General features: G+C 64.6%; 55 protein-coding genes (1 of these 55 only partly in view). 25 read left to right on the top strand and 30 right to left on the bottom strand.

The genetic code is table 11. From position 1 onward, the window contains the following. The 3 genes from glpD to SO156_RS26545 form a co-directional block, all read right to left on the bottom strand. On the bottom strand, nt 1-243 hold the 5' end (the start) of the coding sequence (gene glpD / locus SO156_RS26555) for a glycerol-3-phosphate dehydrogenase (protein ID WP_458147835.1). 1,308 nt of this gene lie to the left of the window's left edge; 243 of the gene's 1,551 nt are visible here — the first part of the coding sequence; it begins with the start codon at nt 241-243; its stop codon lies off the left edge, out of view. Nucleotides 244-466: 223 nt separating this feature from the next. Next, the gene (locus SO156_RS26550) at nt 467-1,315 is read right to left on the bottom strand and encodes a DeoR/GlpR family DNA-binding transcription regulator (RefSeq protein WP_458147836.1); all 849 of its coding nucleotides are present in this window, start codon (nt 1,313-1,315) and stop codon (nt 467-469) included. 103 nt (nt 1,316-1,418) lie between these two features. After that, nucleotides 1,419-2,093 carry an HAD family hydrolase gene (locus tag SO156_RS26545; RefSeq protein WP_498536801.1) on the bottom strand — a complete coding sequence of 225 codons (675 nt, stop codon included), beginning with the start codon at nt 2,091-2,093 and terminating at the stop codon, nt 1,419-1,421. Nucleotides 2,094-2,245: 152 nt separating this feature from the next. Here SO156_RS26545 and SO156_RS26540 point away from each other — a divergent pair, with 152 nt between their 5' ends. Further along, nucleotides 2,246-2,695: a nuclear transport factor 2 family protein gene (locus tag SO156_RS26540; protein WP_498536800.1), complete on the top strand. Its 450-nt coding sequence runs from the start codon at nt 2,246-2,248 to the stop codon at nt 2,693-2,695. Nucleotides 2,696-2,748: 53 nt separating this feature from the next. Here the strand turns inward: SO156_RS26540 and SO156_RS26535 are convergent, their stop codons facing one another. From SO156_RS26535 to ppdK, 4 genes are all read right to left on the bottom strand, one after another. Then, complete coding sequence (locus SO156_RS26535; RefSeq protein ID WP_449380506.1) at nt 2,749-2,940, bottom strand: hypothetical protein; 192 nt, start codon at nt 2,938-2,940, stop codon at nt 2,749-2,751. A gap of 210 nt (nt 2,941-3,150) precedes the next feature. After that, nucleotides 3,151-3,561, bottom strand: coding sequence for an acyl-CoA thioesterase (locus tag SO156_RS26530; RefSeq protein ID WP_458147839.1), 411 nt, complete (start codon nt 3,559-3,561; stop codon nt 3,151-3,153). Nucleotides 3,562-3,688: 127 nt separating this feature from the next. Then, nucleotides 3,689-4,312: a flavin reductase family protein gene (locus tag SO156_RS26525; protein WP_498536799.1), complete on the bottom strand. Its 624-nt coding sequence runs from the start codon at nt 4,310-4,312 to the stop codon at nt 3,689-3,691. Between the two features lie 106 nt (nt 4,313-4,418). Further along, nucleotides 4,419-7,280: a pyruvate, phosphate dikinase gene (gene ppdK / locus SO156_RS26520; protein WP_498536820.1), complete on the bottom strand. Its 2,862-nt coding sequence runs from the start codon at nt 7,278-7,280 to the stop codon at nt 4,419-4,421. Between ppdK and SO156_RS26515 the strand changes: the two genes are divergently transcribed. Further along, complete coding sequence (locus SO156_RS26515) at nt 7,189-7,425, top strand: hypothetical protein (protein WP_458147879.1); 237 nt, start codon at nt 7,189-7,191, stop codon at nt 7,423-7,425. The two genes, ppdK and SO156_RS26515, sit on opposite strands and share 92 nt — an antisense overlap. Before the next feature lie 89 nt (nt 7,426-7,514). Here the strand turns inward: SO156_RS26515 and SO156_RS26510 are convergent, their stop codons facing one another. Further along, nucleotides 7,515-7,670, bottom strand: coding sequence for a DUF3096 domain-containing protein (locus SO156_RS26510; RefSeq protein WP_458147841.1), 156 nt, complete (start codon nt 7,668-7,670; stop codon nt 7,515-7,517). A 250-nt stretch (nt 7,671-7,920) separates the two neighbouring features. Between SO156_RS26510 and SO156_RS26505 the strand changes: the two genes are divergently transcribed. Beyond that, complete coding sequence (locus SO156_RS26505) at nt 7,921-8,277, top strand: DUF1236 domain-containing protein (RefSeq protein WP_498536798.1); 357 nt, start codon at nt 7,921-7,923, stop codon at nt 8,275-8,277. A 251-nt stretch (nt 8,278-8,528) separates the two neighbouring features. On the opposite strand, the gene glyS is transcribed toward SO156_RS26505, so the two are convergent. From glyS to SO156_RS26475, 6 genes are all read right to left on the bottom strand, one after another. Further along, entirely contained in the window at nt 8,529-10,628 is a 2,100-nt protein-coding gene (gene glyS / locus SO156_RS26500; protein WP_498536797.1) for a glycine--tRNA ligase subunit beta, read from the bottom strand. Continuing rightward, complete coding sequence (locus SO156_RS26495; RefSeq protein WP_458147844.1) at nt 10,628-11,566, bottom strand: glycine--tRNA ligase subunit alpha; 939 nt, start codon at nt 11,564-11,566, stop codon at nt 10,628-10,630. The genes glyS and SO156_RS26495 overlap by 1 nt, the downstream gene beginning before the upstream one ends. 214 nt (nt 11,567-11,780) lie before the next feature. After that, on the bottom strand, nt 11,781-11,972 hold the full coding sequence (locus SO156_RS26490) for a hypothetical protein (protein WP_027524294.1): 192 nt from the start codon (nt 11,970-11,972) through the stop codon (nt 11,781-11,783). A 104-nt stretch (nt 11,973-12,076) separates the two neighbouring features. After that, nucleotides 12,077-12,985, bottom strand: a complete 909-nt coding sequence (locus tag SO156_RS26485) for a S49 family peptidase (RefSeq protein ID WP_498536796.1) — start codon at nt 12,983-12,985, stop codon at nt 12,077-12,079. 214 nt (nt 12,986-13,199) lie between these two features. Next, nucleotides 13,200-13,976, bottom strand: a complete 777-nt coding sequence (locus SO156_RS26480) for a tRNA1(Val) (adenine(37)-N6)-methyltransferase (RefSeq protein ID WP_498536795.1) — start codon at nt 13,974-13,976, stop codon at nt 13,200-13,202. Beyond that, nucleotides 13,969-14,196 carry a putative signal transducing protein gene (locus SO156_RS26475; RefSeq protein ID WP_027524291.1) on the bottom strand — a complete coding sequence of 76 codons (228 nt, stop codon included), beginning with the start codon at nt 14,194-14,196 and terminating at the stop codon, nt 13,969-13,971. Before SO156_RS26475 ends, SO156_RS26480 begins: the two co-directional genes overlap by 8 nt. 129 nt (nt 14,197-14,325) lie before the next feature. Between SO156_RS26475 and SO156_RS26470 the strand changes: the two genes are divergently transcribed. From SO156_RS26470 to SO156_RS26460, 3 genes are read left to right on the top strand one after another with little or no spacing between them, the layout of a single operon-like run. Next, nucleotides 14,326-15,333, top strand: a complete 1,008-nt coding sequence (locus tag SO156_RS26470; protein WP_027524290.1) for a polyprenyl synthetase family protein — start codon at nt 14,326-14,328, stop codon at nt 15,331-15,333. 13 nt (nt 15,334-15,346) lie between these two features. Continuing rightward, the gene (locus tag SO156_RS26465) at nt 15,347-15,979 is read left to right on the top strand and encodes a LysE family translocator (protein ID WP_498536794.1); all 633 of its coding nucleotides are present in this window, start codon (nt 15,347-15,349) and stop codon (nt 15,977-15,979) included. An 11-nt stretch (nt 15,980-15,990) separates the two neighbouring features. Continuing rightward, complete coding sequence (locus SO156_RS26460) at nt 15,991-16,881, top strand: alpha/beta fold hydrolase (protein ID WP_498536819.1); 891 nt, start codon at nt 15,991-15,993, stop codon at nt 16,879-16,881. Between the two features lie 101 nt (nt 16,882-16,982). Here SO156_RS26460 and SO156_RS26455 read toward each other — a convergent pair whose 3' ends face one another. The 3 genes from SO156_RS26455 to SO156_RS26445 all read right to left on the bottom strand — a co-directional run bounded on the left by SO156_RS26455 (nt 16,983) and on the right by SO156_RS26445 (nt 21,718). Next, nucleotides 16,983-17,867, bottom strand: a complete 885-nt coding sequence (locus tag SO156_RS26455) for a 4-(cytidine 5'-diphospho)-2-C-methyl-D-erythritol kinase (protein ID WP_498536793.1) — start codon at nt 17,865-17,867, stop codon at nt 16,983-16,985. Nucleotides 17,868-17,976: 109 nt separating this feature from the next. Continuing rightward, nucleotides 17,977-19,773, bottom strand: coding sequence for a tetratricopeptide repeat protein (locus SO156_RS26450; RefSeq protein ID WP_458147849.1), 1,797 nt, complete (start codon nt 19,771-19,773; stop codon nt 17,977-17,979). Nucleotides 19,774-20,056: 283 nt separating this feature from the next. Beyond that, complete coding sequence (locus tag SO156_RS26445) at nt 20,057-21,718, bottom strand: electron transfer flavoprotein-ubiquinone oxidoreductase (protein WP_498536792.1); 1,662 nt, start codon at nt 21,716-21,718, stop codon at nt 20,057-20,059. Between the two features lie 135 nt (nt 21,719-21,853). Between SO156_RS26445 and SO156_RS26440 the strand changes: the two genes are divergently transcribed. Further along, nucleotides 21,854-22,660 carry a uracil-DNA glycosylase gene (locus SO156_RS26440; protein WP_498536791.1) on the top strand — a complete coding sequence of 269 codons (807 nt, stop codon included), beginning with the start codon at nt 21,854-21,856 and terminating at the stop codon, nt 22,658-22,660. A 92-nt stretch (nt 22,661-22,752) separates the two neighbouring features. Here SO156_RS26440 and SO156_RS26435 read toward each other — a convergent pair whose 3' ends face one another. The 3 genes from SO156_RS26435 to SO156_RS26425 form a co-directional block, all read right to left on the bottom strand. Further along, nucleotides 22,753-24,261: a glycosyltransferase family 39 protein gene (locus SO156_RS26435; RefSeq protein ID WP_498536790.1), complete on the bottom strand. Its 1,509-nt coding sequence runs from the start codon at nt 24,259-24,261 to the stop codon at nt 22,753-22,755. 129 nt (nt 24,262-24,390) lie between these two features. Further along, nucleotides 24,391-25,221: a ribonuclease HII gene (gene rnhB, locus SO156_RS26430; protein WP_498536789.1), complete on the bottom strand. Its 831-nt coding sequence runs from the start codon at nt 25,219-25,221 to the stop codon at nt 24,391-24,393. 78 nt (nt 25,222-25,299) lie between these two features. Continuing rightward, nucleotides 25,300-26,463, bottom strand: a complete 1,164-nt coding sequence (locus SO156_RS26425) for a PA0069 family radical SAM protein (protein ID WP_498536788.1) — start codon at nt 26,461-26,463, stop codon at nt 25,300-25,302. Nucleotides 26,464-26,679: 216 nt separating this feature from the next. On the opposite strand from SO156_RS26425, the gene SO156_RS26420 reads away from it, so the two are divergent. Then, the gene (locus tag SO156_RS26420) at nt 26,680-29,082 is read left to right on the top strand and encodes a phosphoketolase family protein (RefSeq protein WP_498536787.1); all 2,403 of its coding nucleotides are present in this window, start codon (nt 26,680-26,682) and stop codon (nt 29,080-29,082) included. Nucleotides 29,083-29,145: 63 nt separating this feature from the next. On the opposite strand, the gene SO156_RS26415 is transcribed toward SO156_RS26420, so the two are convergent. Together SO156_RS26415 and SO156_RS26410 are read right to left on the bottom strand one after the other, a co-directional pair. Further along, a complete protein-coding gene (locus SO156_RS26415; RefSeq protein WP_498536786.1) occupies nt 29,146-29,997 on the bottom strand; it encodes an adenylate/guanylate cyclase domain-containing protein in 852 nt (283 codons plus the stop codon). Nucleotides 29,998-30,143: 146 nt separating this feature from the next. After that, nucleotides 30,144-30,983, bottom strand: a complete 840-nt coding sequence (locus SO156_RS26410) for an RMD1 family protein (protein WP_498536785.1) — start codon at nt 30,981-30,983, stop codon at nt 30,144-30,146. Between the two features lie 507 nt (nt 30,984-31,490). On the opposite strand from SO156_RS26410, the gene SO156_RS26405 reads away from it, so the two are divergent. From SO156_RS26405 to SO156_RS26395, 3 genes are all read left to right on the top strand, one after another. Beyond that, on the top strand, nt 31,491-32,066 hold the full coding sequence (locus SO156_RS26405) for a glycosyltransferase family protein (RefSeq protein WP_458147858.1): 576 nt from the start codon (nt 31,491-31,493) through the stop codon (nt 32,064-32,066). Between the two features lie 63 nt (nt 32,067-32,129). Continuing rightward, the gene (locus tag SO156_RS26400) at nt 32,130-33,098 is read left to right on the top strand and encodes a bifunctional helix-turn-helix transcriptional regulator/GNAT family N-acetyltransferase (protein WP_458147859.1); all 969 of its coding nucleotides are present in this window, start codon (nt 32,130-32,132) and stop codon (nt 33,096-33,098) included. Next, complete coding sequence (locus SO156_RS26395) at nt 33,098-33,247, top strand: hypothetical protein (protein ID WP_458147860.1); 150 nt, start codon at nt 33,098-33,100, stop codon at nt 33,245-33,247. Before SO156_RS26400 ends, SO156_RS26395 begins: the two co-directional genes overlap by 1 nt. A 101-nt stretch (nt 33,248-33,348) precedes the next feature. On the opposite strand, the gene moaB is transcribed toward SO156_RS26395, so the two are convergent. Beyond that, nucleotides 33,349-33,912: a molybdenum cofactor biosynthesis protein B gene (gene moaB, locus SO156_RS26390; RefSeq protein ID WP_458147861.1), complete on the bottom strand. Its 564-nt coding sequence runs from the start codon at nt 33,910-33,912 to the stop codon at nt 33,349-33,351. 150 nt (nt 33,913-34,062) lie between these two features. Next, the gene (ypfJ, locus tag SO156_RS26385) at nt 34,063-35,013 is read right to left on the bottom strand and encodes a KPN_02809 family neutral zinc metallopeptidase (RefSeq protein ID WP_458147862.1); all 951 of its coding nucleotides are present in this window, start codon (nt 35,011-35,013) and stop codon (nt 34,063-34,065) included. Between the two features lie 404 nt (nt 35,014-35,417). Between ypfJ and SO156_RS26380 the strand changes: the two genes are divergently transcribed. The 3 genes from SO156_RS26380 to SO156_RS26370 all read left to right on the top strand — a co-directional run bounded on the left by SO156_RS26380 (nt 35,418) and on the right by SO156_RS26370 (nt 37,804). Continuing rightward, nucleotides 35,418-36,545, top strand: coding sequence for a site-specific DNA-methyltransferase (locus SO156_RS26380; RefSeq protein WP_458147863.1), 1,128 nt, complete (start codon nt 35,418-35,420; stop codon nt 36,543-36,545). 120 nt (nt 36,546-36,665) lie between these two features. Then, nucleotides 36,666-36,992, top strand: coding sequence for a hypothetical protein (locus SO156_RS26375; RefSeq protein WP_458147864.1), 327 nt, complete (start codon nt 36,666-36,668; stop codon nt 36,990-36,992). A 131-nt stretch (nt 36,993-37,123) separates the two neighbouring features. After that, nucleotides 37,124-37,804, top strand: coding sequence for a glutathione S-transferase family protein (locus SO156_RS26370; RefSeq protein ID WP_458147865.1), 681 nt, complete (start codon nt 37,124-37,126; stop codon nt 37,802-37,804). Nucleotides 37,805-37,867: 63 nt separating this feature from the next. Here the strand turns inward: SO156_RS26370 and SO156_RS26365 are convergent, their stop codons facing one another. Next, the gene (locus SO156_RS26365) at nt 37,868-39,877 is read right to left on the bottom strand and encodes a HAMP domain-containing methyl-accepting chemotaxis protein (RefSeq protein ID WP_458147866.1); all 2,010 of its coding nucleotides are present in this window, start codon (nt 39,875-39,877) and stop codon (nt 37,868-37,870) included. Nucleotides 39,878-40,193: 316 nt separating this feature from the next. Next, complete coding sequence (locus SO156_RS26360) at nt 40,194-40,637, bottom strand: nuclear transport factor 2 family protein (protein WP_498536784.1); 444 nt, start codon at nt 40,635-40,637, stop codon at nt 40,194-40,196. Between the two features lie 91 nt (nt 40,638-40,728). Between SO156_RS26360 and SO156_RS26355 the strand changes: the two genes are divergently transcribed. After that, on the top strand, nt 40,729-41,646 hold the full coding sequence (locus SO156_RS26355; RefSeq protein WP_498536783.1) for a LysR family transcriptional regulator: 918 nt from the start codon (nt 40,729-40,731) through the stop codon (nt 41,644-41,646). A 100-nt stretch (nt 41,647-41,746) separates the two neighbouring features. Here SO156_RS26355 and SO156_RS26350 read toward each other — a convergent pair whose 3' ends face one another. Continuing rightward, nucleotides 41,747-42,367 (bottom strand): glutathione S-transferase family protein, encoded by a 621-nt coding sequence (locus SO156_RS26350; protein WP_458147869.1) that lies wholly within the window; start codon nt 42,365-42,367, stop codon nt 41,747-41,749. 126 nt (nt 42,368-42,493) lie between these two features. On the opposite strand from SO156_RS26350, the gene SO156_RS26345 reads away from it, so the two are divergent. Then, the gene (locus tag SO156_RS26345) at nt 42,494-43,780 is read left to right on the top strand and encodes a flavin-dependent oxidoreductase (RefSeq protein ID WP_458147870.1); all 1,287 of its coding nucleotides are present in this window, start codon (nt 42,494-42,496) and stop codon (nt 43,778-43,780) included. Between the two features lie 32 nt (nt 43,781-43,812). On the opposite strand, the gene SO156_RS26340 is transcribed toward SO156_RS26345, so the two are convergent. The 3 genes from SO156_RS26340 to mutY all read right to left on the bottom strand — a co-directional run bounded on the left by SO156_RS26340 (nt 43,813) and on the right by mutY (nt 46,249). Then, nucleotides 43,813-44,250 carry a cupin domain-containing protein gene (locus SO156_RS26340; RefSeq protein WP_458147871.1) on the bottom strand — a complete coding sequence of 146 codons (438 nt, stop codon included), beginning with the start codon at nt 44,248-44,250 and terminating at the stop codon, nt 43,813-43,815. 387 nt (nt 44,251-44,637) lie between these two features. Next, a complete protein-coding gene (locus tag SO156_RS26335; protein WP_498536782.1) occupies nt 44,638-45,057 on the bottom strand; it encodes a PaaI family thioesterase in 420 nt (139 codons plus the stop codon). Between the two features lie 52 nt (nt 45,058-45,109). After that, nucleotides 45,110-46,249, bottom strand: coding sequence for an A/G-specific adenine glycosylase (gene mutY, locus SO156_RS26330; protein ID WP_498536781.1), 1,140 nt, complete (start codon nt 46,247-46,249; stop codon nt 45,110-45,112). A gap of 152 nt (nt 46,250-46,401) precedes the next feature. Here mutY and SO156_RS26325 point away from each other — a divergent pair, with 152 nt between their 5' ends. The 9 genes from SO156_RS26325 to SO156_RS26285 form a co-directional block, all read left to right on the top strand. Next, nucleotides 46,402-46,881, top strand: coding sequence for a DUF721 domain-containing protein (locus tag SO156_RS26325; RefSeq protein ID WP_498536780.1), 480 nt, complete (start codon nt 46,402-46,404; stop codon nt 46,879-46,881). A 131-nt stretch (nt 46,882-47,012) separates the two neighbouring features. Next, nucleotides 47,013-47,669, top strand: a complete 657-nt coding sequence (locus SO156_RS26320; RefSeq protein WP_458147875.1) for a DsbA family protein — start codon at nt 47,013-47,015, stop codon at nt 47,667-47,669. Nucleotides 47,670-47,866: 197 nt separating this feature from the next. Continuing rightward, nucleotides 47,867-51,331 (top strand): chromosome segregation protein SMC, encoded by a 3,465-nt coding sequence (smc, locus tag SO156_RS26315; RefSeq protein WP_498536779.1) that lies wholly within the window; start codon nt 47,867-47,869, stop codon nt 51,329-51,331. A 112-nt stretch (nt 51,332-51,443) separates the two neighbouring features. Continuing rightward, nucleotides 51,444-52,421, top strand: a complete 978-nt coding sequence (locus SO156_RS26310; RefSeq protein WP_458147330.1) for a small ribosomal subunit Rsm22 family protein — start codon at nt 51,444-51,446, stop codon at nt 52,419-52,421. Between the two features lie 145 nt (nt 52,422-52,566). Then, entirely contained in the window at nt 52,567-53,127 is a 561-nt protein-coding gene (locus SO156_RS26305) for a LemA family protein (protein WP_027524255.1), read from the top strand. Nucleotides 53,128-53,159: 32 nt separating this feature from the next. Then, entirely contained in the window at nt 53,160-54,371 is a 1,212-nt protein-coding gene (locus tag SO156_RS26300) for a M48 family metallopeptidase (RefSeq protein ID WP_458147331.1), read from the top strand. A 207-nt stretch (nt 54,372-54,578) separates the two neighbouring features. After that, entirely contained in the window at nt 54,579-55,331 is a 753-nt protein-coding gene (locus tag SO156_RS26295; protein WP_284276320.1) for a P-loop NTPase family protein, read from the top strand. Between the two features lie 60 nt (nt 55,332-55,391). Continuing rightward, nucleotides 55,392-56,060, top strand: a complete 669-nt coding sequence (locus SO156_RS26290) for a hypothetical protein (protein WP_498536778.1) — start codon at nt 55,392-55,394, stop codon at nt 56,058-56,060. Between the two features lie 88 nt (nt 56,061-56,148). Continuing rightward, nucleotides 56,149-56,418, top strand: a 270-nt coding sequence (locus tag SO156_RS26285) for a GIY-YIG nuclease family protein (RefSeq protein ID WP_498536777.1), incomplete at its 3' end; no start/stop codon positions are given.

Raw genomic sequence — 56,418 nt, 5'->3', positions numbered from 1 at the left:
CACGCCCCAGAGGATCTCGCGCTCGATCAGCGCTTCGCGGACCAGGCGGAATTCGTAATATTCGAGATAGCGCAGGCCGCCATGCACGAGCTTGGTCGACCAGGACGACGTCCCGCTCGCCAGGTCGTTCATTTCGCACAGGAAAACCGTGTTGCCCCGGCCAACCGCATCGCGAGCGATGCCGCAACCGTTAACACCGCCTCCAATAATGGCGAGGTCGAAAATACGCTCCAACAGACGCATCCCCCGGCGATCGCCCATTCGCTTGGGCGATTTTGCTTTCGCTTTCGATTAGATCAGAACCGAAAACGAAAGCAAGGCGAAAGAAAGCGAAAATGGAACTTTTTTCGTGGGCAATTGGGGGACTTTTGCTGCGCAATTGGATGAAAGAGTGGGCAGTCCTGCCGCCCTCTCCCGTTGTGAAGTTCACATAGAGCACGCGGAAATGTGGGCTGGGAATGAGTGACTACCTCAACCGCACCACCGGCGCCGCCTCCGGCGCGGAATCCTGTGCAGGTTCCGTCGCGACGTCGTCGTCGGGCGAGCCTTTCGGCATCGCCTCGACCACCTCGATGCCCTTGCTGTGGCAGATCGTAGCGAGGCGCTCGGGCAATTCCTGGTCGGTGACGAAGGTCTGGATCTGGCTGATATGAGCGATGCGCACCGGCGCGCTGCGGCGAAGCTTTGTGGAATCGGCAACCAGCATGACGCTGCGCGCATTCGCAATGATCGCCTGTGCCACCTGCACCTCGCGATAGTCGAAGTCGAGCAGCGCGCCTTCTTCATCGATCGCAGACGCACCGATGATGGCGTAGTCGACCTTGAACTGGCCGATCAGCTGCGTCGCGGTCGAGCCGACCACCGCACCGTCGGCGCGCCGCACGGTGCCACCGGCGACCACCACCTCGATGCGGGGATGGCGATAGAGCAGCATCGCGACGTTGAGATTGTTGGTGATGACGAGCAGGTCCTCATGCGAGGTCAGCGCGCTTGCGACCTCTTCCGTCGTAGTGCCGATGTTGATGAAGAGCGAGCAGCCGTTCGGGATGAGAGAGGCGGCCGCAGCCCCGATCGCCTTCTTCTCATCGGCGGCGACGAAGCGGCGCGCCTCGTAGGCGAGGTTTTCGACGCCTGAGGCGATGATGGCGCCGCCGTGGATCCGGGTCAGAGAGCGGCGCTCGCAGAGATCGTTGAGATCTTTTCGGATGGTCTGCGCCGAAACCTCGAAACGGCGCGCAAGTTCCTCGACCATCACACGGCCCGAGGCGCGGGCGATGTTGAGGATTTCGGCCTGGCGATGGGTCAATCCGGTCACGGCGGCAACCTCACATCAGAGTTTTGCATGGTGCGGCGGTTCGACGCCTAGGTCAACGAGAGAGCACGGTAAAGTTAACGAACAGCGCGTCGGCGCCCTGCCCTCACCACTTCATGGCGGCCGCGACCAGCTTCATCAGGGCATCATCATCGTAAGTGCTGGCCGAGGCGACGGCGCCGGCAGCGACCAGATCGTCGTGACTGAGCGACGTCCGCATGCCGATCGTCGGTATGCCCGCGGCGGCGGCCGATTGAATTCCGGAGCGAGAATCCTCGAACGCGATCGAGGCATGGGCGGCAGCGGCGGCGAAGCGCAACCCTTCCAGATAAGGCAGCGGATGCGGCTTGCCGTGCGGCAGTTCGTCGCCGATCACGATCGCCTTGAAGCGATCCATGATGCCGAGCCCCGACAGCAGCATCTCCGCATTCAGCCGCGGCGCGTTGGTGACGGCGACCATGGGAATACCCCTCGCGTCCGCCTTGTCGAGCAGCGCCATCAGGCCCGGCACCGGCTTGATCTGCCCGGCCACCAGCGTGCGGAAGATCTGCTCTTTCTCGTCGAGGATCGCCGCGCGCCGCTCTGGCAGCTCGTCGGCCAAGAATCGCTCGCCGATCGACACATTGGAGAAGCCCTGCAACTCCTTCGAAAACCTGGCGTGGTCGAACACGTGACCGCGCGGGCCGAAGATCTGATTGAACGCCTCGCGATGCAGCGCGTCGGTATCGGCGAGCGTGCCGTCGATGTCGAACAACAGCGCCTGGCCCATGGCCTCTGACATTCCGGTGATTCCTCTCAAGTCGCAACGCACCAATAGCGGAGAAATACTCGTTCGTCATTGCGGGGACGCGCCGAAAGGCGCGGCGGAGGATGGCGCTCGACAAAATACCGCGCGGCTGTAACACTTGCGGAAAGAGCAAAAAGGAGGAAACGATGACCATCAATCGGCGCGAACTGGCCGCCGCGGCCTTTGTACTGACGGCAGTCGGCGCGGCTCCCGTGCTTGCTGGCTCGGCGGATGAGGAAGCGGTGGCGAAAAAGGTCGAGGCCTTTCGTCTTGCCCAGATTGCGGCGGATCCCAAGGCACTCGGCGCGCTCTGCTGGGACGATCTCAGTTACAGCCATTCCAGCGGCAAGGTCGAGGACAAGGCGACTTTCATCGCCAACGCCACGGATGGAAAATCGAAATTCCTGTCGATTGAGTACAAGGATCCGACCATCAAGGTCGTTGGCCCCGCCGCTATCGTGCGCTTCCACTGGATCGCCGAACAGGAGATGGCGGCGGATGGGAAAAAAGTGCCGACCAACCTTCACATCCTGATGAACTGGCAGAAGCAGGGCGACGACTGGAGGCTGCTGTCGCGCGCCGCGACGAAACTATGATGTACTTCCCCTCTCCCCTTACAAGGGAAGAAGGGAAGCATTGTGCGAACTCCTCACGCCGCTTCCTTCAAATCTCCGTTTGCCAACCGCCGCGCGGCACGTTCCGCTTCGCGAGCGTTGCGGAAGATCTGGCCTTCGAGGCGGTTGAAGCGGTGGGAGGAAGCGAAGAAGCGGTATCCTTCCGGGTTGCGTACGACGATACCTGCGGTCTGCGAATTGACTTCGATGATGTAGCTGTCCGGCATTGCCCGTGATTCCTCGAGTGCGGGCAAATAACGGTGCTCCTACCCAAAGGTTCCTATGGGCGTTGCGTACCGTTTCCACCCCGAATCGACACGCAATGGAGTACGCTGCGACCTCATCCGTTTTATGACTTGTTCTTGGCGAAGCCGCGACATCCGCGGCGCACGATCACCACATGCGTTAAGGCAACACAGCCGTTGGGCCCTGCGCGCTTACGTCGCGATCGGCGGTTCGGTGCGGCTGACGGTCTGCGGGCGGCCGTGCTCGTCGATCGACACATACGTGAAATTGCCGTCGGTGACGAGGAACGGATGCTGTTCGCCGCGACGCAGCGCCCAGGCTTCGAGATGCACGGTGAGCGAAGTGCGCCCCACGCGCACGAGATTGGCGTAGACCGACACAAGATCTCCGACATAGACCGCTTTACGAAAATTCATCGCCTCGATCGCGACCGTCACGGTGCGCGACTTCGCGACCTTCGAGGCGAACACGCCGCCGCCGACGTCCATCTGGCTGAGCAGCCAGCCGCCGAAGATGTCGCCGTTGGCGTTGGTGTCGGCGGGCATCGCGAGGGTACGGATGCAGAGATCACCACGCGGTTCGATATTGGTCTGTTCGGTCATGCGTCTCTCGATTGAGGATGTTTTCGTAGCCCGGATGGAGCGAAGCGCAATCCGGGGAGCCGTGCAAGAATTACGCGGATTTGGCTGCGCTCCATCCGGGCCGCGCATCGACGAGAGAGAGACGAGATCAATCCGGCCTGATCATCTCGAACATGTTTTCCGGCTTGATCTCGAAATAGTCGCCGCGCCGTCCCGCGCGGACGATCGGACGTGGCGCAGCCGTCTGGTAGACGCCGTCCTTGATGAAGGCCTTGTCGATGTGGACGGCGACGACTTCGCCGAGCGTCAGCCAGGCATCGGCCTGCCGGCCGTCGGCGCCCTTGAGGCGCACGATGTCGGACACTCTGCATTCGAAGGCGACCGGGCTCTCGCCGACGCGCGGCACGTTGACGAGCCTGCCGGGCACGGCGGTGAGCCCCGCGATCTCGAATTCGTCAACCTCGGGGGCGACGTGGGCGGCGGTCGCGTTCATCTGCTTCGCCAGGTCCATGGTGGCGAGATTCCAGACGAACTCTTTTGTCGCTTCGATATTGCCGACGGTGTCCTTCCAGTTGGTGGAGGAGAAGCCGATGATCGGCGGGGTGTAGCAGAAGGCGTTGAAGAAGCTGTAGGGCGCGAGATTGACGTGCCCGTTCGTGTCACGGGAGGAGATCCAGCCGATCGGCCGCGGCGCGATGATGGCGTTGAAGGGATCATGCTTGAGGCCATGGCCCTTGGCGGGCTCGTAGAAGTGCAGGTCTTTCTCGGTCATGTTGCTCTTTCCCCTGATCGCAATGACGGCTTGGATCGCGCGTAGATCAAAATGAAAGAGGCGGAGCACTGACCCCGCCTCTTTCGTTGTCCTTTTCAGTCTCGCTTCACGCCTGGCTTGATATCGCCTTGCCGAGCGCAGCCTGGGCTGCCGCAAGGCGTGCGATCGGCACGCGATAGGGCGAGCAGGAGACGTAGTCGAGGCCGATCGCGTGACAGAACGCCACCGAGGCGGGATCGCCGCCGTGCTCGCCGCAGATGCCGACCTTGAGCGAAGCGCGCGTCTTGCGGCCGCGCGCGACGCCGATCTTGACGAGTTCGCCGACGCCTTCCTGATCGAGCGCGATGAAGGGATCGATCGAGAGGATTCCCTTGGTCACGTACGGACCGAGGAAGCTCGCAGCGTCGTCGCGGCTGATGCCGTAGGTGGTCTGCGTCAGATCGTTGGTGCCGAAGGAGAAGAACTCGGCCGACTGCGCGATCTCGGCCGCGAGCAGGCAGGCGCGCGGCAACTCGATCATGGTGCCGACCTGATAGGCGAGCTTGGTGTTGGTGTCGCGCATCACCGCCTGAGCGGTGGCATCGATGCGCGCCTTGACGAGGTCGAGCTCGGCCTTGGTCGCGATCAGCGGCACCATCACCTCCAGGCCAACGGCCTTGCCGGTGCGCCGCTGCGCCTCGACCGCGGCCTCGAAGATCGCGCGCGCCTGCATCTCGGCGATCTCGGGATATGCGATCGCGATGCGACAGCCGCGGAACCCGAGCATCGGGTTGAACTCCGAGAGCTCGCGCGCGCGGTCAGCCAGGCGGCGTGGATCGGTGTTCATCGCGCGCGCCACCTCCTCGACCTCGGCGTGGGTGTGCGGCAGGAACTCGTGCAGCGGCGGATCGAGCAGCCGGATCGTGACGGGCAAGCCCTTCATGATCTCGAACAGCTCGACGAAGTCGGCGCGCTGCATAGGCAGGAGCTTTGCGAGCGCAGCGCGGCGCGACTGCTCGTCCTCGGAGAGGATCATCTCACGCACCGTGCGGATGCGCGTCTCCTCGAAGAACATGTGCTCGGTGCGGCATAGACCAATGCCCTGCGCGCCGAACTTCAGCGCGGTGCGCGCATCCTCCGGCGTATCGGCGTTGACGCGCACGCCGATCTTGCGGACCTGGTCAGCCCAGTTCATCAGCGTACCGAACTCGCCGGACAGCTCCGGCTCGATCATTGGCATGCGGCCGGCGAGCACCTGGCCGAGCGAGCCGTCGATGGTGATGACGTCGCCGGTCTTGAAGGTGCGCGAGCCGATGCTCATGGTGCCGCGGCCGTAATCGACACGGATGGTGCCGCAGCCGGAGACGCAAGGCTTGCCCATGCCGCGCGCGACCACCGCCGCGTGCGAGGTCATGCCGCCGCGGGTGGTGAGGATGCCCTCGGCCGCGTGCATGCCGTGGATGTCTTCAGGGCTGGTCTCGATGCGGACGAGGATGACCTTGCGTCCGTCGGCCTGAAGCTTGGCGGCTTCATCGGAGGAAAACACGATCTCACCCGAAGCAGCACCGGGCGAAGCCGGCAGGCCTGTCGCGATCACGTCGCGCTTGGCATCGGGATCGATGGTCGGATGCAGCAGTTGATCGAGTGAAGCCGGATCGATGCGCGTCACCGCTTCCTTCTTCGAGATCAGACCCTCATTGGCGAGCTCGACCGCGATACGCAGCGCCGCCTTCGCTGTGCGCTTGCCGCCGCGGGTCTGCAGCATCCAGAGCTTGCCGCGCTCGACGGTGAACTCCATGTCCTGCATGTCGCGGTAGTGCTTCTCGAGCTGCGTGTAGATGCGCGTCAGCTCCTTGAACGCCTCCGGCATCGCCGTTTCCATCGACGGCTTGTCGGAACCGGACTCTTTCCGAGCATCCTCGGTGATGTCCTGCGGCGTGCGGATACCGGCCACCACGTCCTCGCCCTGCGCGTTGATCAGGAATTCGCCGTAGAGCTTGCTCTCGCCGGTCGAGGGGTTGCGGGTGAAGGCGACGCCGGTCGCCGACGTCTCGCCCATGTTGCCGAACACCATGGCCTGCACGTTGACCGCAGTGCCCCAGGATTCAGGAATGTCGTGCAGCTTGCGGTAGGTCACCGCGCGCGCGTTCATCCAGGATGAGAACACGGCGCCGATCGCACCCCAGAGCTGGTCGTGCGGATCCTGCGGAAACTCCTTGCCGGTCTCGTGCGCCACCGCATCCTTGTACTTGCCGACCAGGTCGACCCAGTCCTCGGCAGTGAGGTCGGTGTCGAGCGCGTAGCCCTGGCTGTCCTTGAAGGTATCGAGGATTTCCTCGAAGTGGTGGTGTTCGAAGCCGAGCACCACGTCGGAATACATGGTGATGAAGCGGCGATAGCTGTCATAGGCAAAGCGGCGGTCGCCCGACAGCTCCGACAGCGCTTCCACGGTCTCGTCGTTGAGGCCGAGATTGAGCACGGTGTCCATCATGCCCGGCATCGAGGCGCGCGCGCCGGAGCGCACCGAGACGAGCAGCGGGTTCTTGGCATCGCCGAACGCCTTGCCGGTCAGCTTGCCGACATAGTCGAGCGCCTTCTCGACCTGCGCCTTCAATTCCTTCGGGTAGCTCTTCTCGTGCGCGTAGAAATAGGTGCAGACCGAGGTCGGGATGGTGAAGCCCGGAGGCACGGGCAGGCCGAGATTGGCCATCTCGGCAAGGTTCGCGCCCTTGCCGCCGAGCAGGTCGCGCATCTCGGATTTGCCCTCTGCCTTGCCGTCACCAAAGGTGTAGACCCACTTGCCCGCCTTGGCTGCGGGTGCCGGCTTCGCAGCCGCCTTGTTCGCAGGCTTGCTCACTGCCTTGGCCGCCGGCTTGGCGACGGGCTTCGGAGCAGCCTTGGCCGGGCTCTTCACGGCGTTTTTCGGCAGCGCCTTGCGGGCCGCCGGCGTGGCTTTCGCCTTTGCGGAGGGCTTTGATTTCGCTGGTATTTTCTTAGGCTTCGAGGCGGCTTTGGCCATGGCTTGCACACAACCTGCGAGAGGGATGGGAAATCGCGGGCCTTACACCACTTTGGGCGGGCTCGCGCAAGTCGAACAGTTCCGGAAAATGAACGACGTTATGGTTTGGGCATGATCTCCGCGCGAACGCGTTCCGCCTTTGTCGCGAGGAAAACCGCTGCACACACTTTACGCTAACGCGGCCCCACGGATCCGGATCATGCCCTACAGATGCAGCCACCTCAAAAGGCCAAGCCCGATCGCGCCGTTCAGGATCAGAAATATCGCGACGATCAGGTTAAGAAGCCGAGGCATGATCAGGATGAGCACGCCCGCGATCAGCGACATGATCGGCGAGATATGGGCGACGGTGAGGTGCATGAAATATCTTTCTCGAGGCTTGGGCGAGTGAGCCTTCAGGGTGATGCGAATCGCGGGCGGATCATACCTGCCCCGGTTCCGCGAGTAGAGACGCACGAGCACATACTTGAGTTCCCCCCTTCGCGAAAACTGCCTGAAATTGCCGCGGATGCGACGCTCAATCTTTCGGAACATTGGGCAGGGTGCATGCATTGGCAACCCGGGTCGCGCCACTGGCGTGGCGCCGAATCATCTTCGTGAGGAGTTGCCCATGCGGAACAGGATTCTTGCACTTGCAGCGCTTGGCGTCGCGCTCGGCGCGCCCGTCGCGGCGCAGGCGCAAGCCGACGTCACGATCGGCCGCGCGCCGCCCACCGTGGTCGAACGCAGCCCTGGCATCGCCGTCGAACAACGTCCGGCGTTTCGCGATTACGTCGTCGAGCAGCGCGTACCGGCCTTCAGCGTACCAGACCGCATCGTGGTCGGCAGGATGCTGCCTGAGACCGGCATCACTTATTACGACGTGCCGCAGCGTTTCGGCCCGACGACCTATCGCTACACCGTCGTGAACGGAGAGACCGTGCTGGTCGAGCCGCGCTCGCGTCGCATCGTCGAGGTCCTCGACTAGATGTCCGGCGCGCCACACTGGGCTTGTCAGTAGCAAGCCTTGTCATCGTAAGTCTTGGCGCGAATAGAGTTTTCGGACATCAGGCCCTGCCCGGTCATCCCCCCGCCGGGCGGGGCTTTTTCGCGTGATCTTGTGTCCCGGGCAAGCGAAGCGCAGACCCGGGACACAGAGCCTGTGTGCACGCTGCATGGGCCCCGGCTCTGCAGCGCACCGCTAAAGAAGCGCTGCGCTGCGTCCGGGGCACGCGCGCCTCAATCCTGGATCTTCGAGAAGTCCGCCACCGCACGCGTGGCGCTGCGGATTTCGTTCAGAAGCTTCAGGCGGTTCTCACGAACCTTCGAATTCTCGTCGTTGACACGGACCTTGTCGAAGAAGGCATCGACCGGCGGACGGAGTTTTGCCATCGCGCTCATGGCGGCGGCAAAATCTTCCTTGGCGACGGCTGCACTTGCTTCCGCCTTGACCTCACCGATCGCCTTTGCGAGCGCCTTCTCTTCAGGCAAGCTGTAAAGCGCAGCATCCGGTGCACCGTCGAAGCTGCGCTTGTCCTTCTTCTCCTCGATCGAGAGGATGTTGCTGGCGCGCTTGGTGCCGGCGAGGAGGTTCTTACCGTCGTCGGCGTCCAGGAACTGGCCGAGCGCCTCGACACGGCGAACGATCATCAGGAGATCGTCCTGGCCGCCGAGCGCGAACACAGCGTCGACGAGATCATGCCGCGCGCCCTGCTCACGGAGCTGGACCTTGAGGCGGTCGGCGAAGAAGGCAAGAAGATCGTTCGGGATCTTCTGCGCATCCGCGGGCTTCATCGACAAACCGGCAAGTGCTGACGCGGCCACCTTCAGGAGCGACAGGCGAAGCGTGTTCTCGGCAATCAACCGGATCACGCCGAGCGCCGCGCGGCGCAGCGCATAGGGGTCCTTGCTCCCGGTCGGCTTCTCGTCGATCGCCCAGAAGCCGGCGAGCGTATCGAGCTTGTCCGCGAGTGCCACCGCGACGCTCACCGGATCCGTCGGCACGCGATCGGCGGGACCTTGCGGCTTGTAGTGCTCCTCGCAGGCGGCAGCGACCGAGGCATCCTCGCCCTGGGCCAGCGCGTAGTACTTGCCCATCAGGCCCTGGACCTCAGGGAATTCGCCGACCACTTCCGTCAGCAGATCCGCCTTCGCCAGATGCGCGGCGCGCGTTGCCTTGGCGACATCGGCGCTGACGAGTGGCGCGATCTCGGCCGCTAGTCGCTCGATGCGCTTGATGCGCTCTGCCTGCGTGCCGAGCTTCTCGTGGAACACGATCTGCTCGAATTTCGGCAGCCGGTCCTCGAGCTTCGTCTTGAGATCGGTCTCGTAGAAGAATTTTGCGTCCGAGAGCCGTGCGCGGATCACGCGCTCGTTGCCGGCGACGATCGCCTTGCCAGCGTCGATCGCCTCGATATTCGCAACCAGGATGAACTTGCTCGCGAGCTTGCCCGTTTTGGGATCGCTCACCACGAAGCACTTCTGGTTGTTGCGGATGGTGGCGCGGATCACTTCCGCCGGGATCGACAGGAATTCCTGGTCGAACGAGCCCATCAGCACGACCGGCCATTCGACGAGACCCGCGACCTCGTCGAGCAGGTTCTGGTCTTCGACCAGCTCAAAACCCTGCGCGAAGGCTAGCTGCTTGGCATCGGTCAGGATCGAATCCTTGCGGCGCTCCGGATCGAGCACGACCTTGGCGTCGAGCAGTTTCGCCTCGTAGTCCTCGAAGCGGCGCACGTTGATTGCGGCTGGCGCCAGGAATCGATGGCCGTAGGTGGTCTGGCCGGTCTCGATGCCGTCGATGGAGAAATTCACCACATCAGGCTCTTCGGTCTCGAGCCCGAAGGTCGCGGTGATTGCGTGCAGCGGACGCACCCAGTTGAGCGAGCCTGACTTGGCCGAGCGCGCGCCCCAGCGCATCGATTTCGGCCAGGGGAAGGTGCGGATGATCACGGGGAGGATCTCGGCGATCACGTCGATCGCCGCGCGGCCCGGCTTCTCGATCAGCGCGATGTAGAAGTCGCCCTTCTTGTCGCTCTGAATCTTCGCCTCGTTCAGCGAGGCAAGGCCCGTGGCTTTCAAGAACCCCTGGATCGCGGGCTCGGGCCCGCCGACGCGCGGACCACGGCGCTCTTCCTTCAGGTCAGGCTGGCGCACGGGGATGCCATGCACGGTGAGCGCAAGGCGACGCGGCGTCGCGAACGCTTTCGCGCCTTCATAGACGAGCCCCTCGGCAACGAGCTTGTCGGTGACCATGCGACGCAGGTCGTCGGCCGCCTTCGCCTGCATGCGCGCAGGGATTTCCTCGGAGAACAGCTCCAGCAACAAATCGGGCATCAGGCCACTCCGCCCGCTTCGGTGTGCACCCAGGCTTCGCCGCAGGCCTTTGCAAGCTCGCGCACCCGGAAAATGTAGCTCTGCCGCTCGGTCACCGAGATCACGCCGCGCGCATCAAGCAGATTGAAGACGTGGCTCGCCTTGATGCACTGATCATAGGCCGGCAGCGCCATCAGGTGCTCCCTCCGATTGCCGCCTTCGCGCCAGCCGGCCGCCAGATATTTCTTGCAGGCTTCCTCGGCCATCTTGAACTGCTCGAACAGCATCGCGGTGTCGGCATATTCGAAATTGTGCCGCGAATATTCCTGCTCAGCCTGGAAGAAGACGTCCTTGTAAGAGACCTTCTGGTCGCCTTCGCGGCCGTTGAAGTTGAGATCCATGATGCGGTCGACGCCCTGCAGGTAGCAGGCAAGCCGTTCGAGCCCATAGGTGAGCTCACCCGCGACCGGCGCGCATTCGACGCCGGCGACCTGCTGGAAGTAGGTGAACTGCGACACTTCCATACCGTCGCACCAGCATTCCCAGCCGAGGCCCCACGCACCCAGCGTCGGGCTCTCCCAGTCGTCCTCGACGAAGCGGATGTCGTGAACGGCGGAATCGATGCCGATCGCGGCGAGCGACTTGAGATACAGCTCCTGGAGGTCCGGCGGCGACGGCTTGAGGATCACCTGGAACTGGTAATAGTGCTGGAGCCGGTTGGGGTTCTCGCCGTAGCGGCCGTCCTTCGGCCGGCGCGAGGGCTGCACATAGGCAGCATTCCACGGCTTCGGGCCGAGCGCGCGCAGGGTGGTTGCAGGGTGGAAGGTGCCGGCACCGACCTCCATGTCGTAGGGCTGGAGGATCACGCAGCCGTAATCCGCCCAATAGCGTTGCAGCGCCAGGATCAGGCCCTGGAACGAGCGGTCCGGGCGCATATGGGCGGGCAATGAGGCGTCCATCGTCAGGTCAGGCTTTCGCGGGGGTTTGAATCGCGCGGGACCGTATCGACGGCGGCGGTGGGAATCAAGGCGACCGGGGCGGCTTCGGGCCAATCAGCCCGCCACTTCGAGGGATGCGGTAGGATGGGCAAAGGCGCTCTTGCGCCGTGCCCACCATCTTTCGCTAACCTCTTCAGAAGTGGTGGGCACGCTTCGCTTTGCCCACCGGCAGCGGCTACCCCGGGCGGTACGCCCCGGTGACCGGGTCGCGCTTCAGCGTCTGGATTTCCCCCATGCGTGCGGCTTCGGCGACGCGTGACAGGCGCATCTCCTCCAGCTCCTGGTTGATCCGGACAGCAGTCTTGTAGGCCCAGCGGACCACGGCTAGCCCGCCCAGGACGCCCGCGAATGCAACGAACGGCGGCATCGGTCGATCCTTGTTCAATGCTCAGCCCCCGAGCGCATTCTCGCGCAGACGGGCCCGCGCCGCAATTGGCTTGGTTCGGACCAAATGGCGCGGGCCAGCAGCTGCTAGAACCCGAATTTTGCCCAAATCGCACGCGTTTCCAGCGCCGAAATCACTTCATCCGGCAGCCCGGCCATACCTTCCAGGGCCGAAAGCTGGCCTGCGCCGGGCGCTTTGCGGCCGAACAGGCCCGACAACAGCCCGGTCGGCTGCGCGATCACGGGGGTGAGAACCTTCTCGCCATAGCGGGCACGAAGAGTTGAGCGGAGGTCGCCGATCCCATCGGCGAGGCCCAGCGAGATTGCGGTGTCGCCAGCCCAATATTCGCCCGTGAACAGCGTGTCCTCGCCGCCATTCAGACGCGCGCCCCGGCTCTCCTTCACGAGCGCGATGAAGATCGCGTGGATCTCGCGCTGGAGCTTCTTCAGCCGCGCCACGTCGTCGGGGTTTTCGGGCAGGAACGGGTCGAGCATCGCCTTGTGCTCGCCGGCGGTATAGAGCCGCCGCTCGATGCCGAGCCGCTTGATCGCCTCCTGGAAGCCGAAACTGCCGCCGACCACGCCGATCGAGCCGAGGATCGAGGAGGGATCACAGAAGATCTCATCGCCCGCGCAGGCGATCATGTAGCCGCCGGAGGCCGCGACGTCCTCGACGAACACCAAGACCTTGAGCTTCTTCTCGGCCGCAAGCTGCTTGATGCGCAGATAGATCTGGCGCGACTGCACCGGCGAGCCACCGGGCGAATTGATGACGAGCGCCACCGCCTTGGCATTGCGGACCGAAAAGGCGCGCTCAAGCACCCGCGCGACGCCTGCGAGCGTCATGCCCGGACGCAGCGGCGTCACCGCGCCGATCACCCCGGCGAGCCGCACCACCGGCACGACCGCCGCGCCGGGGCGAAAGCGCGCCGGAAGATATTCCATGCATCTGTCGAGCAGGCCGGACGTATTTGGATCGTTCAATTGTTCGGCCATGCCGTTACCTCGTCTTAACCATTTCTTATCACGCGACTGTCATTGGAAGTGCCTGGAACGTGTTTTGCAAAGTCTCCGTTGGGAGGCTGCTATGAGGCAGCGGAGAACACCATGAAGATCTATCTGCTGATCATGCTGATGGGCGCGCTGTTCACGGCGATTCGCTTCACCGCAGCACAGGACCAGCAGTCGAACTCGCTTCCCCAGTAAATCTTCAAGCTGTTCCCAGCGGCAGCACCGCCCTCCCAGCAAGCACGTCCCGTAACTCTTTTTTAGGCACGCGTGACTCCTCGTTGAGCATCAGGCTCGGCAGGATACGGGTCGGCGCCCTGCCGCCTTTGATGGCGCGGACCAGCACGCGGATCGCAGGCTTCTCCGGGTCGCCATGAACCGGCAACACCGAGAGGCTGCCGAAGCCGCGTGACAGCGCTGTCAGTACGTCTGCTATCCCATCTGCGCGCCAGATCAAGGTCAGCGCACCACCGGACTTGAGAATGCGCCGCGCTGCATGCACCCAGGCATGCAGCGTCTCCGCCGACGCGACATGGGCGACGTGACGCGCCTGGTCCGGAGAGCCGCGATGGCGCACGGCATCGTTGAAGGGCGGATTCATCAGGACGACGTCGACACTATCAGGCAGAAGGCCGCTTGCCGCGAAGCTCTCTGCACCCGCCGTGACGTCGAGTACGATCGCCTCGGCTTCAATCACATTCGCAGCCGCGTTGGCGCCCGCGAGGCTGGCAAGCTCCGGATCGATCTCGACCAGCACCAGGCTGATCCCGGGGACGCGACGCGCCAGCGCCAGCCCCGCCGCGCCGACGCCAGCGCCGAAATCGACGGCGCGGTCGCCTGCCTTGGCCGCGGTCGCCGCAGCCAGCAGGATCGCATCGTGCCCGGCGCGGTGGCCGGACCGCTTCTGCATCAGCCGCAATTGCCCGTCCAGGAACGCGTCCTCGGTGACCTCATCGACGTTCGGGGCGAGCTCAGTCATCGCCGCGCAATTCGTGGCTGAGGCCGGCCTCGGTCAGGAGCTGCCGCGCCTCGCTGGCGTCATCCTCATGGACCAGGATCCGCCGTGGCAGGATGCCGAGCGAGCCCTCGATGATGCTCATGTTCTGATCCAGCACCAGGTGGTGGATATTGGCGCCGTCGAGCAATGCGCCGATCGCCGACACCAGCACCATGTCGTTGGTCCGAACCAGTTCGCGCAAAACGAGCCTCCTGCCTGACCCGGGGTGGGCGGAAATGTCAATGGTTCCGCGGCACTTGCCGCGTCCGCCCGCAGTTTCTATTGTCTTGTCGTCAGAATAGCCCTTCCCGGGCAAATATTGGAGACCGGCGTGGCCGTAATCGTACCTTTCGAAACTCCCGGCGCGTCGATCGAAGAGCTGGTTGCCCTTGTCGCCCCCGACATGGAGCGGGTCAATGCGACCATCCTGTCGCGGACCGGCTCCGAGGTGACCATGATCCCGGAGGTCGCCAACCACCTGATTTCCTCCGGCGGTAAGCGCCTGCGGCCGATGCTCACCCTCGCCATGGCCAACCTCGCCGGCTACACGGGCGACGGCCATATCAAGCTCGCCGCCTCCGTCGAGTTCATGCATACCGCAACCCTGCTGCACGACGACGTCGTCGACGAGAGCGAGATGCGCCGCGGCAAATTGTCGGCGCGCATGCTGTGGGGCAACGAGGCGAGCGTTCTGGTCGGCGACTTCCTGCTCGGACAAGCCTTCCGCATGATGGTCGAGGTCGGCTCGCTGCGGGCGCTCGACATCCTCTCGGCAGCGGCTGCGACCATCGCCGAGGGCGAGGTGATGCAGCTTGCGGCCGCCAAGAACACGGCGACCACCGAGGACGAATATCTCGCCGTGATCCGGGCCAAGACCGCAGAATTGTTCGCGGCCGCCTGCGAGGTCGGACCCGTGCTCGCCAACCGCCCGAAGGCCGAGCAGACTGCCTGCCGCTCGGTCGGCATGAATCTCGGCATCGCCTTCCAGCTCGTCGACGACGTACTCGACTATGGCGGCAAGAGCGCCAAGCTCGGCAAGAACACCGGCGACGATTTCCGCGAGGGCAAGATCACGTTGCCCGTGGTGCTCGCCTTCCGCCGCGGCAATGACACCGAGCGCGCCTTCTGGATACGGGCGCTGGAGCGCGGCGAGATTGGGGACACCGATCTCGATCACGCCATCGGGTTGATGAACAAGCACCGCGCGCTCGAGGACACGCTGAGCCGCGCCCAACACTACGGCGCGATGGCCGTGGATGCGCTGGCGCTGTTCCCGCCCTCGCCGATGAAGAGCGCGCTGGAGCAGGTGGTGGCGTTCTGCCTCGCACGGTCGCACTAGCGGCCTCCCGCAAATGATCGACGCGAATTACTGGCTGTTCCTCGCCGCCGCCCTCGTCATTGCGCTCGTTCCCGGTCCCGGCATCCTCTACGTCGCAGCGCGGACCTTGTCGGAAGGGCGAACAAGCGGATTCGCCTCGACTGCCGGCACGGCGCTGGGCGGCATGGTCCATGTGGTCGCCGGCAGCCTCGGCATCTCGGCGATCATCCTTGCGAGCGCCGAACTCTTCGCCGCCGTGAAGTTCGTGGGCGCGCTGTATCTCGTCTGGCTCGGTATCCGGACCTTCCGCAGCGCGGGCCAGCTTCAGTCGCTGGAGCGCGAGCCCGTCGGCGGCAAGCGCGCCTTTGGCGACGGCGTGCTGGTCGAGGCGCTGAACCCGAAGACCGCGGCGTTCTTCCTGGCGTTCATCCCGCAGTTTCTCGATCCGTCCGTCGCCAGCCCTACGCTGCAATTCATTCTGCTCGGCGCGATCTCGGTGACGCTGAACACGCTCGTCGATGTCGTCGTCGTGCTGATGGCCTCCCTCACCCGCGCGCAACTGATCGGCCGGCCGCGTCTCATGCAGCGCCTCACCCAAGGCTCCGGCGTTTTCATCGCAGGTCTCGGCCTCTCCCTCGCGCTGGCGAGGCGGCCGGTGCAGAGCTAGGTCGTGGCATGATGCTCGCTCCAATGAGTCGCTTCTACGAGTCTCATGGCCTGCGGCTGCATTATGCCGATTGGGGCAATGAGGGCGCGCCAGTCGTCATCCTGGTCCATGGCGGCCGCGATCATTGCCGGAGCTGGGACGTCATCGCGCGCGCGTTGCAGTCTCGTTTTCACGTGCTCGCGCCCGACCTTCGCGGCCACGGCGATTCCGACTGGACCAAAGGCGGCAGCTACGCGCTGACCGAGTATGTGTACGATCTGGCACAGCTCGTCCGCGCCACCGCCGCACCACAGGTGATCCTCGTCGGCCATTCGATGGGCGGCATGGTGAGCCTGATCTATGCGGGATCGTTTCCGGAGCAGGTATCGGCGCTGGTGGTTCTCGACGGCGTGACCGTCTTGCCGGATGCGCAAAAGGCTCCCACGAACGAGCGCATCACCAAATGGGTTGGCCAGCTCGACAAATTGCATGACCGCGCACCGCGCTCGTACCGCACGATCGAGGACGCTGCGGCGCAGATGAGAACTTACAACAAACGCCTGTCGCGCGAGCTGGCGCTGCACCTTGCAACGCACGGGGTGCGACAAAACGACGATGGCACCTATCGCTGGAAGTTCGATCCCTACCAGCGCGTGACGGCGCCGCAGCGGCTATGGCCAGATGATCATGTCGCGCTCTGGGCGCGTATCGCCTGCCCGACGCTGCTCCTGAATGCCGATGAAAGCTTCCTCGCCGGCTCCAGGGCGGCAGGGCTGGAGCGCTACTTCCAGAAGGCGCGCGTCGAAATGGTCTCCGGCGCGGGACACTGGCTGCATCATGACCGGCCGCAAGAGGTGCTCGACGCAATCAGGCGGTTTCTCGGAATTACCGAGAAAGGCGGAGGCTTGGCTCAGCCGCAGTAGGGTGGACAAAGGCGCGCCAGCGCCGTGCCCACCATGCATCCAGATCGGGTGATGGAAGTGGTGGGCACGCTTGCGCTTTGCCCACCCTACGACGGCTCTGCTTAACTCAGCGTCCCCGCATGCACCCACCAGTCGGGGTGGTCGCGGCGGATCGTCTCGGCTGCGGCATGCGCCTCGACAGGTCCGCCGAAGATCGCAAAGCAGGTCGCGCCCGAACCCGACATACGGGCGAGCTTGACGCCGGCACGGGCGCGCAAGGCGTCCAGCACCTCGCCGATCACCGGCTCGATGCGCATTGCGGGGGCCTCGAGATCGTTGGCAACGGTCGAAAGCACGTCGACCCAGTCGGCAGTCGAGGCGCCCTCCCCCGGCCAGGCCGGCGCTTCGAGGACGTCGGTGGCGCCGACCAAAAGTTCGCCATTGCGCAGGCCCAGCGCCTGGAACACGTCCTTGGTCGCCACCGGGACGCGCGGGTTCACCATCACGCTGGGCATGCTCGGCAGCATCAGCGGCAGGAGCTGCTCGCCGACCCCGGTCATGTCGCAGGCGCGCGACAGCAGGCACACCGGCACATCGGCGCCGGTCGCAAGCGCGACCTCATGCAAGCGGGGATCATCGAGCGAGAGATTGTTGAGGCGCGCGAGCAGGCGCATTGCCGCCGCAGCATCCGCCGAGCCGCCGCCGATACCGGCTGCGACGGGCAGCACCTTGTCGAGCGCGAAGGCACCGAGCTTCAGGTTCGGCACGGCCTCAGTGAGAAGCCTTGCCGCCTTGAGCACGAGATTGTCGGCGGTCTCGCCGCAGGCTGCAGCCAATGGGCCCGTGGTGGTGAGCTTCAGCTCTTCGCCCGGCTCGAGCACAAGACGATCGGCGCAATCGGCGAATGCGACAACGCTTTCGAGATCATGATAGCCGTCGGTGCGACGGCCGACGACGCGAAGGCTCAAATTGACCTTCGCGCGCCCTTCTTCAATCAACGCCGACATCGGCGACCAACCCCCAAACTCTCATTTTGCGCATGATCTCCGCGCAAACGCTACGCGTTTGTCGCGAGGGAAAACCGTTGCACACCTTTCCGGATCATGCGCGGCCCGATCAGCCGCCCTTGCCGTCGTCCTTCTTCTTCTCTGCCTGCGCGGCCGAAGAGTTCGAATTGTCGTCGGTGAGACCGTTGGCGATCTTGGCCTCGATCTTCGGCAGATCGTCCGGCTCGGGTTTCAGATCGCGCGCGTGCGACCACTGGAATTTGGCCTCCAGCGTGCGGCCGATGCGCCAATAGGCATCACCGAGATGGTCGTTGATGGTGGGATCCTCGGGCTTCAGGTCGATCGCACGCTCGAGGTTCTTCACCGCCTCCTCGTAATTGCCGATGCGGTAGTAGGCCCAGCCGAGCGAGTCGACGATGTAGCCGTCGTCGGGACGCTGCTCGACGGCGCGCTTGATCATCTTCATGCCGTCGTCGAGGTTGACGCCCTGGTCGATCCAGGAATAGCCGAGATAGTTGAGGACATGCGGCTGGTCGGGCTGGAGCTCGAGCGCCTTCTTCATGTCGGCTTCCGCCTTGCCCCACTGCTTGGAGCGCTCCTCGCAGATGCCGCGGTAGTAGTACCAGACGCTGTTGGACTTGTCGGCGCCGGCAGGCAGCACCTCGATGCCTTGCGAATATGTCGCGCCGCAATCACCGAACTTCTTGCGACCGCGCTCGATATTGCCGAGCGCCATGATGGCTTCGAGATCCTTGGGATCTTCCAGGACCACGGATTTGAGGATCTTGATCGACTCGTCGGTCTTGTCGGCGGAGTCGAGATCGACCGCGAGCTGGATCTGCGCGTTGCGCTTCAACGGCGAGCTCGCCGGCACGCGCTCATAGATCTTGATCGCCATCTGCGGCCGCTTCACCGATTCATAGAGGTCGGCGAGCGAGAGCAGCGCGAGCGGATGGCTCGGCTGGAGATACAGCGCGAGCTGGAGATAGACCAGCGCAAGGTCCTCCCCGCCGCGGCGGGTCAGCGTAGCACCGATGCCGTAGAGCGCTTCGGCCGCACCTGCTTGCGCGGAATCGATCAGCGGCGGCATCTTCTTGCCGGCGCGGGCCTCGCGCAGGCCTTCCTGGATCAGCGGATGACGGGCGAGCTTCTTGTCGAAGGCCTCGTAGACGGTGGTCGCGGCGGCCGCATCCTTGTTGCGCGACAGCCAGCGCGCATAGGCTTCGGTGATGCGCAGCATGGAATCGTCGAGCTTGTAGGCGCGCTCGAAGCGGACTCCGGCGTCCTTCTCCTTGCCGGCGAGTTCGAGGATCAAGCCCGCATGGAGATCCTTGAACAGCGGATACCATTCAGGGCCGGTCAGCTTGTCGATGCTGGAGACGGCAGCCTTCGAGTCGCCCGCGCCATAGGCGGCCCAGCCGGACAACAGCGTCGCGACGAGATCGGTGATCGGCCCGCGGATCGACTGGTTGATGTTGCTCTGGGCGGTCGCGTATTTCTTCATCTTCAGGTCGTGCACGCCGACGACGAGGCGCGCGACGCGGTTCGACTTGTCGATGGTCAGGATGCGCTCGGCGAGCTTGACGGCTTCGTCGATGTCGCCATCTGCGACGGAGGAGATGAAGGCGCGGTCGAGCAGCTCGTTGTTCTTGGGATCGGTGCGCAGCGCCGAGCGGTAGAAGGCGGCCGCGGACGAGGCGTCGCGTTCGACGCTGGCGTGGCGGGCGGCGAGATAGCTGCCCGCGCCGGTGAGCGACTTCAAATCGTTCCGGGTCGGAAACTGCACCGCGGTGTCGGCTGGATGATCCGGCGTCTGCGCCAGGACCGCGCCGGGGACCGCCACGATCGCAGAACCGGCAAGGGCGATGGCAGCAGCAGTCCAGCGGTTGAAACGATTTGAAAACATCAGGGCTCGCCTTAAGTTTGGAAAGTCGGGGTCGTCTCGCTTGCAAACGCGACCGGTAGCATCGGGACCCGGAACCGTCATGGCCGGGAACAATGCCGCTTTTGGCGCCCAATCGCAAGGATTCGGCGGGGTTTTCGGAAGCCGATTCGGCGCTCGCCCGTTACCGGCCCAGTCCGCCCCAAGATCCTGCCCAAGACGCTTTTACTATGGCCTTATCGTGGCCGCGGACGGCGATCCGTGGTCACCGCTCCCTCACGCAATCGTGCGGCAGTTTGCCCGAATCCTACATGGCCTCGTAGTTCGGGCCGCCGCCGCCCTCCGGCGGAACCCAGGTGATGTTGCCGTTCGGATCCTTCACGTCGCAGGTTTTGCAATGGACGCAGTTCTGGGCGTTGATCTGGAAGCGCGGAGCCGCGCCCTCCTCCACCCATTCATAGACGCCGGCCGGGCAGTAACGGTTCGAGGGGCCGGCAAAGACGTCGTGTTCCGAGGTCTTCTGAAGGTTCATGTCGGCAACCCTGAGATGAACCGGCTGGTCCTCTTCGTGGTTGGTGTTGGACAGGAACACCGACGAGAGCTTGTCGAAGGAGATCTTGCCGTCGGGCTTGGGATAGTTTTTCGGTGCGTGGCTCTTCGCCGGATCGAGCGTGGCGCGGTCGGGCTTGGCGTGCGACTGCGTGCCGAACAGCGAGACACCGAACAGCGTGTTGCACCACATGTCGAAGCCGCCGAGCGCGACACCGAGCACGGTGCCGAACTTCGACCATAGCGGCTTGACGTTGCGCACCAGGAACAGGTCCTTGCCGACCGGGGAAGATCGCCATGCATTCTCATATTCGGCGAGCTCGTCATTGGCGCGGCCCGCGGCGAGCGCGGCGGCGACATGCTCGGCAGCGAGCATGCCCGAGCCCATCGCGTTGTGCACGCCCTTGATGCGCGGCACGTTGACGAAGCCCGCGGCACAACCGATCAGCGCACCACCGGGAAAGCTGAGCTTCGGCACCGATTGGTAGCCGCCCTCGGTGATGGCGCGCGCACCATAGGCGAGCCGCTTGCCGCCTTCAAAGGTGCCGCGGATCGAGGGATGGGTCTTGAAGCGCTGGAACTCATCGAACGGCGACAGATAGGGATCGTCGTAGTTGAGATGCACGACGAAGCCGACGGCCACGAGATTGTCGTCGTAATGATAGAGGAAAGAGCCGCCGCCGGTCTTCATGCCGAGCGGCCAGCCGAAGGAATGCTGGATCATTCCCTTCTGATGCTTGGCCGGATCGATCTGCCAGACCTCCTTCAGGCCGATGCCGAATTTCGCCGGCTCGCTCTTGGCATCCAATGCGAACTTGGCGATGAGTTGCTTGGTGAGGCTGCCGCGGGCGCCTTCGGCGAACAACGTGTACTTGCCGAGCAATTCCATACCGCGGGTAAAGGAGTCCTTCAGCGAGCCGTCCTTGGCGATGCCCATGTCGCCGGTGGCGATGCCCTTCACCGTACCGTTCTCGTCGTAGAGCACCTCGGCAGCCGCAAAGCCCGGGTAGATTTCGACGCCGAGCGCTTCGGCTTTCCGCGCCAGCCAGCGACAGACATTGCCGAGCGAACCGATGTAGCAATGATGATTGTTCATCAGCGGCGGCATCATGAAGTTCGGCAGCTTGATCGCGCCGCCCGCCGTCATCCAGTAGAAGCGGTCGTCCTTGACCTCTGTCTTTAGCGAGCAGTCGGGATCATTCCGCCAGTCGGGAATAAGCTTGTCGAGGCCGGCGGGATCGATCACGGCGCCTGAGAGAATATGCGCGCCGACTTCCGAGCCCTTCTCCACCACGACGATGTTGAGATCGGCGTTGAGCTGCTTCAGCCGGATCGCGGCCGACAGGCCCGAGGGGCCGGCGCCGACGATGACGACGTCGAATTCCATGGATTCGCGCGGAGGAAGTTCTTCGGTGCTCATCTGATCTCAGCCCTTGAGACGGTCCTTGGTCGTTTGCGCCCTCTTGTTTCCGATTTTTCCGGGCAGGACAACCTCGGAAATGCGTTTCGCTGGGATGCAAGGCCCCCTAAACTGACCTAAATGTCATAAGTAGCCATGATCAGCGAACCCGCCCCCACCGTCCGCGAGCTGCTGGCCTTCTATCTGGAGGCCGGCGTCGATTGCGCGCTTGCCGAGGAACCGATCGATCGCCTGGCCGAGCCGGAGGCGCCGCCCCCGGCCGCACGCGCGGTTCAGCCGGTCGAAGCGCCGAGGCCCATTGCAGCGCCGGCCGTGATGCGCGGCGAGGCTGCGCCCGCGCCTGACGTTGCGATCGCCTCGGCGCGCGAGGCCGCGCGGACCGCACCGACGCTGGAGGCGCTACGCGAGCTGATGCAGAATTTCGACGGCTGCGCTTTGAAGAACACCGCGACGCGGCTAGTGTTCGCTGACGGCAACCCGCAAGCGCGCATCATGTTCGTCGGCGAAGCGCCGGGTCGTGATGAGGACATCGAAGGACTGCCCTTCGTCGGGCGCTCGGGAAAGCTGCTCGATCGCATGATCGGCGCGATCGGGCTCGATCGCAGCAAGGCCTATATCGCCAACGTCATCCCGTGGCGGCCGCCCGGCAACCGCACGCCGACGCCGCAGGAGACGCAAACCTGCCTGCCCTTCATCCAGCGCCAGATCGAGCTCGTGAATCCCGACGTGCTGGTGACGCTCGGCAATCCCTCGACACAGACGCTGCTCTCGACGCGCGAAGGCATCATGCGCACGCGCGGTCGCTGGTTCGACTACGACACGGGCGAGCGCGTCATCCGCGCGCTGCCGACATTCCATCCGGCCTATCTGCTGCGCTCGCCGTCCTACAAGCGGCTGGCCTGGCAGGATCTGCGCGCGATTGCGAAGGTGCTGGCGGGGTAGCTCGCACTCGTGTCCCGGCTCTGCGGAGAGATAGGCCCCGGCTCAGCAGCGCAGCATTTCATGCCGCGCTGCGTCCGGGGCACGAGAGCTCCTCACGTCCCCTTCGGGCGCACGATGGCCCAGCCGATGCGCAGCAGCGGCTGGCGGCCGTTCACCAGCCATTCGAAGGCGCGCGGCACTTCGGGCACGATGCCGGGGAAGCGTTTGGCGATCTCCGGCGGCGGGGTGCCGGCGGTATCGGAGGCGCGCCAGACCACGACGCCGCCAGTCTCGCTGAACCTCGCCGGTGTGAACCAGGGCGTGCGCTGCGGCTCGGCGTCGATGAGCAGATGTGGCCGGCCGGAATGCAGCGCGATCAGGCTCGCAAGCTGCGTCTCGCCGGCGACCGCGCGCAGACGCTGGTTGGTGCGGCGAGCAAAGCTGTCGTCGAAAAAGTCCGAGATCGCACGCGCAGGCATCGAGGTCGTGATCTCGCTGGTCCCGGCCCAGGGCATCAGGAGAACCGCCAGCACGATGCCCGCAGCGGGCGCGGCGACGGCGGCCGCCCACACCGTGCGCAGCACGCGGGCGCGGCGCATCGCGATCAGGTCGCCGGCGGCGACGATCACGGCGAGGCCCGACATCAGCAGTACGAGGCCTGCCCCGCCCGCCACGCTATCGAGCCCGAGCAGGCCGGAGATCAGGACCGCACCGAGCGCGGGCGCGAGCGCAAAGAAGTAGACGAAGTTGCGCGCCAGCGGCTCGACCGGCGGCCGGTAGATGATGGGCGCGTCCTCGCTCTTGCCGGCGAACCACGTCGTGTTGAGGAAGGTCAGCACCGGAATCGCAACCGCGCCGAGCAAGAGGCCGCCGAACAGCCAGGCTGTGTTGATCGTACGTAGCTTCAAATCCTCAAGCTGCGGCAAGGCCGGCATGGACAGCGTCTCGGCACGCATCAGCCAGATCGCATAGGGTAGGACCAGCACGGCAACGACGACGAGCGCATAGATCGGATCGAGCGCACGCAGCGTTTTGCGGCCGCCTTCAGTCGCGACCGCGAAGATGACGAGCAGCAACAGCAGGCCGATGGCAGCCGGCGTCGTCAGCAGCAGCAGCCCGGCGGCGATCGACCAGGCGAACCAGGCGTTGCCGCGGCGCTGGCCGATCAACTGCCAGGAGTGCAAGAGGAGCAGCGCCCAGAGCGGGCGCGCCAGCACCATCGGACCGAAGTCGAGCGCGGGCGAGGAGAACGCCAGCACCGTCATGGTCAAAAGCACGGCGAGCACCGCCTGCTGCGTGCCGACCACCGCGCGCGCCAGATGATAAAGCGCGATGAAGGTCGCGATCTCGCAGAGCTCGGCCAGCACATAGACGCCGATCATGTGGTTGCCGGCGGCGCGATAGGCGATGTCGGCGAGCCAGAAAGCCAGCGGCGGCCCGAGCCCGGTGCCGACCTGATATTCGCGGCCAAAGGCAAGCAGCGTGGCGAGATTGCCGGGTGGGCTGCGATAGAAGATCAGCGCCACGAACAGCCACATCGCGGCCTGGAGCAGCACCACGATCCACACCACCAGCCGCGGCCGGGCGCGGATCAGCTCGATGACCAGGGAGGTAAACCGCATGCAAGGTCCGAAATGATGCAGCCAACCCGTCCAAGCCGGCGCGTCCATGTCTGATAAAGCGCGCTGCGCGCCGTGGCAACCAACTCGTCTCCCTCTCCCCGTTCTTACGGATAGAGGTGAAACCCGCCGCTAGAGATTGGCCGAAACGTCGACCTGTATCTCTGCCTCAACCTGCACAACCGCCTCATCCACGGCCGTGAACAGGTCGCGCCTCGGTTCGACCGTCCAGGGCATGTGCTTCTCGCGCGCCGCGACGACGGGGGCGAAGAAGCTGCGGTGGTGGATCGAGGGACCGAGGCGGTCGAGCGCGTCCAGGTGTTCCGGTACGGCGTAGCCCTTGTGCTGCTCGAAACCGTAGCCCGGACAATCCGCCGCCAGTGCGCACATCAGCCGGTCGCGCGTCACCTTGGCAATGATCGAGGCGGCAGCGATCGAGAGCACCAGGCCATCCCCGCCGATCACGGCCTCGCAGTCGCAGGCCGTATCGAGCCTGTCGCGACCGTCGACGAAGACGTGGCGGGGCGACTCTGGCAGCGCCACCACCGCGCGCTTCAGCGCCCAGAGCGAGGCGCGCAGTATATTGTCGCGGTCGATACGCGCCGGCGAGGCGACGGCGACCGAGACCTGCGCGGTTGCGCAGATCTTGTCGAACAGCTTTTCGCGCTCCTCGGCCGTCAGGCGCTTGGAATCGTCAATGCCTCGCGGGATCCGGTTTGGGTCGAGGATCACGGCGGCCGCCACCACAGGCCCGGCCAGCGGCCCCCGTCCCGCCTCGTCGCAACCGGCAACCGGCCAGACGCCGCGCTTGATCAACGCGCGCTCGCGGCGAAAGCTCGGCGGCGCGACGGCGATGATACCCTTGGCGGCCTTTTCGGCGCCCTTAGGTTCCTTCGCGGCCGCTTTGGGCTCTTTCTTCGCGGCCTTCCTGGCCGGCTTGCTGGCGGACTTGTCCCGAATCATGGCCGCGATCGTGCGCACGCAGGTCCGGCCTGCGCAACCGGGAACCTCGGATATTCCCGTTATTCAGACCCGCCTGAGTCAGAACAGACTGAGCTGTTCGCCGCCGCGCTTCGGCTTGGCGAAGTGATCGGTGGTCAGCTTCGACCTGCGCTTGTTCAGACCTAGCCGCTCGCAGGCTATCTCGAAGCGGCGACCGATGGTCCAGGCCATTGGACCGGTGCCCTTCATCCGCTCGCCCCATTTCGAGTCGTAGTCGCGACCGCCGCGCATGTCGCGGATCAGGGTGAAGACGTGGCGGTAGCGATCCGGGTAGTTCGCCATCAGCCATTCACGGAAGAGGTCGCGGACCTCGAGCGGCAGCCGCAGCAGCACATAGGAAGCTTCCTTGACGCCGGCATGCGCGGCCGCATCCAGGATGCGTTCGATCTCGGAATCGTTCAGCGCAGGGATCACGGGAGCGACCATCACGGTCGTCGGGATACCGGCCTCCGTAAGCTGCTTCAGCACCTCCAGACGCTTGGGCGGCGTGGAGGCGCGCGGCTCCATGGTGCGCGCCAGCTTCGGATCGAGCGTGGTCACCGAGATCGCAACCTTGGCGAGGTTGCGCTTGGCCATGCGCGAGAGGATATCGATGTCGCGCGTCACCAGCGCCGATTTGGTGACGATGCCGACGGGATGGCCGGCGCGCTCCAGCACCTCCAGGATGCCGCGCATGATTTTGCGCTCACGCTCGATCGGCTGATAGGGATCAGTGTTGGTGCCGATAGCGATCATCCGCGGCTCATAGCCGGTCGCGGCAAGTTCCTTCTCGAGCAGCGCCGGCGCCTCGGGCTTGGCGAACAGTTTTGACTCGAAGTCGAGCCCAGGCGAGAGCCCGAGATAGGCGTGGGTCGGCCGCGCGAAGCAATAGACGCAACCGTGCTCGCAGCCGCGGTAGGGATTGATGGAACGGTCAAAGCCGATGTCGGGGGAGTCGTTCCGGGTGATTACCTTGCGCGAGTTGTCGACGGCCACGGTGGTCTTGAACGGCGGCAGTTCCTCGAGGCTCTGCCAGCCGTCATCGAAGGCGACGCGCGCCTCGGCCTCATAACGGCCGCTGGCGTTGGACTGGGCGCCGCGCCCGCGCCTGCGTTCGCGGTCGATCGCGACGGCAAGCTCAGGAAACGCGGAAGGCGCACCCGCCGGCTCGGAGGGCGCCGTGACCGGCGGGTGCTTGAGGGCATGAGAGGATGCTCGACTCATGAAACCAAGATAGCACGCGATCGGAACAAATCAAGAACAAGAACGTAAAAGCCGCAAAACAACCCCATGCAAAGTAGCCGCCCAAACTTAGCGCACCGAATTTTGACCTCGCTCAAGGGTTGCCGGCCGCGTTGCCGTTTGATGCCGCCGGTAGAAACGGGATCGATCGCCCGGGAACCGGGTTGGTGACGGTCGTCGCAACAAGGGCAGCCCATCATGACAAGCCAACAACAAGCGCGCGCCAGCGGAGGCGACCTCGACCTGCTCGATCGCTACTGGCGCGCCGCCAACTACTTATCCGTCGGACAAATCTACCTTTTGGACAATCCGCTGCTGCGCGAGCCGCTCCGCCCCGAGCACATCAAGCCGCGCCTGCTCGGCCATTGGGGGACGACGCCGGGGCTGAACTTCATCTATGCCCATCTGAACCGCGCGATCCGCACGCTCGATCTCAGCGTCCTCTATATCTGCGGCCCCGGCCATGGCGGCCCGGGCATGGTCGCCAATACCTATCTCGAAGGCAGCTATAGCGAGATCTATCCAGACATCGGGCGCGATGCGGACGGATTGCGCAAGCTGTTCAGGCAGTTCTCCTTCCCCGGTGGCATTCCGAGCCACGCGGCGCCGGAGACGCCGGGCTCGATCCATGAAGGCGGCGAGCTCGGCTACGCGCTGGTCCACGCCTATGGCGCCGCGCTCGACAATCCCGACCTGATCGTCGCCTGCGTCGTCGGTGACGGCGAGGCCGAGACAGGGCCGCTTGCGGCGTCCTGGCATTCGAACAAGTTTTTGAATCCTGCGCATGACGGTGCGGTGCTGCCGATCCTGCATCTCAACGGCTACAAGATCGCCAACCCCACCGTGCTCGGGCGGATGCGCGACGGGGAGATCCGCGATCTCTTCCGTGGGCTAGGCCACGAGCCGCTGTTCGTCGAGGGTGATGATCCCAAAACGATGCACAGGATCATGGCGGACGCGCTCGACGTGGCGCTGGCGAGCATCCGCTCGATTCAGCAGCATGCGCGCGAAACAAGGACCGCGATCGAGCGGCCGCGCTGGCCGATGATCGTGCTGCGCTCACCGAAGGGCTGGACCGGACCAAAGGAGGTCGACGGGCTGAAGGTCGAGGGCTTTTGGCGTGCCCACCAGGTGCCGGTTGCCAATTGCCGCGAAAATCCGGCGCATCTGAAAGTGCTCGAAGCCTGGATGAAGAGCTACGCGCCGGAGGAGCTGTTCGACCCCCACGGCACGCTTGTTCCCGAATTGCAGGCCCTCGCCCCCACCGGCGACCGCCGCATGGGCGCAAATCCGCACGGCAATGGCGGACTGCTGAAGCGCGAGCTCAAGCTGCCCGATTTCCGCAACTTTGCCGTCGAGGTGAAGCAGCCGGGCAAGACGGTCGCCGAGGCAACGCGCGAGCTTGGCAAATTCCTGCGCGACGTCGTCAGGCTGAATGCGGATGCCCGCAACTTCCGCATCATGGGCCCGGACGAAACCGCGTCAAACCGGCTTGACGCCGTATTCGAGGCGACCGAACGGGTCTGGATGGAGCCGACCGAGCCTTATGACGTCCACCTCGCCCAGGATGGCCGTGTCATGGAGGTCTTGAGCGAGCATCTCTGCCAGGGCTGGCTCGAAGGCTATCTGCTCACCGGACGCCACGGCTTCTTCTCCTGCTATGAAGCCTTCATCCACATCGTCGATTCGATGTTCAACCAGCACGCCAAATGGCTGAAGGTGTCGCGCGAGCTGACCTGGCGGCGGCCGATCGCCTCGCTCAACTATCTCCTGACCTCGCATGTCTGGCGCCAGGACCATAACGGCTTCAGCCATCAGGACCCCGGCTTCGTCGACCTCGTCACCAACAAGAAGGCCGACATCGTCCGCGTCTATTTCCCACCCGACGCCAACACGCTGCTGTGGGTCGCCGATCACTGCCTGCGCACCTATGACCGCATCAACGTGATCGTTGCCGGCAAGCAGCCCGCGCCGCAATGGCTCACCATGCAGGATGCGGCGACGCATTGCGATGCCGGCATCGGCATCTGGACCTGGGCCGGCACGGAAGATGCCGATGGCGAGCCTGACGTCGTGATGGCCTGCGCCGGCGACGTGCCGACGGTGGAAACGCTCGCAGCGGTCGATCTGTTGCGGAAGGCGCTGCCCGATCTGAAGATCCGCGTCGTCAACGTCGTCGATCTCATGACGCTGCAACCGAAGGAGCAGCATCCGCACGGCCTTTCCGATCGCGATTTCGACTCGCTGTTCACGCACGACAAGCCGGTGATCTTCGCCTATCACGGCTATCCATATCTCATCCATCGCCTGACCTACAGCCGCGCCAACCATGCCGGCATGCATGTGCGCGGCTTTGCCGAGGAAGGCACCACGACGACACCGTTCGACATGGTCGTGCTCAACGAGCTCGATCGCTATCATCTGGCAATCGAGGCGATCGAGCGCGTACCTGATCTCGCGACGAAAGCCGCGCAGATCAAGCAGCAGTTCCGCGATGCCCTGCTCAAACATTCGCGCTACGTGCGCGAGCACGGCGAGGACATGCCGGAGATCCGCGACTGGGTGTGGCCGAGCGGTGCGGGCGGGACGACGCGGGCTTAAAGCGCGATGAGATCAAGACGATTAGCCATCTTGGGGACACCTCTCCCCAGCGGGCCGAGCCGCTCAGTCCCGAGTCCTTCGGCGCCTCTCATTTCTGTCCGACGCAGGTCCGTGCCGGAGCGTCCGCAGGACGGCAATGAAGAGCAGCGCTGCGACTGGCCAATGAAACCAGATTCTGTGCAGACCCGTGAAAACATTGATCAGAATCAGAAAGGCCGAAACTGTGAGAATTGCTGCAACGGGGCGAGGCAGGATCGCCCAACGATCCGAGATGAAGCTCATCCAGTTGGACGGCTCGTATCGGCCGCGAATCGTTTGAGCACCAGCTTCCGAGCCTGCAGCCGCTCCAACCTGAGGAGCAGGGCTTGCGCCACCTCGCCCAACGGCTCCGCCGCCCAGGGTCACCCGATAGGTGGTTACGGGGGCCACGTTCTTCATCTGTTGCTGACCGAGACAGTCAAAGCCAAGAGATAGTTTGTTGTGCACCTGATCGTAGACGGAAGCCGAGACCATGACGCCACCAGGCTCGGCGAGCTCTTGCAGCCGTGCCGCGATGTTGACCCCGTCGCCAAAAATGTCGGAACCATCCACCATCACATCTCCTAGATTGACGCCGATGCGAAACCGCATCTGTGGCGCGTGAGGTGGGGCCGAATTCTGACTGGAAACTTCCTGCTGAATCTCGACCGCACATTGCACGGCCTCGACAACGCTGGCGAACTCGGCGATCACGGCGTCGCCCCATGTATTCACAATCCGCCCGTCGTGGCGCTCCACCAATCCTGCAATGGCAGTGCGGCAGCGGCGCAGCATCTCCAGCGTTCCCGCTTCGTCCGCTCCCATCAGGCGAGAATAGCCGTGCACATCCGCGCACAGGACAGTAGTCAGCCGCCGTTTCACCTTGTCGTCGGTCATCGATCACATGGTATCTCATTGACCGCCAAATGCACCAGGCATCGTCTGGCGCGACAGCGGTTAGTGGTGTTCATGGCCATCGCGTCATTTGCCGCGCCTGCACAAAAGTCATCGCTATTGGAACAAAGCAGTACGTGCCCATTGATCTAGTGAGTGCCAGCGAGGATCTGGATACAGCCGATCACGACCTCGATCACGATCAGCACCACCACAGCCACTTCGAGGCGCAGTGAACGCTGCGTGTCGATGATATCGGTCAGCGCGTTCGCGGTCCCGGAAATCGCGGCAAGCTTGCGCTCGAGCGTGTCGAGGCGCTCCTTCAATTCATACTCGTCCTCGAGCCGCGAATAGAGGCGATCGAGCCCGGGTTTCTCCCAGAGCACGTCGGGCTTCTCCGCGACGGCGACACGGCCAGCGACGCGCTGCTGCACCAGCAGCGCGTTGCCGATCAGTTGCAGGATTCCCTTGCGTCGGCGCGGCGTGCGGCCGCGCTGAGCAAGCTCGCGCGCAAACGGCTCGATGACGTCGAAGACGGCGGCGACGCGGCGCTCGTCGCGGGCGAGCGCCGTGCTCTTGGCGAGCGCATCAGCGATGAGAAGCAGCCGGTCGTCGGAGAATTTGCTGATGCAGATCGGTCCGCCCGGCTGGATCACTTCGGCGTTCTCGTCGTTGCAGAGCTGCGCGTGCGCGGTCTCCTCCTCGTAGGGGCTGAACTCACCAATCACGCGCGGCTTCAATGTGTCGATCAGGACCTTCTCTTCGGAGGGCAAGAGGCCGATCAGCACCACGACGCCGTAGCGAAAGATCACGGCGAGTCCGGCGTGGACGCGGAACGCAACCGGCGTCGACGACACCAGCGTTCCGATCTCCAGGCCCGCCGCATTGATGCGGTCGCCCAGCATCACGGCACGGATCCGCAAACCAGGTGCCGCGTCCGCCCTGGACGGTGCTGCAGTTGCGCCAACAGTCAGTTGATCGGCATTCACACGAATATCCTGCTTGGTATCCTGCTTGGCGTTACGGTGAGGCGGTAGGCGACTGTGCTGGAGCCAACGAAGAGCTCAAGATCGCGATCGCAGATCATGCAGCATATTCGCCGCGCTCACATCTTCGCGATGATAGCGTGGTCCGATGCAATCCGGCGCCGCATTTCGCACCGATGAGATCACCTTTTCGCATGATTGCTCACCCCTTGCGGCAAAGCGCCGGGCACTACAATGGCGGCCGAAATTTGCAAGAATGTGATTTGCCGCGCATGGACAAGCTTCGCGATGAAAACGGCCGCACGCATGCGGAGCGCGGGGACGCCGAAAGATGCCGCAAGACTACGGCCTTGGCGCGACATGCTTGGCTGCGGAGGGCTGCACGGTTTACCATTCTGCGACACCGTAGCACCAACGCGCCGGCAAATCGTTGCGTCCGGCGCCGCCGCACGGTTATACGCTATAACAATTGCGCTTTTCCCACAGCTTGAGACCATTGAAGCCTCAATCATGCTGAGCGTCATCATACCGACCGAAGGCGTCGAACAGCCGGCGGTCGCAACTCTGGCCGCGCTGGTCCCCGGGGCCGCTGCCGGCCTGATCAAGGAAGTTCTCCTGGTCGACGGCACGCGTAACGGCGTGATCGAGCGCGTCGCCGACGTCGCGGGCTGCCGCTTCATCGGCTACGAAGGCTCGACGCAAGGCGCGGCGCTTGCCGCCGGGGCGCTCCAGGCGCGTTCGCCCTGGCTGATGTTCCTGCATGCCGGCGCGGTGCTCGAGACCGGCTGGATCGAAGAGACCACGCAGTTCATCCAGGCGGTCTCCGCCAGCGGACGCGACCGCGCGGCGGTCTTCCGCTATGCGCGCTCGCCCTACAATGATACCAGCCTGCGCGACATCATCCGCCTAGTGGCGCGGAAAATCATGGGGCCCCTGGGCGATCAGGGGCTTCTGATTGCGCGCGACCATTACGACCGGATCGGCGGCTACCCGCCCCAGGCGCGCCGTTCCGAGGCGCAGTTGCTACGGCGGCTCGGCCGCTCGTCCCGAACGCTGTTGCGGAGCAAGATCGTCACGGTGACGTGAGGCCGAAATATACTTGCCAAAGTCAACTAATTAATTGACAATGGCAAGTATTGGAGGTGCCCCATGTCGCCAAGCATGTCATCCAGCCTGCCCGCAGGCGCTTCTGCCGGACACGTGTCCGACGACCAGGTGGAGGCGGTTCGCGCCTTCAACCGCTTCTACACCCGCAAGCTCGGCGTGCTCGACCAGCAGCTTCTGAAAACGCCATTCTCGCTCAGCGAGGCGCGCGTGCTCTACGAGCTCGCCCATGGCGGCGAGCGCTCGGCCAAGGAGATCGGCATCGAGCTCGGGCTCGACCCAGGCTATCTCAGCCGCATCGTGCAGAACTTCGACGACGCGGGCCTGATCGCGCGCAAGCCGCTCGCAACCGATCGGCGGCAATATCAACTGAGCCTGACGGCGAGGGGCCGGCAGGCCTTCGCAAGGCTCGAGCGCTCGTCGCAAGAGGACGTCGCCGCGATGCTGCGGCCGCTCAACGATGCCGATCGCAATCGGCTGACGGGTGCGATGGACACGGTCGAGCGATTGCTCGCGATGCCGCGCGCCCACCCGGCGGCCGCCTCGTTGCGCGATCCGCGGCCCGGCGACATGGGCTGGGTGGTGCAGAGCCACGGCGCGCTCTATGCCAGCGAATATGGTTTTGATTCAGGCTTCGAGGCGCTCGTTGCGGAGATCGTCGCAAAATACATGACTTCTTACGACGCCTCGCGCGAGCGCTGCTGGATCGCCGACATCGAGGGGCGCCCGGTCGGCTCGGTGTTCCTGGTGAAGGCGAGCGACGACGTCGCCAAGCTGCGCCTCCTGCTGCTCGACCCCACGGCGCGCGGCCACGGCGTCGGCCAGCGGCTGGTCGCCGAATGCGTCGCCTTTGCGCGCGCCTGCGGCTATCGGCAGATGACGCTGTGGACGCAAAGCATTCTGGTCGGCGCACGCAAGATCTATCAGGATGCCGGCTTCAAGCTGGTGGCGAGCGAGCCGCATCGCAGCTTCGGCCAGAATTTGATCGGCGAAACCTGGGAGCGCGAGCTCTGATGCGCGCGCGGCACCAAGCTGCGCGCCACGTCACGGCAGAACTGGTCGATCTCTACAAACGCCGCGCGCGACGGCTGCACCGCGATGCGTGCCGCGAGCTATGGCGCGCGGTGCGGCTGTCGCTGAGACTCAAGGCCAGGAAAGAGTGAATTCAGCGGAGCGAGATGCGCATCGCGCCATCTTCGCTCGCAAGGGAGAAGGGAAAGCATCGTGATTGGCTCAAGAAAGAGCTCCTCACGTGCCTGCGTCATTACACCGTCGCGCCTTGCGCTTTCGGTCTGCGCAAATGCTCGTCGAGGCGTGGCATGATCTCGACGAAGTTGCAGGGGCGCGTGCGATAGTCGAGTTGGGCAGCGAGGATGCCGTCCCAGCCGTCGCGGCAGGCGCCGGGCGAACCCGGAAGGCAGAAGATGTAGGTCGCACCGGCAACTCCAGCGGTGGCGCGGCTCTGGATCGTCGACGTGCCGATCTTGGCGTGGCTCATCATGTGAAACGCGATCGAGAAGCCGTCCATTCGCTTCTCGAACAAGGGCTCGATCGCCTCCGGCGTCACGTCGCGCCCGGTGAAGCCGGTACCGCCGGTGGTGATGACGACGTCGACGCCGGCGTCCGCAATCCAGCGGCGGATGACGTCGCGGATCGCCTCGACATCGTCGGTAACGATCTCGCGCGCGGCGAGATGATGGCCGGCTGCCGTAATCCTGTCCGCCAGCGTCTGGCCGGACTTGTCGTCGGCGAGCGCGCGCGTGTCGGAGACAGTGAGCACCGCGATGTTGAGCGGGATGAATTGCTTTGTTTCGTCGATGGAGGACATTGTTGCTCCCTCGTGTCCCGGACGCGATGCAGCGCAAGGCGCTGCGTCGCAGAGCCGGGACCCATTTTTGAGAGACCGGCCTAGATCGGTCCCAGCTCAGCAGCGCAGCATTTCATGCTGCGCAGCGTCCGGGGCACAAAACTCTCCCGACTACAACGACCCGCCGCCGAACGTGTTGCAGGCCTGCACGCTGCCTTGCTGGTAGCCGGTCATGAACCAGCGCTTGCGCTGCTCGGCCGAACCGTGGGTGAAGGAATCAGGCACGACGCGGCCCGTGGCCTGGCGTTGCAGCGTGTCGTCGCCGATCGCGCTCGCCGTGGTGAGCGCCGCGTCGATGTCGCCCGGTTCGAGGAAGTTCGGACGCTTCTTCGCCTCGCGGTTGACCCAGACGCCGGACAGACAGTCGGCCTGCAATTCCACCTTCACCTGGAGCGCGTTGGCCTCGGCCTTGGAACCGGCCTGCTGCTGCAGCCGCGTCACGCGGGGAATGATGCCGAGCAGATTCTGGATGTGATGGCCGGCCTCATGGGCGATGATGTAGGCGGTCGTGAAATTACAGGCGGACTTGCCGGAGCAGCCGCGGAAGCGGGTCTCGACCTCGCGAAAGAAGCCGGTGTCGAGGAAGATCGTCTTGTCAGGCGGGCAGTAGAACGGTCCCATCGCCGATTGCGCCATGCCGCAGCGGCCGCCATTGGTGGCGTTGCGGAACAGCACGATCTTGGGACCGGTGTAGGACTGGCCGCTGGCCTGGAAGATCTCGCTCCAGCGATCGTCGATCTCGCCCAGGATGCCGGAGATCATGCTGCCCATCTCGTCGGTCGGCGCGCCACGCTTCACCTGCCCGCCCGATGCCTGGCGATCGGTCTGGTAGCTCGGCGCCTGGCCGCCACCGGTGAGGATCTCGGCGCCGCCGATCAGGATGCGCGGATCGATGCCGAAGGCATAGCCGAGCAGGCCGAGCACGATGAGGGTGCCGATGCCGAGGCCGCCACCGCCCATCGGCAAACCGAAACCACCACCGCCGCCACCACCAAACCCACCACCACCCTCGTCGCGACGATCCTCGATGTCATCGCTGCGGCGGAAATCATCGTAACGCATGGCGGCTTCCCTTTGAGTCCCTGATTGCTTCCGCGGGACACGCAACAGCGCAAGACCTACCCGCGTCACAAACGTAAAATTTCCGTTCTGTTAATCAATATCCTGCTCGGCAAAAATTGCCTAGTGCGACAGCTCGCCGATGGCTGCATTTTTTTCCTGTAGAGCTGCAATTTTTTCCGCAAAAAAGTTTCGCACGCGCGAGGTGATTGCAGCTGCGCGAACGCGAAATATGCTGCAAAACACGAGTGATCCACGCATCTTCGCGAACGCACTGCGCGATGTCGAAGCAATCTCGAGACAATGCGGGTTAAGTCGTTTTTTACTTTGCGCGGTCAATGTAGGGGCCAGTCGGTTGTTTGGTCCCGCGTCGCCGACAGCGTCGCCTGAGTCAGAGTTCTTGAGTCATGGTTGTGTCGCGTCGCGGGGCGTCTGCAAGGGCGCCCCGCACAAATTTTGAGTCCGCCTCGCATCGCATCATCGTCGGCGATTGCGTCGCCGAGATGTCGAAGCTGGCATCCGGTTCGGTCGATCTGGTGTTCGCAGATCCGCCCTACAATCTTCAGCTCAAGGGCGATCTCAAGCGCCCCGACGAATCCCATGTCGACGCCGTCAACGACGCCTGGGACAAGTTCGATTCGTTTTCGGCCTATGACGACTTCACCCGCGCCTGGCTGCTCGCCTGCCGCCGCGTGATGAAGCCGTCGGCGACGATCTGGGTGATCGGCTCCTATCATAATATCTTCCGCGTCGGCGCGATCATGCAGGACCTCGGCTTCTGGCTCCTGAACGACATCGTGTGGCGCAAGTCCAATCCGATGCCGAATTTCCGCGGCCGCCGTTTCACCAACGCGCACGAGACCATGATCTGGGCCGCGCGCGACGAGAAGGCCAAGGGCTATACCTTCAACTACGAAGCGCTGAAGGCGGCCAATGAGGACGTGCAGGCACGCTCCGACTGGCTGATCCCGCTCTGCACCGGCGAGGAGCGCCTCAAGGGCACCGACGGCAAGAAGGTTCACCCGACGCAGAAGCCGGAAGGCCTGCTCGCGCGCGTGCTGCTGTCGTCGTCCAAGCCCGGCGATCTCGTGATCGATCCCTTCAACGGCACCGGCACCACCGGCGCGGTCGCCAAACGGCTCGGCCGCAGCTATATCGGCTTCGAGCGCGAACGGACTTACGCGCAGGCGGCCGAGGAGCGGATCGCAGCGGTCGAGCCGCTACCGGAAGAGAGCCTCGCCCCGTTCATGACCGCACGCGAGGCGCCGCGCGTGGCGTTCTCCGAGCTGATCGAGCGCGGCATGATCATGCCCGGATCAAAACTGTTCGACGCCAAGAAGAAGCTCGGCGCGCTGGTGCGTGCCGACGGCGCCATCATGCTGGGCGACAAGGTCGGCTCGATCCACCGCATCGGCGCGGTGGCGCAGGGCTCCGCCGCCTGCAACGGCTGGACCTACTGGCACGTCGAGACCAAGCAGGGCCTCAAGCTGATCGACGAGCTGCGCGCCGAAATCCGTTCCGGCATGGCGGAGTAGCGCCCCTCACCTTTTCGTCATTCCGGGGCATCGCGCGCCCCCGGAATGACGCGGCTCCTTGAATGGCCGAGCTCCCGGGACTACATTCCACACACGCTTCCTGTCTTGACCGGTCGAGCCATGCGACGACAGTCCGAGACACTGCTACTCCTGCCGCTGCTGCCGATCTTCCTGGTCGGCATGTTCCCGATGTTGATGATCGGACTTTTGGGCTTTGCCGGGCTCGCTCTGTTCGGCGTGCTGCTCGTCAGCGTCGGGCTCGCGAGCGGCAACGAGGCTCACGATACCTTCAATCACGACGTCATCGTCCACGGTTATGCTAAAGGCTCCGAGCGCGCCGCGCGGGCATCTGACGTGCATGCCGCGACGCGCCTTGCGCACCGCCTGGAAGCTGCGGGTCTCGGCGTGATCATCGCGGCGATCATTGGCTTTGTTTACACCGGCTGACCTGCACGGCGTGCAGGCTCCATCCACGAACACGTCACTTGTGCTTTCCGCAAGGGTTCGGGCAAGAGAGGGCCGCCGCGGCAATGATGCTGCGTCCGATCTCGGCTGACAAAGGACTTGGGAGATTCTCGATGCTCAAATTCTACTTCAACGGCTCGCCGAACCCGACCAAGGTTGCGCTTTTTCTGGAAGAGTCTGCCCTGCCGTTCGAGCCGGTCGCGGTCGACACCCGCAAGGGCGAGCAGTTCACGCCCGAATTCCTCAAGATCAATCCCAACGCCAAGGTGCCGGCGATCGACGACGACGGCACCATCGTGTTCGATAGCAACGCCATCCTGCTCTATCTCGCCGAGAAGACCGGCAAGTTCCTGCCCGCGCCCGCCCTGCGCCCTCAGACGCTGTCATGGCTGATGTTCATCGCCACCGGTCTCGGCCCCTATTCGGGACAGGCCGTGCACTTCAGGCACTTCTCGCCGAAGGACCAGGACTACGCGCACAACCGCTACCAGTATGAAGGCCACCGCCACTACCAGATCCTCGACGATCATCTGGCGAAGCACCGCTACATGGTCGGCGACAGCTACTCGATCGTCGACATGGCGCTGTGGGGCTGGGCTCGCATGGCCGCCTTCGTGCTCGGCGAGGACGCACCGGCGAAATACCCGAACGTCAAGCGTCTCGTCGACGAGATCTCCGCGCGGCCCGCGGCGGCGCGCGCCATCGCGCTGAAGGACAAGTTCGCCTTCAAGACCGTGATGGACGACGAGGCCCGCGACAACATGTTCAAGCACATGAAGACGAAGGTGGCCTGACCGCCCGTCCCTCCCGGGTCGCGCATCACCGCGCGGCCCGGCTCCCGCCGGCGCCGCCAGCGATCAGGCGGCGTGCACCGAGTTCAGGAACTTGGCGACCTCGAGCTTCAGCCGGCTGCTGTCCGCCGATAGCGACTTGGCGGAGGCCAGCACCTGCGAGGACGCCGAGCCTGTCTCCGAGGCGCCGCGCTGCACGTCGCCGATATTGGTCGAGACCCGCTGCGTTCCACGCGCCGCGTGCTGAACGTTGCGCGAGATCTCCTGCGTCGCCGCACCCTGCTCTTCCACGGCTGCCGCGACCGCGGCTGAGATCTCCGACAGCCGCTCGATGGTGCCGCCGATCTCCCGGATCGAGCCGACCGACTCCTCGGTCGCCGCCTGGATGCCGGAGACCTGCTGGGCAATTTCGCCGGTCGCCTTCGCCGTCTGCTCGGCCAATGCCTTGACCTCGGTGGCGACGACGGCAAAGCCGCGGCCGGCCTCGCCGGCACGCGCGGCCTCGATGGTGGCGTTCAGCGCCAGAAGATTGGTCTGGCCGGCGATCGTGCTGATCAGTTCGACGACGTCGCCGATGCGGGCAGCCGCCCTCGAGAGCTCTCCGACCCGCTCGTTCGTCCGGCCCGCCTGCGCCACGGCTTCATTGGCGATGCGCGCCGATTCCTGCACCTGGCGTGCGATCTCGCCCACCGACGAGGTGAGCTCCTCGGTGGCGGACGCAACTGCCTGCACATTGGCGGAGGCCTCCTGCGAGGCGGCTGCGACCTCCGTCGACAGATCCTGGGCGCGCGAGGCCGTGGTGGTCAGCGTGCTGGCCGAGGCTTCGAGCTCGCCCGACGCAGACGACACCGTCTCCACGATCTCGCCGACCGCCTGCTCGAACTGGTCGGCGAGCCTGACCATGTCGGCCTTGCGCTGCTCGGCCTGACGCGCCTCTAGCTCCTTCTGCTCGGCGCGCATGCGCTCGGTCTCGACCATGTTGTCCTTGAACACCTGGATCGCCTTGGCCATGTCACCGATCTCGTCGCGATTGCCGCGTCCGGGAATCTCGACCCTCAGGTCGCCACCGGCGAGCCCTCCCATCGCGCGGGTCATCGCGGTGAGCGGTCCGACGATGCTGCGGGCGATGAGGAAGGCGACGATGCAGCCGAACAGGAGGGCGACGGCGCCGGCCGCCTCCTGGATCGACGTCGTGCTCGCGATGACACCCTCGGCCGCTGCGCGCGATGCCTGATTTTCGGTCTTCAATCCGCTTTCCGCGACCTTGAGCTTGTCGATGCTTCGGACGATCAGGGGCGCGAGGTTGTTGTTGTAGATGTCGTCCGCCTTGAGCATCGCAGCCGATGTTGTCTCGAAGGCGTTCTTGTTGATCGTCAGCGATGCCTTAACCGGTGCGATCGCGGACTGGACCGCCTCCGGCAGCGTGGCACTCTCGAGCGCGGCGAGTTTTTGTTGCGTATTCTCGACGCTCGTCCTGAAGGCGGAAGCCCCCTTGCTGTCGCGCAAGGCCAGAAAACGCCAGTTCGCGATTCGGACAAGAACGATCTTGGATTCGAGATCCGCGACCGCGGCCGCGACTTCGGCATCGTGGGAGATGCGCGCAGCGATGACCAGCTTGGCGGCTTTTGCAGCCAGATCGTCACCACCCGGCAACAGGGTCGCCCTGCCCGTCCTCATCTCGTTGACGGCGTCGCCGAGATCGTCGCGCAGGGACCGCATCTTCGCGATATCGCTGATGAGATCGTTGTAGAGCTTTCGCCGCTCCTCGGAGAGCGTCGCTTTCGCGCCCACCTGAAGCAGCTCGGTCGCCGCGGCCTCCCGGTCTCCAGCCTCCCTGAGAGACGGCTCGTTCCCGTCGTGGATATAGCGAAGGTTGGCCCGCTGGATCGCCTGGAGGTGGCTCGATATTTCCAGGACCCGCGCCGTGCTGTCCGAGAGGGCCGATGCCTTTGCGACCTGGTCCTGCACAGCCCACAGGTTCCAGACGGCCACCGCGGCCATGATCAGGCCAACCGCCACGAGAGCTGCGAAGCCGGCGTAAAGACGCCCCCTGATCTTCAAACGAACGCTCGCCATTTCCTCTGTCCATCCCAAGCAAGAGACGCGGGGCAGCCGGACGAACCTGAAATCGCCAGGCGACACCCTTGCAGCCGCTGATCGCCCGCCCGGCGACTCATTGTCCGCGGCGACACAATGCTCGACACTTGTTAATTGTGTCCTTCTCGCGTCGCGTGGACGCCGGTGGAACCCGGGCAGGACAACGCATTGATCAGGCGGGCGGTTTTACACAAGATCAGCCGAAGGCTCGAACGGCAAACGGATCGGACGCAAGCTCGTGCGAACAGGCGCGTCCCGGGCACTTGTCCGCAACGCTGACACAATACGACCCGGATCAGCGTGCGGTCCCGCTCGGGGCTTGCGGAAACGGCCCCAGCGCTTTCTCGGTCAGGACCGAGTCGCAATATTCCCGGATCTCCTTGATCCTGCCGTCCTCGAGGCGAAACACCAGGCAATAGTCGTTGTCGTAGCGAGCGCCTTCCTTGGTGACGTTGTCGCCCTTGGCCTCGACCACGACGACGTCTCCGTCGGCGATGAAGCGGTGCGCCACCGTCCGCGTGCGGTCGCGAAGGCGCGAGCGGACGTGGCCGTGCAGCTCGTTGAGGATGGCGTCCTTCCCGGTGAAGGTTTGCGACCATGAATATTGCCCGGTCACGACCCAATTGGCGTCGTCGGCAAGGCGTTCGATGAACAGCGCGCGGTCGCGCGCGGCGGGATCGGGGTTCGCGGCGGCAGCGAAGATATCCTGCATCAGTTTCTTGTTGGCGGCGGCGCTCATGGCGGCTTCTCCCTTGCTTGAGTTCGCGGGGATCATCGCCGTCTCGTGCAAATTCTTCCAATCGATAGTTGTTATGATATCTATTCGCTTCATGAATTTGAATTCGCTTGACCTCAACCTGCTGAACGCGCTCGACGCGCTCTTGCGCGAAACGAATGTCAGCCGCGCCGCCTTGAGGATCGGGCTGTCGCAGCCTGCGACCAGCCACGCGCTGCAGCGCCTGCGCGACATCTTCGGCGATCCGCTTCTGGTGCGTACCGGCGCGCGGATGGAGCTGACGCCGCGGGCGCAGGCCCTGCGCGCCCCGCTTGCGCAGGCGCTCGACCAGGTGCGCGGGCTCTTCGTAGCAGAGGAATTCGATGCGGCGCGCAGTGAGCGGCAATTCCGCTTGATGATGCCCGACCTTGCCGTCGAACTTCTGATGCCCCCCTTGATGGAGAAGGTGACGCGCCTTGCGCCCAATGTCCGCATCGACGTGGTACCGTGGCGGGGACCTGCAATCTTCCACGCGGAGTTCGCCCGCACCATCGATCTCGTGATATCGATCGGCAACGCCTTCAAGGGATTTCACCGGCAGCTGCTCTATACCGACAGCGATGCGCTCGCCGTGCGGCGCGGCCATCCCGTCGGCGCTAGGCTGAAGCGGCGCGAGACGTTCCTCGCTGCGCGCCACGTCGCCGTCATCATCCGCGGCCAGGGCGAGGACCTGATCGACACCTGGCTGCGCAGCAAAGGCATCGAGCGGCACATCGCGCTCGTCGTGTCAGGCTATCTCGAGGCGCTGCATGTCGCCGCCCGCACCGACCTCGTCGCCTTCGTGCCGCGCCGGCTGATCGCGGCGCTGTCGAGGCAACTTGCGCTCTCAACCGTGACGCCGCCGCTCGATCCCGGGATCGACGAGCAGTTCATGTTCTATCCGACCCGCGCGCAGATGGATCCGGGCTCGATCTGGCTGCGACGGCTGATGCTGGAGACGGGACGGGATTTGGAGAAGCGGAAAGCTTCGTAGGGTGGGCAAAGCGAAGCGTGCCCACCACTTCTGTTGCAGCCAAGGCGGGATGGCGGGCACGGCGCTACGCGCCTTTGCCCACCCTACAACCCGAAGTCTCTCACGCCTTGTGCGCGTCCATCACCTTGCGCACGGCGGGCCGCTCGGACATCCGCTTGAAATGATCGGCGACCTTCGGTGTCGCCTTGATGTCGACGCTGTCGCCTTCGAGCCAGAGCGAGAGCGTATGGAGATAGGGATCGCAGATCGTGTACTGCTCGCCCATCACCCACGGCCCCTTCAGCATCTTCTGCTCGATCAGCGAGAAGCAGGCCCCCATGGTCTTCGGGATCATCCGCTTCATGTCCGCGAAGGAAGTCTCCTCCGCTGCCCAGCGCGCGCCGCGCATCTTGTGGGCGTGCGCCACGTGCACCGTCGAGCACAGATAGGAATTGAACGACTGCGCTTGCGCGAATGCGAAGGCATCGTCGAGCGGCGCGAGCTTGGCCTTGGGAAACATTTGCGCGATGTAGGCCAGCATCGCCGGCGTCTCGGTGAGGACCCCGCGATCGGTCACCAGCGACGGCACGCGGCCCTTGGGATTGATCGCGAGGTAGTCCGGGCTGTTCTGCTGGTTGGCCTTGAAGTCGATCCGTTCGATCGTGTAGTCGGCGCCGACCTCTTCCAGGGCGATGTGGGAAGCGACCGCGCAGGTGCCGGGGGTGTAGTAGAGCTTGAGCATGGGAGACCTCGTACCGAAAGGGCAACGTTAACTGCAGGTCGGCGCGGCGTCCATAGGCCGCTCTCTTCGCTGTTGCCCACCGCGGCTTCCCCGTGCGAAGACGCCGCCAATCGGAGGGGTTTTGACATGACGGTCCTCATCGCCGGCGGCGGCATCGGCGGGCTGACGCTTGCGCTCAGCCTGCACGGAATCGGCATTCCTGCAAAGGTGTTCGAGAGTGTCGCCGAGCTGAAACCGCTCGGCGTCGGCATCAACGTGCTGCCGCATGCGGTGCGCGAATTGATCGAGCTTGGCTTGATGGAGAAGCTCGATGCGAGCGGCGTGCGCACCCGTGAGCTCGCTTATTTCTCCAAGCACGGCAAGCCGATCTGGAGCGAACCGCGCGGGCTGGAGGCCGGCTACAAATGGCCGCAATTCTCGATCCATCGCGGCATCCTCCAGCAGCTCCTGCTCGACACAGCGGTCGAACGGCTCGGCCGCGAGAACATTCTGACCAGCCACCATCTCACGGGCTGGCAGGAGACGGCCGACGGCGTCCGCGCCGAGTTCATCGACAAGGCGACCGGCAAGCCCGCCGGAGCTTACGAAGGCGCGCTCCTGATCGCCGCCGATGGCATCCACTCTGCCGTGCGTGAAAAACTCTACCCGCAGGAGGAGCCGCCGATCTGGAACGGCCGCGTCCTCTGGCGCGGCGTGACGCCGGCAAAGGCCTTCCTCTCCGGGCGCACCATGATCATGGCCGGGCACGAGATCCTGAAATTCGTCTGCTATCCCATCACCAACGCGCCGGACGCGTCCGGCAACCACCAGGTCAACTGGGTCGCCGAGCGGCATATGCCACCGACCTATCAGTGGCGGCGGGAGGACTACAACCGCACCGCGCGTCTGGAGGAGTTCTTGCCGTGGTTCGAGAGCTGGCAGTTCGACTGGCTCGACGTGCCCGGCCTGATCAGGGACTGCCCGCACGCCTACGAATATCCGCTGGTCGACCGCGATCCGGTTTCGCAATGGACCTTTGGCCGCGTCACCCTGATGGGCGATGCCGCGCACCCGATGTATCCGATCGGCTCGAATGGCGCCTCGCAGGCAATCCTCGATGCCCGCGTCATCACTCGCGAGATTCTTGCACACGGGCCGACGAATGCAGCGCTATCGGCCTATGAGGCCGAGCGCCGGCCGGCGACAACCGATCTGGTGCTGCTCAACCGCAAGAACGGCCCGGAGCAGGTGATGCAGCTCGTCGAGGAGCGCGCGCCCAACGGCTACGAGGTCGTCACCGATGTGCTGTCGCAGAAGGAGCTGGAAGACATCGCCGCGAACTACAAGCGTGTCGCCGGCTTCCAGGTCGAGGCCCTCAACGCCAAGCCGCCGCTCGTGCCGCGGCCCGCCGATGCGAGGCGCGCGAGCACCTAGGCGGTATCCGCAATGACGTCGATGGGCGCGAGTTAGGTGGAGCGCCGACTGCCCAACACCGACGACATCCGCTTGAGCTTATTGATGGCGCGGATGGCGTAACCAAGTCCAACCGGATTGGTCTGGCGCAAGAAGGCGACCTTTTTCACATACTTTTCGATGTGCCACTTGGCGTGCGCACCCTCGCGGAAAAAGACGACGTCGCCGACACCGTAGCGTTTCGGCGGCATGCCGTCGCTCTCGATCACCATTGATCCTTCGAGGATCATGATCGTCTCGTCCAGATCGTAGTACCAGTTGAACTTGCCCCCGGTGCAGGACCAGATCAGGGTCGTGGCGGTGCCGCACGCGCTGGTCGACAGCAGGTGCGAACGCGCTTCGGGGTTTCCTTCAATGATCCAGGATGGCTCGATCGGGGACGGTTTGAGATCGACGTTGCAATGGCCGGTCTCAATAAGCGCAAGCGTCATGGCGCACCTCAAGGCCTCAAATAAAGCACGGTTGAAAATAACCCCGTTTAACTTTTGTTAATTTTCTATCGGGCAACAGCCACCTACAATCAAAGCTTCCGCAGAGAATATGAAGTGGCCACTTTGCCGCAAGCCATGCCGACGATGCGTCGAACGTCGCGATTTGCCTGCCGATTGCCCCGCATCCATCCATCTCTGTTCCGGCTGCGACAATATGCGCGATTCCGAATGCTCGCGCGGTTTGAGCAGGCCCCGACCGGCGCGCTCATTGCGAGCGCAAGGAATCGGCGAGCAAATCCTCTCGTTGCACGCGGGGGTAGACCCCGTACGATTACGTGCCGAGGCCTTGCCCTACTCGAGGAAGGGGCAGAGGGTCCACTACGCCTGTCAGCGAACCACCTTTGCCGCATCGAGCAGACGCTGGCTGGCGGTGGCGGTCGCAAGCAGCGTGCCGTCTTCGGCCACCAGCTTACCTTCGACAAATCCGATCGTCCTGCCGAGCTGGGTGACCTTGGCCTCAGCGACGATCGGCCCGGGTTTGGCCGGAGCGAGGAAGTTCACGGTCATGCTGACGGTCGTCGTATAGAGCCTGCCCTCGCTCATCACGAGCACTGCCGGACCCATCGTATCGTCGAGCATCGCCGAGAGCAGGCCTCCCTGGATGAAGCCGGCGGGATTGCAGAACTCCGGTTTGCCCTCGAAGCCGAGCTTGATCCAGCCCTCGTGGGGCCGGGCGTCCAAGAGACGCCAGCCGAGGAGCTTGGCACAGGGCGGCATGTTGAAATCGTCGAGCGCGGTCTTGACCATCGGAAGCCTCCGTTTCGCCTCCCGATACGGCAGCGCTGTTGCCAGCATGCTGTCAGGAGTGCGTGCGGAGCTTAAGATCCAGCCCGTGCGCGATCACCTTGCGCATGACGTTGGGCAGCGCCTCATCCGCAAGGGTTGCGATTGGGACCCAGCGCATGCTCCCCGGCGCGCGGGTGCGGCCGTCGACCTCGGCGGTGTAGACCACGAGCTCCAGCGGGAAATGTGTGAACACGTGGGTGACCACGCCCAGCTTGCGCTGCCAGCGCGTGAGGCCCTTGATCTCAGGCGCCTGCGCAAGCGCCGTCTTGTCGTCCTGGCCGGCGAGCCAGTCCGAGCCCGGCACCTCGGTCATGCCGCCGAGCAAGCCCTTTTCGGGCCGCGAGCGGACCAGCAGCTCGTCGCCGCGGACGACGACGAAAGCTGCGCCGCGGCGCAGCGCGCCGCTCTTCTTCGGCGCCTTGCGCGGAAACGTCTCCTGCGTGCCTTGCGCCCGCGCGACGCAACCCTCGTTCAACGGACAGAGCGAACATGCCGGCTTCTTCGGCGTGCAGATCGAGGAGCCCAGATCCATCAGCGCCTGTGCGCTGTCGCCGGCGCGAGACTTCTCGTCGCCGGCGCGAGAATCGGCGAGCAGCGTCGCCGCCAGTTGCTGGATCAACGGTTTTGCCTGCGGCAATTCCTCCTCGACCGCGAACAGCCGCGACACCACCCGTTCGATGTTGCCATCGACCGGCATGGCGCGGCGGTCGAACGCGATCGCCGCAATCGCCGCCGCCGTGTAGGGGCCGATCCCCGGCAGCGCGCGCAGGCCCTCCTCAGTGTCTGGAAAGATGCCCCCATGCTCGCGCGCGACCGCAATCGCGCAGGCGTGCAGATTGCGTGCCCGCGAATAGTAGCCGAGCCCCGCCCACATCCGCAGCACATCGTCCTGCGAGGCGCGGCCGAGCGCCGTGACGTCAGGCCAGCGCGCGACGAACTTTTCGAAGTAGGGCCCGACCGCCTTGACCGTGGTCTGCTGGAGCATGATCTCCGACAGCCAGACGCGGTACGGATCGGGCGTCTCGCCCGCTGCCGCGCGCCATGGCAGGCGGCGACGATGGCGATCGTACCATTCGAGCAGCACCAAAGGGCGCGCGGAGACTTCCGGCTGAACTGGTTGCGCTTTCGCCTTCAGGGCGGGTTTGGGGCTCATGCAGACACTGTATCGACGTCGCACCGAACTCTCCACGTCGTGCCCGCACTTGTCGCGGGCATCCACGCCTTTCTTCGCGTGGATGGCCGGGACCAAGCGCGGCATGGCGCCGGATAGTTTCTGATCAGCGTCGCCCGATGATATAAGGCCCCATGTCCAAACCCGGTCCCATCAGCGCAAAGCCGCTGTCGATTCTGCTCAACGATGTCTTTGCCGAGGCCTATGCCAAGCAGGGCTTTGCCGCGCGCGAACTGGTGACGCGCTGGGGCGAGATCGCCGGATCCGAGATCGCCGCGCATTCGGAGCCGTTGAAGATGCAATGGCCGCGGCCGGTCGAGGGCCAGCCGCAGGAGCCGGCGACGCTGGTGCTGCGGGTCGAGGGCCCGATGGCGCTGGAGATCCAGCACTCCGCCGACGTGATACTGGAGCGGGTCAACCGCTTCTTCGGCTGGAACGCGGTCGGCAGGCTCGCCTTCCGCCAGGCCCCCCTGTCGAGCCGCGGCCGGCCGGCGCGGCCTCGCCCGCCTGACGCCGGGGCGGTGGCGAAGGTAGCCGAGACCCTCGGCAATATCGAAGATGAACAATTGCGTGACGCGCTGGCCCGGCTGGGTGCCGCAATCAAGCGAAATTGAGCCTCATTCCGCGGTTAATCTGGAGCCGTTGTTGCGGCCCGCCATTGCCTCCATTGCCGTTTCAAGCTAGCGACAGGCCGCTCAATCGGGGAACTTTGGGCGTGCCCACGCCAATTTCGGGAGTTGGACCTTTGATGATCACCCGCCGCGTCTTCACCACGATGCTTTCGCTGACCGGACTTGCCGTGGCCGCCGGGTTGTCGCCGCTGCGGCTCATCACCGAGGCCATGGCGCAGAGTGCCTCCGATGTCGCCAAGCCGGTGTCGCTGCCCGACATGGCGCTCGGTCCGGACAACGCCGCCGTCACCATCACCGAATTTGCTTCGATGACCTGCCCGCATTGCGCGGCCTTCAATGAGCAGGTGTTCCCGAAGATCAAGAAGGAATTCATCGACACCGGCAAGGTGCGCTACATCTTCCGCGAGTTCCCGCTCGACATCAAAGCCGCCGCCGGCTCGATGCTGGCGCGCTGCATCGCCAATGGCGACGCACCGAAATATTTCGCCGTCACCGACATGCTGTTCCGCTCGCAGGCCGACTGGGTGACGAAGAACACCACGGAGACGCTTGCCCGGATCGGCAAGCAGGCGGGCCTCTCCCAGAGCCAGGTCGAGGCCTGCCTGAAGGACCAGGCGCTGCTCGACAAGATCGCCGCCGACCAGAAGTACGCGAGCGAGGTTCTGAAGGTCGATTCGACGCCGACGTTCTTCATCAACGGCGAGAGGATCAAGGGCGAGGCCTCGTTCGAGGAATTCGCGAAGAAGATCAATCCGCTGTTGAAGAGCTGATCTTCACGCTTTGATCCTGATTCGCGCCTCAAAAGCCTTGGGAAAAGCGTTGCTGGCCGGTTGCCCTTGAGCACCGGCACAGCCATTGTCGCTTGTGCATAAGCCGCTCGTAGCGGTAGCCCAGACACCGACATTTGCCATCTATGGTATTGTCACGGCAGGGAGATTCGCGTCCTGCCAACAGAGAAGCGTGTTTTATGAAGATCACCCGCCTGCGCCTTCATGGCTTCAAGTCCTTCGTTGAGCCCACCGACTTCCTGATCGAAGCGGGTCTCACCGGGGTCGTCGGACCGAATGGCTGCGGCAAGTCGAACCTCGTCGAAGCGCTGCGCTGGGCGATGGGCGAAACCTCGCACAAATCGCTGCGCGCCGCCGATATGGATGCGGTGATCTTCGCCGGTTCCGGCAATCGCCCTGCGCGCAACCACGCCGAAGTGACGATGACGATCGACAACGCCGATCGCACCGCGCCGGCGGCGATGAACGACAGCCAGCTTCTTGAAATCTCCCGCCGCATCGAACGTGAGGCAGGCTCGGTCTATCGCATCAACGGCCGTGACGTGCGCGCCCGCGACGTGCAGATCCTGTTCGCCGATGCTGCCACCGGCGCACGCTCGCCGGCCCTCGTCCACCAGGGCAAGATCGGCGAGATCATTCAGGCCAAGCCCGAGCAGCGCCGCCGCGTGCTGGAAGATGCCGCCGGGGTCGCCGGCCTGCACGCCCGCCGCCATGAGGCCGAGCTGCGGCTGAAGGCAGCCGAAACCAACCTCACCCGGGTCGAGGACGTGATCGGCCAGCTCTCCGGCCAGATGGAAGGCCTGAAGAAGCAAGCCCGCCAGGCCGTGCGCTATCGCGAGGTCGCGGCCAAGGTGCGCAAGGCCGAGGCGACGCTGTTCCATCTGCGCTGGGTCGGCGCGCATGCCGAGGTCAATGATTCCGGCCGCACCCATGATCTCGCGGTTCGCGAGATGGCCGAGCGCACCCAGCATCAGGCCGAAGCTGCCCGCATCCAGGCGATCCGCGCCGCCGGGATGCCGGCGTTGCGCGATGCGGAAGCGCGCGCCGCGGCAGGCCTGCAACGGCTGACCAATGCGCGCGAGCTGCTCGATCGCGAGGAAGAGCGCGCCAAGGAGCGCGTCACCGAGCTCGAGCGCCGGCTGACCCAGTTCGAGGGCGACATCGCCCGCGCCCAGCAGCAGACCATGGACGCGGACGTCGCGCTTCAGCGGCTCGACGCCGAGGATCTGGAGCTGAAGGAAGAGATCAAGTCGCGCGTCGAGAAGCGCTCCGGCGTCGATGAGCGCGTATCCGAGGCAGAGGCGACGCTCGCCGAAGCCGAGCAGCAATTCTCCGAGCTGACCACGGCGCTTGCCGACCTTACCGCCAAGCGGAATCAACTCGAAGCCAACGTCCGCACCCACCGTGACAAGCTCGCCCGGCTCGACCAGGAGATCGCGAATGTCGCGGCGGAGGAGCAGAAGCTCGCCGAGGAAACCGGCGGCTTCGGTGATCTCGACGAGCTGACCGCCGCCGTCGAGAACTCCGAGCAAACGCTGGCGGCCTCGGAGGCCGCGGCGCAGGCCAGCGAAGCCGCGCATGTCGCGGCTCGCCAGACGCTGGAATCCTCGCGCTCGCCGCTGAACGAGGCTGACAAGCGCGTGCAGCGGCTGGAGACCGAGGCACGCACGATCTCCAAGATCGTCAACGGCGAGACCAAGAATCTGTGGCCGCCGATCATCGATGGCATCACCGTCGACAAGGGTTTCGAAAAGGCGATCGGCGCCGCGCTCGGCGACGACCTCGATGCGCCCGTCGATCCCTCCGCGCCGATGCGCTGGACCAATGCCGGTGTCACCGAAGGCGACCCGGCGCTCCCCGAGGGCGTCGTGTCGCTCGCCGACCACGTGCAGGCGCCGATCGAGCTTTCGCGCCGTCTGGCTCAGATCGGCGTCGTGCCGCGCGAGCGCGGCGCCGAGCTCGTCTCGCAGCTCAAGACCGGCCAGCGGCTGGTCTCACCGGAAGGCGATGTCTGGCGCTGGGACGGCTTTGTCGCGGCGGCTCACGCGCCGACCGGCGCCGCGCGGCGGCTCGCCGAGCGCGCGCGTCTCGTGGACATCGAGAACGAGCTGGAGCAGGCCCGCATCGACGCGCAGATCAAGCGCCAGGCGCTGGAGAACGCGGAAGCCGAATTGCAGATGGCAGCCAGCACCGAAGGCGCCACACGTGAGGCCTGGCGCGCTGCGCAGCGCGAGCTTAACGCCGCGCGCGAGCGCCATGCCACGGCGGAGCGCGAGATCAACCGTCGCGCCGCGCGCAAGTCGGCGCTGTCGGAAGCGCACAGCCGCCTCGCCGCCGACCGCGCCGAGGCCGAGGCCGCACACGAATACGCAGCGGCTGCGATCTCGGAGCTGCCGTCGAGCGAAGACACCGAAGTCCGGCTCGCCGCCGTACGCAGCGACATCGAGGGCCATCGCCGCATGGCCGCTCAAGTCCGTGCCGAGGCACAGGCGCTGGCGCGCGAGGCCGAGCTTGCCGACCGTCGCGTGCAGGCGATCCTCGCCGAGCGCACCGAATGGCAGAACCGCAAGGAGAGTGCGGCCTCCCATATCGACACCATCCAGGCCCGCATCACTGAGGTCTCGATCGAGCGCAGCGACCTCGAAAACGCGCCGGCCGTGTTCGCCGAGAAGCGCAGCGCGCTGATCAACGAGATCGAATACGCCGAGAATGATCGCCGCGTTGCCGCCGACGCGCTCGCCGAGGCCGAAACGGCCATGGCAGAGACCGATCGCGTTGCAAAGCTGACGCTCGAAGCCCTGTCGAGCGCCCGCGAAGCGACAGCGCGTGCCGAGGAGCGCATGGAAGGCGCGCGGCGCCGGCTGGAAGACATCGAGCGCGAAATCCGCGACATGCTTGAGGTCGAGCCGCAGGCCGTCGCCGGCCTCGCCGAGATCGAGCCCGGCGCGGAGCTGCCGCCGCTGCACGAGATCGAGGAGGACCTCGAAAAGATGCGCCGCGACCGCGAGCGTCTCGGCGCTGTGAACCTGCGCGCCGAGGAAGAGCTCAAGGAGGTCGAGACCCAGCACACCAGCCTGACCACTGAGCGCGACGACCTCGTCGAAGCCATCAAGCGGCTGCGCCAGGGCATCCAGAGCCTCAACAAGGAAGCGCGCGAGCGGCTGCTGACCTCCTTCGAGGTCGTCAACAACCACTTCAAGCGCCTGTTCGTCGAGTTGTTCGGCGGTGGCGAGGCGGCGCTGCACCTGATCGAGAGCGACGATCCGCTGGAAGCCGGTCTCGAGATCATCGCAAAGCCCCCGGGCAAGAAGCCGCAGACGCTGTCGCTGCTCTCGGGCGGTGAGCAGGCGCTTACTGCGATGGCACTGATCTTCGCAGTGTTCCTCACCAACCCCTCGCCGATCTGCGTGCTGGACGAAGTCGACGCGCCGCTCGACGACCACAACGTCGAACGATACTGCAACCTCCTTCACGAGATGACCAGCTCGACCGACACGCGCTTCATCATCATCACGCACAACCCGATCACCATGGCGCGGATGAACCGGCTGTTCGGCGTCACCATGGCCGAGCGCGGCGTCTCGCAGCTCGTGTCGGTGAGCCTGGCAGAGGCGGTGGACATTCTCGACCAGAACGTGGCGTGACGATTTCCGCGTCATTCCGGGGCTCGCGAAGCGAGAACCCGGAATCTCGCGCCATAATCTCCAGATTCCGGGTTCGCGACTGCGTCGCGCCCCGGAATTACGGGAGTTGGTGATGATCTCACCCACCCTCCCCGCCGAACTGAAAGCCGCCCTCGACGCAAAGCTCCAAGGCTTTTCGCGCACCGACGCGGCACAGCGGTCGCAGAAAATCTCGACCACCTATCGCGCAGGCGGCGGCTCCGGCACGATCAAGTCGGAGGCCGATGCATTGGCTTATGCGCTCGCGCGCATGCCGGCGACTTACGCCGCCGTTGCGGCCAGCCTGAATGCACTGACCGAGATCGCGCCGGAGCTTGCTCCGGAATCCCTGCTCGATGTCGGCGCCGGTCCGGGCACCGCGAGTTGGGCGGCCGCGGAAGCCTTTGCCTCGCTGCAATCCTTCACCCTGCTCGACGCGAACCGCACGTTGAGCAGCCTGGCGCTCGAGCTGGCGCAGGACAGCACGCGACTGGCCGACTGCCGCTATTTGCCGGGCGACGCTGCTGCGAACCTCGCGGAGGCCGCGCCCGCCGATCTCGTCGTCGCGAGCTACATGATCGGTGAGATCAGTGAGCACGACCAGCGAGCGCTCGGCGCGGCCATGTGGGCAAAAGCCCGGCACGCGCTCGTCGTGATCGAGCCCGGCACGCCGGCCGGCTACGCACGCATCATGGCGCTGCGTCAGCAGTTGATTGCATCAGGCGCGCATGTCGCGGCGCCCTGCCCGCACGACAAGCCCTGCCCGCTCACAGCGCCCGACTGGTGCCATTTCGCCCAACGCCTGCCGCGCTCGCAAGCACATCGGCAGCTCAAGGGGGCCGAGGTCCCCTTCGAGGATGAGAAGTTCATCTATGTGGCGCTGACCCGGGCCCCTGTCGGCGCGCGCTTTTCGCGCGTGCTGGCAGAGCCAGATATCGGCAAGGTCGAGATCACCGCAAAACTCTGTACTGAAGGGAGCGTCGAGGTCGCAAAGGTCCCGCGCCGGGACAAGGCGGCCTATGCAGTTGCCCGCCGCTGGCGCTGGGGCGATGCCGTCATGGCCGAAAGTTGACCTCTATCAGTGCTTTTCCCTTGAACTGGAATGGCCTCGCGCCCGACCAAGGCTTACTTGCCTTTTGCCCGCCTCGCGCACCGGCTGCCGCCCGGCATCATTTTGGTCTACGCTATCCGCCTTCTTCCCCCTCAGGAGTTTCTCCATGTCGACCGGCTGGATCGTTCTCGGCGTCATCGTCGTCCTCGTGCTGTTCGCCTTCGGCGCCTACAACCGCCTGGTGGCGCTGAGCCAGCGCGTCGGCCAGGCCTTTGCCGATATCGACGTGCAGCTCAAGCAGCGGCATGACCTGATCCCGAACCTGGTCGAGACCGTGAAGGGCTACGCTGCGCATGAGCGCGGCACGCTCGACGACGTCATCAAGGCGCGCAATTCGGCGATGTCGGCGCAGGGGCCGGCGCAGGTGTCCGCGGCCGAGAACCAGCTCTCCGGCGCGCTCGGCCGGCTGATCGCGCTGTCGGAGGCCTATCCCGACCTCAAGGCCAATGCGAACTTCCAGCAGCTCGCGAGCGAACTCTCGGACCTCGAAAACAAGATCGCCGCGAGCCGCCGTTTCTTCAACAACGCGGTCCAGGAATACAACACGGGCATCCAGCAGATGCCTGCCGCCTTGTTCGCCGGCATGTTCGGCTTCACGCGCAAGGAGTTCTTCGATCTCGGCGCGAGCCGCACCGAGGTCGAGGCAGCGCCACAGGTCAAGTTCTGATCTGAAACGATAGACCGGCAGGACAGCGCGCCATGGCCGCGTATGGTCTCTACACGCATATCGCCTCGAACAAGTTTCGTTCGATGGTGCTGCTCGCGGGCCTGTTCCTGCTGATCTACGTGCTGGTCTATGCCGGCGCGCTGATCGCCGAAGTCGTCATCAACGGCAATCAGTCGGTCGCTTATTACCTGACCCGCGCCCTCTCCGACCTGATCAAGGCCTCCCCTTTTGCGACCGCAGCCGTGATCGCCTGGATCATAATCGCTTATTTCTTCCACCAGTCGATGATCGACGCCGTCACCGGCGGACACGACGTGACCCGGCAGGAACAGCCGCGGCTCTACAATCTCCTCGAAAATCTCTGCATCTCGCGCGGCATCACCATGCCGAAGCTGAAGATCATGGAGAGCCCGGCGCTGAACGCGTTCGCGACCGGCCTCAATCCGCGGCAATACGCGATCACCGTCACCACCGGCCTCCTGAAAGCGCTGAACGACCAGGAGATCGAGGCGGTGCTCGGCCACGAGCTGACCCACATCAGGAACGGCGACGTGCAGCTGATGGTGGTCGCCGTCATCATCGCCGGTGTGGTCGGCTTCTTCGGCGAGTTGTTCTTCCGCCTGTTCACCAGCTTCCGCTGGAGTTCCGGCTCCGGCGGCTCGTGGTCGTCGGGTTCGTCCTCGTCGTCGTCCTCCCGCTCCTCGTCAAGCGACAGCAAGAGCTCCGGCGGCGGCGCGGTGGTGGTCATCATCATCGCGGTCGTTCTGATCGTGGTGGCCTGGCTGGTGTCGCAGGTCGTCAAGCTCGCGCTGTCGCGTTCGCGCGAATTCTTGGCCGATGCCGGTTCGGTCGAGCTCACCAAGAACCCCGACGCGATGATCTCGGCGCTGCGCAAGATCGACGGCCGCGGCGAGCTGCCCGGCGCGACCTCTGCCGTGATGGAGCTCTGCGTCGACAATCCCCGCGAGGGCTTCGCGGATCTGTTCGCGACCCACCCCTCGGTGGACTCGCGGATCGAGGCGCTGGTCAATTTTGCCGGCGGCCATGATCCGGGTCCGCTGCCGCCGCCCGCGGACGAAGCCGAAGAGCCCGAAACGCAGACCGGGCAGCAGGACAGCCCGCCGCCGCTGCCCGGCGGCCCGTGGAACGATTCCGGAAAACCCGCCGCTGTGCCGCATGGCCCCGCGTCCAGCCCCTCCGGAACACCAGTTGACAATCCAATGGGTCCCTGGGGCCATCATTGAGCGTGCGATTTGCCGCCGCACGAGGCAGATCGCGCAGGGATCTCATGACGATTGGGAAAAACCTCGAGAATTGCCAGAACCAGCCTGCAAAGAATTGAATTCTCCCTTGTTTCTGCCATGTTCGCGCCCAACAGCAGACTCGGGACATCGATTTGCGACCCGGCCGATCGCAACCAGCGATCGGCGGGCGCGCGTTAGGGGACAGCAATGGCAAAGCCGGCAGTGGTTGTGGTGGGTGCGGACAAGGGCGGGGTTGGCAAGACCACGGTTTCGCGCACCTTGCTCGATTATTTTTCCGCCAACAACGTGCCGACCCGCGCGTTCGACACGGAATCGCCGCGCGGAACCCTGAAGCGCTTCCATCCCGAAATCACCGAGATCGTCGATATGACGACGACGGCCGATCAGATGAAGATCTTCGACACGCTCAATGCGGTGAGCCCGTCGGTGACCGTGATCGACGTCCGCGCCGGCCTGCTCTCGCCGGCGCTCGCTTCGCTGCGCGACATCGGCTTCCTCGACGCCGCCAAGGCCGGCCAGATCACTTTTGCCGTGTTCCACATCCTGGGCCCCTCGATCGCCTCGCTGGAGGAGATCGCAGAGACCGCAGGCTTCATGACCGGCGCGAAATATTTCTTGGTGAAGAACTTCATCAACGACACCCAGTTCTTCCAGTGGGACCAGGCGACCTACAATTCCTACTTCCACCGCATCAAGGACGCGACCGAGCTGACCATCCCCAAGCTCAACGAAATGGCCTATGAGCAGGTCGAGGTTTCGTCCGTTCCGTTCCTGAAGTTCGTCGCCAACAAGGGCATCCACGACGAGGCCGCGAACTATTCGTTCGTGCTGCGCGGCTATGTCCGGCACTGGCTGGCGAACGTCTGGAGCGAATATGACCGCATCCGGCTGACCGACATCGTCGGCTCCAAGCCCGCGGCCCGCAGCAGCGAAAAATAGTTGCGGGCAAGCTGCGGATGCGGCTGGATTGGGCGCCGAACCCGCCTGATATAGCTGCCAATGGCCGCCACGCCCGTCTACATCATCTGCTCGCCCCGACCACAGGTCGGCAAGACGTTGCTCGCGCGCTTGCTGACTGAATTTCTGCTGCTCAGGAACGGTGATGTCGCGGCCTTCGACGTCAATCTGAAGGAGCCGTCGCTGCTCGATTACCTGCCGAAGGTCACCGAGACGGCCGACGTCATCGACACCTACGGCAAGATGCAGCTCATGGACCGCGTCATCGTCGATGACGGCCTTGCTAAGGTGATCGACCTTGGCTTCCACGCCTTCGACGAATTCTTCAAGATGACCGACGAGATCGGCCTGTTGAAGGAAGCCGAGCGCCGCCACGTGGCGCCCATGATCCTGTTCGTCGCCGACACCGACCGCGTCTCGGGCCGCTCGTACGAGACGCTGCGCGGACAGATCCCGCGGATCAATCTGATCACCGTGGACAACGAATATGTCGTCCGAGGCGAGCTGCCGCCCGCCATGGCTGGCGGCAGGCTGTTCCGCCTTCCGGCGCTGCCGGGTTTCCTGAAGACCTATATCGACCGGCTCAACTTCTCTTTCACCGGTTATCTGCGGCAAGAGAAGGATACGTCCACCGAGTTGCACCAGTGGATCCGGCGGAACTACCTCGCCTTCCGCGAGCTCGAGCTGAGCCTGATCCTCCAACGGCCCTGAGTATTTTACCCGGATAATATTGACCGGCTGCCCGACGGCTTGTATGAGACCTCGCGACGACCACTCCCCCCCCCCGCGAGCACAGCCCATGAGCATCGACCGCAAGGCCGCGATTGCCGCCTACAAGGAGCGCAAGACCGCCGTTGGCATCTACGTCGTTCGCTGCGCGGCTACGGGCGAAGCCTGGGTCGGCCAAGCGCTCGATCTGGAGAAGGTCCCCAACCGGATCTGGTTCACGCTACGCCAAGGCGGACACCCCTGCCGCACCCTTCAGGCGGCGTGGAACGCGCATGGCGACGCAGGCCTCGGCTTCGCCGAATGCGAGCGGCTGGACGAGGAGGAGATGAGCTATGTCCGC

The sequence above is a fragment of the Bradyrhizobium sp. UFLA05-125 genome, assembly GCF_059803515.1.
The sequence above is the reverse complement of the archived record's forward strand: the minus strand, read 5'-3'. Positions and strand labels throughout refer to the sequence as shown.

Bases quoted from the DNA above. Each gene is read 5' to 3' on its own strand.
- SO156_RS26545 (WP_498536801.1), bottom strand. From the start codon at position 2,093: ATGTCAGAGGCCATGGGCCAGGCGCTGTTGTTCGACATCGACGGCACG.
- SO156_RS26540 (WP_498536800.1), top strand. From the start codon at position 2,246: ATGACCATCAATCGGCGCGAACTGGCCGCCGCGGCCTTTGTACTGACG.
- SO156_RS26535 (WP_449380506.1), bottom strand. From the start codon at position 2,940: ATGCCGGACAGCTACATCATCGAAGTCAATTCGCAGACCGCAGGTATC.
- SO156_RS26530 (WP_458147839.1), bottom strand. From the start codon at position 3,561: ATGACCGAACAGACCAATATCGAACCGCGTGGTGATCTCTGCATCCGT.
- SO156_RS26525 (WP_498536799.1), bottom strand. From the start codon at position 4,312: ATGACCGAGAAAGACCTGCACTTCTACGAGCCCGCCAAGGGCCATGGC.
- SO156_RS26510 (WP_458147841.1), bottom strand. From the start codon at position 7,670: ATGCACCTCACCGTCGCCCATATCTCGCCGATCATGTCGCTGATCGCG.
- SO156_RS26505 (WP_498536798.1), top strand. From the start codon at position 7,921: ATGCGGAACAGGATTCTTGCACTTGCAGCGCTTGGCGTCGCGCTCGGC.
- glyS (WP_498536797.1), bottom strand. From the start codon at position 10,628: ATGCCCGATTTGTTGCTGGAGCTGTTCTCCGAGGAAATCCCTGCGCGC.
- SO156_RS26495 (WP_458147844.1), bottom strand. From the start codon at position 11,566: ATGGACGCCTCATTGCCCGCCCATATGCGCCCGGACCGCTCGTTCCAG.
- SO156_RS26490 (WP_027524294.1), bottom strand. From the start codon at position 11,972: ATGCCGCCGTTCGTTGCATTCGCGGGCGTCCTGGGCGGGCTAGCCGTG.
- SO156_RS26485 (WP_498536796.1), bottom strand. From the start codon at position 12,985: ATGGCCGAACAATTGAACGATCCAAATACGTCCGGCCTGCTCGACAGA.
- SO156_RS26480 (WP_498536795.1), bottom strand. From the start codon at position 13,976: ATGACTGAGCTCGCCCCGAACGTCGATGAGGTCACCGAGGACGCGTTC.
- SO156_RS26465 (WP_498536794.1), top strand. From the start codon at position 15,347: ATGATCGACGCGAATTACTGGCTGTTCCTCGCCGCCGCCCTCGTCATT.
- SO156_RS26460 (WP_498536819.1), top strand. From the start codon at position 15,991: ATGCTCGCTCCAATGAGTCGCTTCTACGAGTCTCATGGCCTGCGGCTG.
- SO156_RS26455 (WP_498536793.1), bottom strand. From the start codon at position 17,867: ATGTCGGCGTTGATTGAAGAAGGGCGCGCGAAGGTCAATTTGAGCCTT.
- SO156_RS26450 (WP_458147849.1), bottom strand. From the start codon at position 19,773: ATGTTTTCAAATCGTTTCAACCGCTGGACTGCTGCTGCCATCGCCCTT.
- SO156_RS26445 (WP_498536792.1), bottom strand. From the start codon at position 21,718: ATGAGCACCGAAGAACTTCCTCCGCGCGAATCCATGGAATTCGACGTC.
- SO156_RS26440 (WP_498536791.1), top strand. From the start codon at position 21,854: ATGATCAGCGAACCCGCCCCCACCGTCCGCGAGCTGCTGGCCTTCTAT.
- SO156_RS26435 (WP_498536790.1), bottom strand. From the start codon at position 24,261: ATGCGGTTTACCTCCCTGGTCATCGAGCTGATCCGCGCCCGGCCGCGG.
- rnhB (WP_498536789.1), bottom strand. From the start codon at position 25,221: ATGATTCGGGACAAGTCCGCCAGCAAGCCGGCCAGGAAGGCCGCGAAG.
- SO156_RS26425 (WP_498536788.1), bottom strand. From the start codon at position 26,463: ATGAGTCGAGCATCCTCTCATGCCCTCAAGCACCCGCCGGTCACGGCG.
- SO156_RS26420 (WP_498536787.1), top strand. From the start codon at position 26,680: ATGACAAGCCAACAACAAGCGCGCGCCAGCGGAGGCGACCTCGACCTG.
- SO156_RS26415 (WP_498536786.1), bottom strand. From the start codon at position 29,997: ATGACCGACGACAAGGTGAAACGGCGGCTGACTACTGTCCTGTGCGCG.
- SO156_RS26405 (WP_458147858.1), top strand. From the start codon at position 31,491: ATGCTGAGCGTCATCATACCGACCGAAGGCGTCGAACAGCCGGCGGTC.
- SO156_RS26400 (WP_458147859.1), top strand. From the start codon at position 32,130: ATGTCGCCAAGCATGTCATCCAGCCTGCCCGCAGGCGCTTCTGCCGGA.
- SO156_RS26395 (WP_458147860.1), top strand. From the start codon at position 33,098: ATGCGCGCGCGGCACCAAGCTGCGCGCCACGTCACGGCAGAACTGGTC.
- moaB (WP_458147861.1), bottom strand. From the start codon at position 33,912: ATGTCCTCCATCGACGAAACAAAGCAATTCATCCCGCTCAACATCGCG.
- ypfJ (WP_458147862.1), bottom strand. From the start codon at position 35,013: ATGCGTTACGATGATTTCCGCCGCAGCGATGACATCGAGGATCGTCGC.
- SO156_RS26380 (WP_458147863.1), top strand. From the start codon at position 35,418: ATGGTTGTGTCGCGTCGCGGGGCGTCTGCAAGGGCGCCCCGCACAAAT.
- SO156_RS26375 (WP_458147864.1), top strand. From the start codon at position 36,666: ATGCGACGACAGTCCGAGACACTGCTACTCCTGCCGCTGCTGCCGATC.
- SO156_RS26370 (WP_458147865.1), top strand. From the start codon at position 37,124: ATGCTCAAATTCTACTTCAACGGCTCGCCGAACCCGACCAAGGTTGCG.
- SO156_RS26365 (WP_458147866.1), bottom strand. From the start codon at position 39,877: ATGGCGAGCGTTCGTTTGAAGATCAGGGGGCGTCTTTACGCCGGCTTC.
- SO156_RS26360 (WP_498536784.1), bottom strand. From the start codon at position 40,637: ATGAGCGCCGCCGCCAACAAGAAACTGATGCAGGATATCTTCGCTGCC.
- SO156_RS26355 (WP_498536783.1), top strand. From the start codon at position 40,729: ATGAATTTGAATTCGCTTGACCTCAACCTGCTGAACGCGCTCGACGCG.
- SO156_RS26350 (WP_458147869.1), bottom strand. From the start codon at position 42,367: ATGCTCAAGCTCTACTACACCCCCGGCACCTGCGCGGTCGCTTCCCAC.
- SO156_RS26345 (WP_458147870.1), top strand. From the start codon at position 42,494: ATGACGGTCCTCATCGCCGGCGGCGGCATCGGCGGGCTGACGCTTGCG.
- SO156_RS26340 (WP_458147871.1), bottom strand. From the start codon at position 44,250: ATGACGCTTGCGCTTATTGAGACCGGCCATTGCAACGTCGATCTCAAA.
- SO156_RS26335 (WP_498536782.1), bottom strand. From the start codon at position 45,057: ATGGTCAAGACCGCGCTCGACGATTTCAACATGCCGCCCTGTGCCAAG.
- mutY (WP_498536781.1), bottom strand. From the start codon at position 46,249: ATGAGCCCCAAACCCGCCCTGAAGGCGAAAGCGCAACCAGTTCAGCCG.
- SO156_RS26325 (WP_498536780.1), top strand. From the start codon at position 46,402: ATGTCCAAACCCGGTCCCATCAGCGCAAAGCCGCTGTCGATTCTGCTC.
- smc (WP_498536779.1), top strand. From the start codon at position 47,867: ATGAAGATCACCCGCCTGCGCCTTCATGGCTTCAAGTCCTTCGTTGAG.
- SO156_RS26310 (WP_458147330.1), top strand. From the start codon at position 51,444: ATGATCTCACCCACCCTCCCCGCCGAACTGAAAGCCGCCCTCGACGCA.
- SO156_RS26305 (WP_027524255.1), top strand. From the start codon at position 52,567: ATGTCGACCGGCTGGATCGTTCTCGGCGTCATCGTCGTCCTCGTGCTG.
- SO156_RS26300 (WP_458147331.1), top strand. From the start codon at position 53,160: ATGGCCGCGTATGGTCTCTACACGCATATCGCCTCGAACAAGTTTCGT.
- SO156_RS26295 (WP_284276320.1), top strand. From the start codon at position 54,579: ATGGCAAAGCCGGCAGTGGTTGTGGTGGGTGCGGACAAGGGCGGGGTT.
- SO156_RS26290 (WP_498536778.1), top strand. From the start codon at position 55,392: ATGGCCGCCACGCCCGTCTACATCATCTGCTCGCCCCGACCACAGGTC.